Annotated in this window: 49 protein-coding genes and 1 tRNA gene (2 of these 50 cut by a window edge); 23 read left to right on the forward strand and 27 right to left on the reverse strand. The window is 69.3% G+C overall.

Annotation, left to right across the window (positions count from 1 at the left end; genetic code table 11):
• From rpoD to AC2D8W_RS14705, 3 genes are all read left to right on the forward strand, one after another.
• Positions 1-1,385: the 3' portion of an RNA polymerase sigma factor RpoD gene (gene rpoD / locus AC2D8W_RS14695; protein WP_293479390.1), read on the forward strand. The gene continues 547 nt to the left of window position 1, outside the view; only the last 1,385 of its 1,932 coding nucleotides appear in the window; its start codon lies off the left edge, out of view; it ends in the stop codon at positions 1,383-1,385.
• 82 nt (positions 1,386-1,467) lie between these two features.
• Positions 1,468-3,204 (forward strand): amidohydrolase family protein, encoded by a 1,737-nt coding sequence (locus AC2D8W_RS14700; RefSeq protein ID WP_484672129.1) that lies wholly within the window; start codon positions 1,468-1,470, stop codon positions 3,202-3,204.
• 45 nt (positions 3,205-3,249) lie between these two features.
• On the forward strand, positions 3,250-4,887 hold the full coding sequence (locus AC2D8W_RS14705; RefSeq protein WP_484672130.1) for a M28 family metallopeptidase: 1,638 nt from the start codon (positions 3,250-3,252) through the stop codon (positions 4,885-4,887).
• Positions 4,888-4,978: 91 nt separating this feature from the next.
• Here AC2D8W_RS14705 and AC2D8W_RS14710 read toward each other — a convergent pair whose 3' ends face one another.
• Positions 4,979-5,599, reverse strand: coding sequence for a TIGR02466 family protein (locus AC2D8W_RS14710; protein WP_484672131.1), 621 nt, complete (start codon positions 5,597-5,599; stop codon positions 4,979-4,981).
• A gap of 146 nt (positions 5,600-5,745) precedes the next feature.
• Here AC2D8W_RS14710 and AC2D8W_RS14715 point away from each other — a divergent pair, with 146 nt between their 5' ends.
• Together AC2D8W_RS14715 and AC2D8W_RS14720 are read left to right on the forward strand one after the other, a co-directional pair.
• Complete coding sequence (locus tag AC2D8W_RS14715) at positions 5,746-6,618, forward strand: hypothetical protein (RefSeq protein ID WP_293479383.1); 873 nt, start codon at positions 5,746-5,748, stop codon at positions 6,616-6,618.
• Positions 6,619-6,672: 54 nt separating this feature from the next.
• Positions 6,673-7,122: a DUF6152 family protein gene (locus AC2D8W_RS14720; RefSeq protein ID WP_484672132.1), complete on the forward strand. Its 450-nt coding sequence runs from the start codon at positions 6,673-6,675 to the stop codon at positions 7,120-7,122.
• A gap of 67 nt (positions 7,123-7,189) precedes the next feature.
• Here AC2D8W_RS14720 and AC2D8W_RS14725 read toward each other — a convergent pair whose 3' ends face one another.
• The 3 genes from AC2D8W_RS14725 to AC2D8W_RS14735 form a co-directional block, all read right to left on the reverse strand.
• The gene (locus tag AC2D8W_RS14725) at positions 7,190-7,411 is read right to left on the reverse strand and encodes a flagellar basal body rod C-terminal domain-containing protein (protein WP_293479379.1); all 222 of its coding nucleotides are present in this window, start codon (positions 7,409-7,411) and stop codon (positions 7,190-7,192) included.
• A gap of 48 nt (positions 7,412-7,459) precedes the next feature.
• Complete coding sequence (locus AC2D8W_RS14730) at positions 7,460-7,834, reverse strand: TfoX/Sxy family protein (protein WP_484672133.1); 375 nt, start codon at positions 7,832-7,834, stop codon at positions 7,460-7,462.
• A gap of 446 nt (positions 7,835-8,280) precedes the next feature.
• The gene (locus tag AC2D8W_RS14735; protein WP_484672134.1) at positions 8,281-9,525 is read right to left on the reverse strand and encodes a serine hydrolase domain-containing protein; all 1,245 of its coding nucleotides are present in this window, start codon (positions 9,523-9,525) and stop codon (positions 8,281-8,283) included.
• Positions 9,526-9,708: 183 nt separating this feature from the next.
• Here AC2D8W_RS14735 and AC2D8W_RS14740 point away from each other — a divergent pair, with 183 nt between their 5' ends.
• The 3 genes from AC2D8W_RS14740 to AC2D8W_RS14750 all read left to right on the forward strand — a co-directional run bounded on the left by AC2D8W_RS14740 (position 9,709) and on the right by AC2D8W_RS14750 (position 11,563).
• Complete coding sequence (locus AC2D8W_RS14740; protein WP_484672135.1) at positions 9,709-10,617, forward strand: alpha/beta hydrolase; 909 nt, start codon at positions 9,709-9,711, stop codon at positions 10,615-10,617.
• Between the two features lie 120 nt (positions 10,618-10,737).
• On the forward strand, positions 10,738-11,094 hold the full coding sequence (panD, locus tag AC2D8W_RS14745) for an aspartate 1-decarboxylase (RefSeq protein WP_484672136.1): 357 nt from the start codon (positions 10,738-10,740) through the stop codon (positions 11,092-11,094).
• On the forward strand, positions 11,039-11,563 hold the full coding sequence (locus AC2D8W_RS14750; RefSeq protein ID WP_484672137.1) for a hypothetical protein: 525 nt from the start codon (positions 11,039-11,041) through the stop codon (positions 11,561-11,563). The genes panD and AC2D8W_RS14750 overlap by 56 nt, the downstream gene beginning before the upstream one ends.
• Positions 11,564-11,603: 40 nt before the next feature.
• Here AC2D8W_RS14750 and AC2D8W_RS14755 read toward each other — a convergent pair whose 3' ends face one another.
• Positions 11,604-12,347, reverse strand: a complete 744-nt coding sequence (locus tag AC2D8W_RS14755; RefSeq protein WP_484672138.1) for an SIMPL domain-containing protein — start codon at positions 12,345-12,347, stop codon at positions 11,604-11,606.
• A gap of 114 nt (positions 12,348-12,461) precedes the next feature.
• Here AC2D8W_RS14755 and AC2D8W_RS14760 point away from each other — a divergent pair.
• Positions 12,462-12,537 (forward strand) — tRNA-Ile (locus AC2D8W_RS14760).
• Positions 12,538-12,716: 179 nt separating this feature from the next.
• Complete coding sequence (locus AC2D8W_RS14765; protein ID WP_484672139.1) at positions 12,717-14,027, forward strand: tyrosine-type recombinase/integrase; 1,311 nt, start codon at positions 12,717-12,719, stop codon at positions 14,025-14,027.
• On the opposite strand, the gene AC2D8W_RS14770 is transcribed toward AC2D8W_RS14765, so the two are convergent.
• The 3 genes from AC2D8W_RS14770 to AC2D8W_RS14780 all read right to left on the reverse strand — a co-directional run bounded on the left by AC2D8W_RS14770 (position 14,028) and on the right by AC2D8W_RS14780 (position 17,244).
• The gene (locus AC2D8W_RS14770; RefSeq protein ID WP_484672140.1) at positions 14,028-15,269 is read right to left on the reverse strand and encodes a DUF3363 domain-containing protein; all 1,242 of its coding nucleotides are present in this window, start codon (positions 15,267-15,269) and stop codon (positions 14,028-14,030) included.
• Between the two features lie 301 nt (positions 15,270-15,570).
• The gene (locus AC2D8W_RS14775) at positions 15,571-16,503 is read right to left on the reverse strand and encodes a DUF2493 domain-containing protein (RefSeq protein ID WP_484672141.1); all 933 of its coding nucleotides are present in this window, start codon (positions 16,501-16,503) and stop codon (positions 15,571-15,573) included.
• Between the two features lie 249 nt (positions 16,504-16,752).
• Positions 16,753-17,244 carry a GcrA family cell cycle regulator gene (locus AC2D8W_RS14780; RefSeq protein WP_484672142.1) on the reverse strand — a complete coding sequence of 164 codons (492 nt, stop codon included), beginning with the start codon at positions 17,242-17,244 and terminating at the stop codon, positions 16,753-16,755.
• 204 nt (positions 17,245-17,448) lie between these two features.
• Between AC2D8W_RS14780 and AC2D8W_RS14785 the strand changes: the two genes are divergently transcribed.
• Positions 17,449-18,213: a hypothetical protein gene (locus AC2D8W_RS14785; protein WP_484672143.1), complete on the forward strand. Its 765-nt coding sequence runs from the start codon at positions 17,449-17,451 to the stop codon at positions 18,211-18,213.
• 31 nt (positions 18,214-18,244) lie between these two features.
• Here AC2D8W_RS14785 and AC2D8W_RS14790 read toward each other — a convergent pair whose 3' ends face one another.
• Together AC2D8W_RS14790 and AC2D8W_RS14795 are read right to left on the reverse strand one after the other, a co-directional pair.
• Complete coding sequence (locus tag AC2D8W_RS14790; RefSeq protein WP_484672144.1) at positions 18,245-18,652, reverse strand: single-stranded DNA-binding protein; 408 nt, start codon at positions 18,650-18,652, stop codon at positions 18,245-18,247.
• 27 nt (positions 18,653-18,679) lie between these two features.
• Positions 18,680-19,027 (reverse strand): single-stranded DNA-binding protein, encoded by a 348-nt coding sequence (locus tag AC2D8W_RS14795; protein WP_484672145.1) that lies wholly within the window; start codon positions 19,025-19,027, stop codon positions 18,680-18,682.
• A 156-nt stretch (positions 19,028-19,183) separates the two neighbouring features.
• Here AC2D8W_RS14795 and AC2D8W_RS14800 point away from each other — a divergent pair, with 156 nt between their 5' ends.
• Positions 19,184-19,498: a hypothetical protein gene (locus AC2D8W_RS14800; protein WP_484672146.1), complete on the forward strand. Its 315-nt coding sequence runs from the start codon at positions 19,184-19,186 to the stop codon at positions 19,496-19,498.
• Positions 19,499-19,501: 3 nt separating this feature from the next.
• Here the strand turns inward: AC2D8W_RS14800 and AC2D8W_RS14805 are convergent, their stop codons facing one another.
• The 3 genes from AC2D8W_RS14805 to AC2D8W_RS14815 all read right to left on the reverse strand — a co-directional run bounded on the left by AC2D8W_RS14805 (position 19,502) and on the right by AC2D8W_RS14815 (position 27,032).
• Entirely contained in the window at positions 19,502-23,740 is a 4,239-nt protein-coding gene (locus AC2D8W_RS14805) for a strawberry notch-like NTP hydrolase domain-containing protein (RefSeq protein ID WP_484672147.1), read from the reverse strand.
• A gap of 264 nt (positions 23,741-24,004) precedes the next feature.
• Positions 24,005-25,945 carry a ParB/RepB/Spo0J family partition protein gene (locus AC2D8W_RS14810; RefSeq protein WP_484672148.1) on the reverse strand — a complete coding sequence of 647 codons (1,941 nt, stop codon included), beginning with the start codon at positions 25,943-25,945 and terminating at the stop codon, positions 24,005-24,007.
• Between the two features lie 82 nt (positions 25,946-26,027).
• Positions 26,028-27,032: a toprim domain-containing protein gene (locus AC2D8W_RS14815; RefSeq protein WP_484672149.1), complete on the reverse strand. Its 1,005-nt coding sequence runs from the start codon at positions 27,030-27,032 to the stop codon at positions 26,028-26,030.
• A gap of 142 nt (positions 27,033-27,174) precedes the next feature.
• On the opposite strand from AC2D8W_RS14815, the gene AC2D8W_RS14820 reads away from it, so the two are divergent.
• The 5 genes from AC2D8W_RS14820 to AC2D8W_RS14840 all read left to right on the forward strand — a co-directional run bounded on the left by AC2D8W_RS14820 (position 27,175) and on the right by AC2D8W_RS14840 (position 31,646).
• Entirely contained in the window at positions 27,175-28,062 is an 888-nt protein-coding gene (locus AC2D8W_RS14820) for a DUF2939 domain-containing protein (RefSeq protein ID WP_484672150.1), read from the forward strand.
• A 166-nt stretch (positions 28,063-28,228) separates the two neighbouring features.
• The gene (locus AC2D8W_RS14825) at positions 28,229-28,855 is read left to right on the forward strand and encodes a GntR family transcriptional regulator (protein WP_484672151.1); all 627 of its coding nucleotides are present in this window, start codon (positions 28,229-28,231) and stop codon (positions 28,853-28,855) included.
• Between the two features lie 94 nt (positions 28,856-28,949).
• Positions 28,950-29,072, forward strand: a complete 123-nt coding sequence (locus AC2D8W_RS14830) for a hypothetical protein (RefSeq protein ID WP_484672152.1) — start codon at positions 28,950-28,952, stop codon at positions 29,070-29,072.
• A gap of 64 nt (positions 29,073-29,136) precedes the next feature.
• The gene (locus AC2D8W_RS14835; protein ID WP_484672153.1) at positions 29,137-29,814 is read left to right on the forward strand and encodes a lasso peptide biosynthesis B2 protein; all 678 of its coding nucleotides are present in this window, start codon (positions 29,137-29,139) and stop codon (positions 29,812-29,814) included.
• Complete coding sequence (locus AC2D8W_RS14840) at positions 29,814-31,646, forward strand: asparagine synthase-related protein (RefSeq protein ID WP_484672154.1); 1,833 nt, start codon at positions 29,814-29,816, stop codon at positions 31,644-31,646. The genes AC2D8W_RS14835 and AC2D8W_RS14840 overlap by 1 nt, the downstream gene beginning before the upstream one ends.
• Here AC2D8W_RS14840 and AC2D8W_RS14845 read toward each other — a convergent pair.
• The 4 genes from AC2D8W_RS14845 to AC2D8W_RS14860 form a co-directional block, all read right to left on the reverse strand.
• Entirely contained in the window at positions 31,570-34,080 is a 2,511-nt protein-coding gene (locus AC2D8W_RS14845; protein WP_484672155.1) for an alpha/beta hydrolase family protein, read from the reverse strand. The two genes, AC2D8W_RS14840 and AC2D8W_RS14845, sit on opposite strands and share 77 nt — an antisense overlap.
• A gap of 9 nt (positions 34,081-34,089) precedes the next feature.
• A complete protein-coding gene (locus tag AC2D8W_RS14850; protein ID WP_484672156.1) occupies positions 34,090-37,146 on the reverse strand; it encodes a TonB-dependent receptor in 3,057 nt (1,018 codons plus the stop codon).
• Positions 37,147-37,272: 126 nt separating this feature from the next.
• On the reverse strand, positions 37,273-38,244 hold the full coding sequence (locus AC2D8W_RS14855; protein WP_484672157.1) for a FecR family protein: 972 nt from the start codon (positions 38,242-38,244) through the stop codon (positions 37,273-37,275).
• A gap of 11 nt (positions 38,245-38,255) precedes the next feature.
• On the reverse strand, positions 38,256-38,768 hold the full coding sequence (locus tag AC2D8W_RS14860; RefSeq protein ID WP_484672322.1) for an RNA polymerase sigma factor: 513 nt from the start codon (positions 38,766-38,768) through the stop codon (positions 38,256-38,258).
• A 71-nt stretch (positions 38,769-38,839) separates the two neighbouring features.
• On the opposite strand from AC2D8W_RS14860, the gene AC2D8W_RS14865 reads away from it, so the two are divergent.
• Positions 38,840-39,070, forward strand: a complete 231-nt coding sequence (locus AC2D8W_RS14865; protein ID WP_484672158.1) for a helix-turn-helix domain-containing protein — start codon at positions 38,840-38,842, stop codon at positions 39,068-39,070.
• A 58-nt stretch (positions 39,071-39,128) separates the two neighbouring features.
• Entirely contained in the window at positions 39,129-39,332 is a 204-nt protein-coding gene (locus AC2D8W_RS14870; RefSeq protein WP_484672159.1) for a helix-turn-helix domain-containing protein, read from the forward strand.
• A 43-nt stretch (positions 39,333-39,375) separates the two neighbouring features.
• Here the strand turns inward: AC2D8W_RS14870 and AC2D8W_RS14875 are convergent, their stop codons facing one another.
• A complete protein-coding gene (locus tag AC2D8W_RS14875) occupies positions 39,376-39,624 on the reverse strand; it encodes a DUF7662 domain-containing protein (protein ID WP_484672160.1) in 249 nt (82 codons plus the stop codon).
• Between the two features lie 205 nt (positions 39,625-39,829).
• Between AC2D8W_RS14875 and AC2D8W_RS14880 the strand changes: the two genes are divergently transcribed.
• The 3 genes from AC2D8W_RS14880 (at position 39,830) to AC2D8W_RS14890 (ending at position 45,269) form a co-directional block, all read left to right on the forward strand.
• Positions 39,830-40,168 (forward strand): helix-turn-helix domain-containing protein, encoded by a 339-nt coding sequence (locus AC2D8W_RS14880; protein ID WP_484672161.1) that lies wholly within the window; start codon positions 39,830-39,832, stop codon positions 40,166-40,168.
• Positions 40,169-40,176: 8 nt separating this feature from the next.
• Positions 40,177-41,415 (forward strand): type II toxin-antitoxin system HipA family toxin, encoded by a 1,239-nt coding sequence (locus AC2D8W_RS14885; protein WP_484672162.1) that lies wholly within the window; start codon positions 40,177-40,179, stop codon positions 41,413-41,415.
• Positions 41,416-41,726: 311 nt separating this feature from the next.
• Positions 41,727-45,269 (forward strand): hypothetical protein, encoded by a 3,543-nt coding sequence (locus AC2D8W_RS14890; protein WP_484672163.1) that lies wholly within the window; start codon positions 41,727-41,729, stop codon positions 45,267-45,269.
• Positions 45,270-45,374: 105 nt separating this feature from the next.
• Here AC2D8W_RS14890 and AC2D8W_RS14895 read toward each other — a convergent pair whose 3' ends face one another.
• The 4 genes from AC2D8W_RS14895 to AC2D8W_RS14910 form a co-directional block, all read right to left on the reverse strand.
• Complete coding sequence (locus AC2D8W_RS14895) at positions 45,375-46,502, reverse strand: DUF3644 domain-containing protein (protein ID WP_484672164.1); 1,128 nt, start codon at positions 46,500-46,502, stop codon at positions 45,375-45,377.
• Between the two features lie 255 nt (positions 46,503-46,757).
• Complete coding sequence (locus AC2D8W_RS14900) at positions 46,758-48,167, reverse strand: nucleotidyl transferase AbiEii/AbiGii toxin family protein (RefSeq protein ID WP_484672165.1); 1,410 nt, start codon at positions 48,165-48,167, stop codon at positions 46,758-46,760.
• Positions 48,168-48,650: 483 nt separating this feature from the next.
• Positions 48,651-48,941: a hypothetical protein gene (locus AC2D8W_RS14905; protein WP_484672166.1), complete on the reverse strand. Its 291-nt coding sequence runs from the start codon at positions 48,939-48,941 to the stop codon at positions 48,651-48,653.
• A gap of 209 nt (positions 48,942-49,150) precedes the next feature.
• The gene (locus AC2D8W_RS14910; RefSeq protein WP_484672167.1) at positions 49,151-50,170 is read right to left on the reverse strand and encodes a hypothetical protein; all 1,020 of its coding nucleotides are present in this window, start codon (positions 50,168-50,170) and stop codon (positions 49,151-49,153) included.
• A gap of 266 nt (positions 50,171-50,436) precedes the next feature.
• Between AC2D8W_RS14910 and AC2D8W_RS14915 the strand changes: the two genes are divergently transcribed.
• Positions 50,437-50,832, forward strand: coding sequence for a hypothetical protein (locus AC2D8W_RS14915; protein WP_484672168.1), 396 nt, complete (start codon positions 50,437-50,439; stop codon positions 50,830-50,832).
• A gap of 266 nt (positions 50,833-51,098) precedes the next feature.
• Here AC2D8W_RS14915 and AC2D8W_RS14920 read toward each other — a convergent pair whose 3' ends face one another.
• The 5 genes in view from AC2D8W_RS14920 to AC2D8W_RS14940 are tightly spaced (at most 42 nt apart) and all read right to left on the reverse strand, a layout consistent with a single transcriptional unit that may run on beyond the window.
• Positions 51,099-51,971 (reverse strand): OmpA family protein, encoded by an 873-nt coding sequence (locus tag AC2D8W_RS14920; protein ID WP_484672169.1) that lies wholly within the window; start codon positions 51,969-51,971, stop codon positions 51,099-51,101.
• On the reverse strand, positions 51,958-52,359 hold the full coding sequence (locus AC2D8W_RS14925) for a hypothetical protein (RefSeq protein ID WP_484672170.1): 402 nt from the start codon (positions 52,357-52,359) through the stop codon (positions 51,958-51,960). The genes AC2D8W_RS14920 and AC2D8W_RS14925 overlap by 14 nt, the downstream gene beginning before the upstream one ends.
• A complete protein-coding gene (locus AC2D8W_RS14930; RefSeq protein WP_484672171.1) occupies positions 52,356-52,940 on the reverse strand; it encodes a hypothetical protein in 585 nt (194 codons plus the stop codon). The genes AC2D8W_RS14925 and AC2D8W_RS14930 overlap by 4 nt, the downstream gene beginning before the upstream one ends.
• A 42-nt stretch (positions 52,941-52,982) precedes the next feature.
• Entirely contained in the window at positions 52,983-54,254 is a 1,272-nt protein-coding gene (locus AC2D8W_RS14935) for a hypothetical protein (protein ID WP_484672172.1), read from the reverse strand.
• A protein-coding gene (locus AC2D8W_RS14940) for a hypothetical protein (RefSeq protein ID WP_484672173.1) crosses the window boundary here: on the reverse strand, positions 54,251-55,014 show its 3' portion. It continues 601 nt past the right edge of the window; 764 of the gene's 1,365 nt are visible here — the last part of the coding sequence; the start codon falls outside the window, past its right edge; its stop codon occupies positions 54,251-54,253. Before AC2D8W_RS14940 ends, AC2D8W_RS14935 begins: the two co-directional genes overlap by 4 nt.

The raw sequence follows: 55,014 nt of genomic DNA on the forward strand, positions 1-55,014 counted from the left end.
AGAACGCCGCCGCCGGCGAGATCCCCGCCGCGGCGGAAGAGGCCGAGGAGGCCGAGCCCGAAGGCGAGGAGAAGCCCGAGGGCGAAGGCGAAGGCGACGACGACTTCGACGACGGCGCGGGGCCCACCATCAGCGCCATGGAAGCCGAGCTGCGCGAAGGCGTTATGGCCACGCTCGACGCCATCGCCGCCGAGTTCGAGGCCTTCCGCCTGCTCCAGGAGAAGCTGGTCGCCCACAAGCTGAAGGGCGAGGACCTGAGCGCGAAGGACCGCCAGGCCTACCAGGTGGCGACCGGCGCGATCGTTCAGCACCTGAAGACCCTGAAGCTCAACAACAACCGCATCGAGGCGCTGGTCGAGCAGCTCTACGCCATCAACAAGCGCCTGATGGTTCTCGAAGGCCGCCTGCTGCGCCTGGCCGACAGCTACGGGATCAGCCGCGGCGAGTTCCTCAAGGCCTACTTCGGCCAGGAGATGCGTCCGGACTGGGCCGACCAGGTGAAGAGCCTCGGCGTCCGCTGGACGAAGTTCTCGGAGAACGACGGCGGCCAGATCGCCGAGATCCGCAACGAGATCGCGGCCCTGGCGCAGGAGACCGGCGTTCCGATCGACGACTACCGCCGGATCGTCCAGACCGTGCAGAAGGGCGAGCGCGAGGCCCGTCAGGCGAAGAAGGAGATGGTCGAGGCCAACCTGCGCCTCGTGATCTCGATCGCCAAGAAGTACACCAACCGCGGCCTGCAGTTCCTGGACCTGATCCAGGAGGGCAACATCGGCCTGATGAAGGCGGTGGACAAGTTCGAGTACCGCCGGGGCTACAAGTTCTCGACCTATGCCACCTGGTGGATCCGGCAGGCGATCACCCGCTCGATCGCCGACCAGGCGCGGACCATCCGCATCCCGGTGCACATGATCGAGACGATCAACAAGATCGTCCGCACCAGCCGCCAGATGCTGCACGAGATCGGCCGCGAGCCGACCCCGGAGGAGCTGGCCGAGAAGCTGGCCATGCCGCTGGAGAAGGTGCGCAAGGTCCTGAAGATCGCCAAGGAGCCGATCAGCCTCGAGACGCCGATCGGCGACGAGGAGGACAGCCACCTGGGCGACTTCATCGAGGACAAGAACGCGGTCCTGCCGATCGACGCGGCCATCCAGTCGAACCTGCGCGAGACCACGACCCGCGTGCTGGCGTCGCTGACGCCGCGCGAGGAGCGCGTCCTGCGCATGCGCTTCGGCATCGGCATGAACACCGACCACACGCTGGAAGAAGTCGGCCAGCAGTTCTCGGTGACCCGCGAGCGGATCCGCCAGATCGAGGCCAAGGCCCTGCGCAAGCTGAAGCACCCGTCCCGGTCGCGGAAGCTGCGCTCGTTCCTCGACAGCTAGACGCATCGACACGATAACCGCCGCGCCGATGAACTGGCGCGGCGGGCGTGTAGTCTCGCCTGGCAATGTCCAGGAGGGATGCATGCACGGCCTGAAGGCGGTCATCCTCGTCGTCGCCTGCCTCGTCGCCCCGGCCGTCGGCCGGGCGCAGAGCTTTGCGGTGACCGGCGTCCGCGTCTTCGACGGCGAGCGGGTGATCCCCCGCGCCACGGTGGTGGTCCAGGACGGGCGCATCTCCGCCGTCGGCCCGGCCGCCAGGGCGCCCGCCGGCGCCCGTGTCGTGGAGGGAGCGGGCCGGACGCTGCTGCCCGGGCTGATCGACGCGCACACGCACACCTTCGGCGCGGCGCGGTCCGACGCGCTGCGGTTCGGCGTCACCACCGAGCTCGACATGTTCACCCATCCGTCAGTCCTGGGGTCCCTGCGCCGTGAGCGGGACGCCGTCGCGCCGACGGCCCAGTCCGACCTCTTCTCCGCCGGCGTGCTCGCGACCGCGCCGGGGGGCCACGGCACGGAGTACGGGTTTCCGATCCCGACACTGACGTCGCCCGCCGAAGCCGATGCGTTCGTGGCGGCGCGGATCGCCGAAGGGTCCGACTACATCAAGGTGGTCTACGCGCCGCGGCTGGGCGCGCGCAGCCTCGACCGGGCCACCATGGCCGCGGTGATCGCGGCGGCCCACGCGCGGGGACGCCTCGCGGTCGTCCACGTGCAGGAGCTGGAGGCGGCCCGCGCCGCCATCGAGGCGGGCGCGGACGGCCTGGCCCACGTGTTCTCCGATGTCCCGGGCGACCCGGCGCTCTACCGGCTGGCCGCCGCGCGGAAGGTCTTCGTCGTGCCGACCCTGACGGTGATGGCCGGCGTCGCGGGCCTGGGGGAGGGCGCCAGGCTCGCCGCCGATCCGCGCTTCGCGTCGACCCTGAGCGCCGAACAGACCGGGATGCTGAAGCAGGCCTTCCGTCCGCAGACCTTCTACAAGTACCCCGTGGCGGCCGAGGCCGTCGCGGGGCTCAGGGCCGCGAAGGTGGACATCCTGGCGGGAACCGACGCCGGAAACCCCGGGACCACGCACGGCGCGTCGCTCCACCAGGAGATGGCGCTGCTGGTGCGGGCAGGCCTCACCCCCACGGAGGCCCTCCGCGCGGCCACCGGCGCGCCGGCGCGGCGCTTCCGGCTCGAGGGGCGGGGGCGCATCGTCCCGGGCGCCCGCGCGGACCTGGTCCTGGTCGACGGCGACCCCACCCGGGACATCGAAGCCACCCGGGCCATCGTCGAGGTCTGGAAGAACGGCCGCACGGTGGAGCGCAGGCCGGCGTCCGCGCAGGCCGCAACGGCCGTCCCGCTGAAGGGCCTCCTGGGCGACTTCCAGGCCGGGCTCGACGGGCCGGGCGGCGTGACCTGGGCGGCCACGAGCGACCGCCTCGCCGGAGGGCAGTCCGACGCCAGGGTCAGCCACGCCGCCGGGGTCCTGAAGGCGGAAGGCGAGATCAAGCCGCCGTTCCCGTTCGCCTGGGGCGGGGCGATGCTGTTCCTGGCCGGCCCCGGGCAGCCGCCGCGCGACATCCGCGGGGCCGCCGCGCTCGTGTTCCGGGTGCGGGGCCAGGGCAGCGGCCCTCAGGGCCGTGCGATGCTGTTCGACACCTCGAGCCCGCAGCCGAAGCAGCAGCCGTTCTCCTTCAGCGCGGACTGGCAGGACGTCCGGATTCCCATCGCGAGATTCGTGGGGCTGAACCCCGCCGCCCTGGTCGGCGTGGTCATCGCCACCGATCCCACGAAGGGGCCCTACGCCTTCGAGATCGACGACGTCCGCCTGGAGTAGCGCGGGGGCGGCGCGGGCCCTAGAAGCGGGGGCGAAGGAGCCTCAATGACCGCCCGCAAGTTCTTCGCCGTCGCCGCCGCGGCGCTTTCGCTTTCCTCCACGGCGTTCGCCCAGTCCCCGCCCGCCGGGGCGTCGTCCGCCGATCGCATCCGCGCCCACGTGGGCTTCCTGGCGTCGGACCTGCTGCAGGGCCGCGAGCCCGGCTCGCCGGGCTATGACGTCGCGGCCGGCTACGTGGCGAGCCAGTTCGCCCAGCTCGGCCTGAAGCCGGGGGGCGAGAACGGCGGCTACTTCCAGACCGTCCCCCTGGTCGCCTTCCGGGCCGCCGAGAAGGGCGTCTACACCGTGCGCGGCAAGGACGGCGTGGCGGTTCCGCTGGCGTTCGGCCCCGACGTGCTGACGGGCCGCAACGCAGGCGCCAGGGATCTCCGCGTCTCTGCGCCCCTGGTCTTCGCGGGCTACGGCGTGGTGGCGCCGGAACGCCGCCGGGACGACTACAAGGGCCTGAACGTGAAGGGGAAGATCGCGGTGGTGCTTTCGGGCGCGCCGGCGTTCTTCCAGACCGAGGAGCGCGCGTTCTACGGCAACGCCCGCACCAAGCGCGAGGCCGCCGCCAAGGCCGGCGCCGTCGGCGTGATCTTCCTCTCGACGCCCAGCGACGAAGCGCGGCGGCCCTTCGCGGAGGGGGCTCGCACCTGGCAGGCGTGGTCCATGACCTGGCGCAAGCCGGATGGGACCGCGTTCGATCCCGCCCCGGCCGCGCCTGGCCTCGGCAACGTCAGCGTCCAGGGCGCGGAGAAGCTGTTCGCCGGGGCGCCCAAGACGTTCGCCGAGGTGATCGCCGCCGCGGACAAGCGGAAGGCCGATCCGCCGCGGTTCGCGCTGGCGACCTCGATGGACGTGACCCTCAGGACCGAGGTCCGCAACGTCCAGAGCAGCAACGTGGCCGGGCTGCTGGAAGGCTCGGACGCCAGGCTGAAGGACGAGGTGATCGTCCTTTCCGCCCACCTCGACCACATCGGCGTGACGCCGCCCGTGGCGGGCGACGAGATCAACAATGGCGCGCTCGACAACGCGGGCGGCATTGCGACCATGCTGGAGGCGGCCCGCGCATTCATCGAGTCGGGACGCCGGCCGCGGCGCTCGGTCCTGTTCCTCGCGGTGACGGCCGAGGAGAAGGGCCTGCTCGGCGCGGAGTACTACGCCCGCAACCCGACGGCCGGCGGGACGATGGTCGCCAACGTCAACCTCGACATGCCGATCCTGACCTACGACTTCGTGGACGTGGTGGCGTTCGGGGCCGAGCGGTCCAGCCTGGGTCCGGCCGTGCGGCGCGCGGCCGAGCGGATGGGCGTGACGCTGTCGCCCGATCCGATGCCCGAGGAAGGGCTGTTCACCCGGTCCGACCACTTCCGCTTCGTGGAGGTGGGCGTGCCCTCGACCTTCCTGATGACCGGGTTCCAGAACGGCGGGGAGGCGCGGTTCCGCGGGTTCCTGCGCGACTGCTACCACAAGCCCTGCGACGACCTCTCGCAGCCGATCGACTACGGCGCCGGCGCCAGGTTCGCGCGGATCAACTACGAGATCGCCCGCGAGCTCGCCGACGCCGACGAGCGGCCGCTCTGGAACAAGGGCGACTTCTTCGCGACGCGCTTCGCGCCGGCGACCTCCATCGCCGACTGAGGCTGCAACGGGCGGCCACGGGTTTGTCTCGCGCGGTCATGGCCGGGTCGGAGGGCGCGCGCCACGATGGCGCGCGATGCGGCCCGACATGCTAGCGCCAGGCGTAGTTGAAGCTCACCGAGATCCGCGGCGTGCGCGCTCGGTTCGCGGGGACTTCGTGGCGCAGCCAGCTCTCCCACATGAAGACGGTTCCGGCCTGGGGCTGCAGGTACACGAAGGCCTGGGCGTCGTCCGGCGCATCCGGGCGGCGAGGCGGGGCCGCCATCATCAGCGGCAACCGGGGGTCCTCGATCTTGAGGGCCGAAGCCCCGGGCGGCGTGGCCACATAGACCGTGCCCGAGATCACGCTGTGGGGATGGATGTGCCCGCTGTGTCCGGCTCCGGGCTTCAGGACGTTCACCCACAGGCTGTCCAGGCGCAGCCGGCCGCCGCCCAGGTCGAGGTGCAGCCCCTCGGCGAAGCGGGCAGCGTGGCGGTCCAGCTTCCTCTTCAGGTCGGCGAACACGCTCATGCGCTGGGGCAGGTCGTTAAGCGACCCATAGGACGTGTAGCCCCCGTAGCCGTGGGCGCGGCTCCAGGCGCGCCCGGCGGCGTCCTCGGCCTCGAGCTCCTGGCAGGCGGCCAAAATCTCGGCGTTGAAATTTTCGAAGCTGCGGTCTGTTGTAAGGCTGGCTTCGTAGATGGGCGTGACGAAGAGCGGGCGCAGCGTCATGGAGGCGGCTTAAACCAGCCCGGTGGTTTCTCAAAACGTCGAGCGGTCGCTCCATCGGACTTCTGGCGCGACGCACGAACGTTGGTTAGGCTTGGCGTACAAATGAGGCCTGCCCGTCGAAGGCAGGCGTTGGGGGAAGCGAGAAGATGATCAGGATCGTTGCGGCCCTTGCTGTGGTGGGCCTCGTCGCGGCGGGCCCGGTGGCCGCGCAGGCGCAGGCCCGGAAGCCTGCCGCCGCCGCCTACAAGGCGCCCCGCGGCCCGGACGGGAAGCACCCCGACCTCAACGGCGTCTGGCAGGTGATGAACACCGCCGGCTGGGATATCGAGCCGCACGCCGCGCGCGCGGCGCTGCAGATGCGTCCCGGTCCCTTCGTGCCGGTGCCGGCCAAGGCGGTCGTGGCGCTGGGCGCGGTCGGCGCGGTTCCGGCGGGCCTCGGCATCGTGGAAGGCGGCGAGATCCCCTACACGCCCGAAGCCAAGAAGAAGCGCGACGAGAACCGGGCCAACTACCTCAGCCTGGAAACCGGCGACCCCGAGATCAAGTGCTACCTGCCGGGCGTGCCGCGCGCGAACTACATGCACCTGCCCTTCCAGATCTTCCAGTCCGAGAAGTCGATGATCATCGCGTACGAGTACGCGGGCGCGGTGCGCAACGTGCTCTTCACCGACCCGGGCCCGCCGCCGGTGGACTCCTGGATGGGCCAGTCGGTGGCCAAGTGGGACGGCGACACCCTGGTGGTCACGGTCAACGGCATGAACGACCGCACCTGGTTCGACCGGGCCGGCAACCACCACTCCGATCAGATGACGGTCGTCGAGCGCTGGACGCCCACCGGACCGGGCGTGATGCGCTACGAGGCCACCATCACCGATCCCAACACCTTCACCCGTCCGTGGAAGATGAGCTTCAACCTCTACAAGCGGCAGGGCGAGGATGCGCGGCTGAACCAGTTCAAGTGCGTCGAGTTCGTGGAAGAACTGATGTACGGTGACCTGCGCAAGGAACCGCTGAAATAGGCCGGCAATGGCCTTTGGATACTTGAGACGACCATCCGGCGTTTGGAGGCGAAGATGGACAAGAGGAAACTGATCATCGCGGGGGCGGTCGCGGCCGGCCTCGGCGCGGCGGCCGCCGGCGGCGCCGCCTGGGCGCACCACGCGTTCGCGGCCGAGTTCGACGGCAAGGCTCCGGTCCTGCTGCGCGGCAAGGTGACCCGGGTGGAGTGGATCAACCCCCACGCCTGGGTGCACATCGCCAACGTGAACAAGGACGGCACCACCACCGCGTGGATGGTGGAAGGCGGCACGCCCAACACGCTGCTGCGCGCCGGCATCGACCGCAACTCGCTGAAGGCCGGGACCGAGATCATCGTCCGCGGCTACCAGTCCAAGGACAAGCTCTGCCGTCCGGCCTGCAAGGCCAACGGCCGCGACGTGACGTTCCCGGACGGCCGCAAGATCTTCATGGGCTCGTCGGGCACCGGCGCGCCGAAGGACGGCTCGGATCCGACCGAGAAGTAGGGTCCGTCCACGAGACCGGATGTGAGGGGGGAGCCTTCGGGCTCCCCTTTTTCGTTCCGGCTCGCGCCTAGCGCGTCTGCAGGCGCAGCAGCGAATCCCACATGTCCTGGGCGAAGCGGATGACCGAGATGTTCGCCGAGAACGCGGCCTTCGCCTCCACCATCTCGACGACCTCCCTGGCCACGTCGACGGTGTCGTCCGCGCCCATGCCGGCGATGTTGACGGCCGAGGCCTCGAACCGGCGGGTCGCCGCCATCAGGCCGTAGCGCGCGGTGCTGATCGGATCCATGGCCGCAAGGCTGCCACGCGAGCGTTAACCGGGGCCTCGCAAGCTTGGTTAGCGAGGCGTTCGCGCCTTGCGGGGCTTCCGGACCTTGGGCGGCAGCGCCGAGGTGAAGACAAAGGCCGCCCGAAGCACCTCCGCGAGCCGCGCTTCGTCCTCCACGACCGAGGCCGGCAGTTCGCTGTAGGCGCGCATCCTGAAACTCGGCCGCGGCTCGAACGTGCGCAGGTCTCCCGTGGCGGACAGCTCCGCGTGCAGCGCGGGCGGCAGCCGGGCGAACACCACCTCCTGGAAGAGCCCCGCGAACATGTTCCCGTTGGCGAAGGCGCAGGGGCAGCCGAACATGACGCGCCGTTCCAGGCCCGAAGCCTCGGGGAGGCTCAGGTCGAAGAGATCGACGAGACCGCGCGGGGGCTTTGTCCAGGCCACCGCGCCAGGATGGCGCGCCGGCGACGGCAGGGGAAGCCGGGCGCGGACAAAGCGCGTATCCTGCCGGGAAAGGAGCAAGCCATGCGACGTCCCATCCTCGGCCTTGCCTTGACCCTGGCGGCGGCCGGCGCCGCTGCCGCCGCGCCGCCGCTCGCGGGAAGCCGCCCGGGACGACCATCCAGTGCATCGAGGCCGGCGGCCGCGCCGTCCCGGCAACCTGCCGGGTTCCGGACAGCCGCCTGGGTCCGGTCGCGTACATCTGCACCTGTCCGGACGGCGGGCAGCGGGTCGAGGTGGCGATCTGCGCCAGGGGCCAGACGCCCCCGCCCGAAGGCCGGGCCCTCAACATCGCCCGCCGCGAAGCGATCCGGGACGGCAGCCTTGTCGGCGACACGGTGGCCGGGCGCCCCATCTGCGAGGCGCCCCGCGACCGCTGAGCCGTCGGCTCAGCCCAGCGCCGCGTAGACCATCTTCTGGAACATGGGCCCGCCCACGCGGCCGGTGGGGCGCTGGCCCTGCATCGCGGTCACCGCCTCGGGGCCCAGCGGCATGGAGTCCTGGATCAGGTACATCAAGATCATGTCGTTGGCCGGGTCGGCCTGCCACCATGTGCCGAACGCGCCCGGCCAGCCGAAGGCCCCCTCGGCGCCGGCGCCCATCCACTCGTGCTTCTGGGCGTCCATGATCATCGAGAGCCCCAGCCCGAAGCCCTGGCTCAGCCAGAACGGCATGCCCATGAAGCCGTGGCCGCGCTGCTCGTCGCTGAGCCGGTTGGCCGCCATGATGTCGACGGTCTCGGTCTTCAGCAGGCGCACGCCGTCCACCTCGCCGCGGCCCAGCAGCATGCGGGCGAACTTGAGGTAGTCGTCGGCGGTGGAGAAGAGGCCGCCGCCGCCGCCTTCGAAGGGGGAGGGCGCGTCGGGAATCGGCAGCGAGACGTCCTTCAGCGGGCCGTCCTGCGGCGGCGCCTGGTAGAGGCGCGCCAGGCGGTCGCGCTTCTCGGGCGGCAGCCAGAAGGCGGTGTCCGTCATGCCCAGCGGGTCGAAGATGCGCGCCTTCAGCACCTCGCCCAGCGGCTTGCCCTCGATCCGGGCCACGAGGAAGCCCAGCACGTCGGTCGCGTGGCTGTAGTGGAAGCGGTCGCCCGGCGGATAGCTGAGCGGAAGCTCGCCCAGCGCCTTCAGCCATTCGTCCGGCGTGAGCGGATTGACCAGCGGCGAGCCCAGCTTCTCCTCATGCGCATAGGCGATGGGGCCCATGGACGTGAAGCCGTACGCGAGGCCGGCGCGGTGGGTCAGCAGGTCCTCGACGGTGATGTCGCGGTGGGCGGGCCGGGTCTTGTCGACGGGGCCGGTCGCCTCTTCCAGCACGACCATGCCGCCCAGTTCCGGGATCCACTTCGTGATCGGATCCTCGAGCGTGAGCTTGCCTTCCTCGACCAGCTGCATGATCGCCACCGAGGTGACCGGCTTGGTCATCGAGGCGATGCGGAAGATGGTGTCGCGCTCCATCGGCAGCCCGCGCGCGATGTCGCGCTGGCCGATGGTGTTGAGCTGGACGATCTCGCCCTTGCGCCAGACCAGGGTCACCATGCCCGAGAGCAGGTTCTGGTCCACCAGCCCCTTGAGGGTCGGACCCACCTGGTCGAGAACCTCACGCTTGAAACCCGCCGGCGCCTGCGCTCCGTCCACGGCCGCCTCCCTTATCGTTGTTCACCCGGCATAGCGCCGCGCGCGGGGCGCCGCGTCAAGGCTTCCCAGGGGGAAGCCGATGTCTCCGGGCCGCCGCCCTGGACCGCCGCGTCCCTTTCCGCCTGCGTCACGTAGAAGCTGCGGAGTTGCGCCTCCGCGACGCCCTTCGTAACTGGGGACACGATGACGTCCGTTCCGTTTGCCAAGCGCCCGTTCGCCGCGGCCCTGCTGGGCGCCCTGGCCGCCGCCTGCTCGCCGCTCTCGATGTTCGCGACCCTGTCGCCAAAGGATCCGTCCAGCCGGGTGGCGAACGGCGCCGCCTACGGGGCGGGCCAGCGGCAGCGGCTGGACGTCTACGCGCCCCGCGGCGCCTCGCATGCGCCCGTGGCGGTCTTCTTCTACGGCGGCTCGTGGGATTCCGGCCGACGGCAGGACTACAACTGGGTCGGCCGGGCGCTGGCCTCGCGCGGCTTCGTCACCGTGGTCGCCGACTACCGTCTCTATCCCGAGGTGAAGTACCCCGGCTTCCTCGAGGACGGGGCGCAAGCGGTGAAGTGGGCGGTGGACAACGCCGGGCGGTACGGCGCGGACCCCAGCCGGATCGTGCTCGTGGGCCACTCCGCGGGGGCCTACAACGCCGTGATGCTGGGCCTGGACGGGCGCTACCTCAAGGCCGCCGGGGTCGCCCCCGATAGGATCAAGGCAATCGCCGGCCTCGCCGGTCCCTACGACTTCCTGCCGCTCAAGGGCGACACGACCAACCGGGTGTTCGGCGGCGCCGACGATCTGCCGTCGACCCAGCCGCTGGCCTTTGTGACCTCGTCCTCGCCGCCGGCGTTCCTGGCCACGGGCGCCCGCGACGGGATCGTCTATCCCAAGAACACGATCGCCCTGGCCAACCGGCTGCGCGCGGCCGGCGTGCCGGTGGAGGAGCGCCACTACCAGGGCGTCGAGCACATCGGCATCATCCTGGCGCTGTCGCGGCCGCTGCGGGGGGGCGCGCCGGTGCTCGAGGACATGACGGGCTTCCTGCGCCGCCATGTCGACGCAAGCGTTGCTGCAACGCAGAATGAAGCCGCCGCCGCCGAGTAGTCGTCGACGCCCGACGGCTTACGGCGTAAGGCTTCGGCGCCCCTGAGTGACCCTGTTGCGATGCCGCATTGAACCCGCGACGGGGCGTGCGTATATGCCGGCCGCCCCTTGGAGGATCCCATGCTGCTCACCCTCATGAAGGCCAAGCTGCATCGCGCGACGGTCACCCAGGCCGACCTGGACTACGAGGGGTCGATCGCCATCGACCGCGACCTGCTCGACGCGTCCGGCATCCTGCCGCACGAGCAGGTGGACGTGCTCAACATCACCAACGGCGCGCGCTTCACCACCTACGCCATAGAAGCGCCGCGCGGATCGCGTGTGATCGGCGTCAATGGCGCGGCCGCCCGCCTCGTCCAGAAGGGCGACAAGGTCATCGTGGTGACCTATGGCATGCTGCCGGCCGAGGAGGCGCGAAACTATGCCCCGACCGTGGTGCTCCTGGACGACGGCAACGAGATCAAGGTGGCCGCCTAGGCCCGCTGCGGCCCTGGCCGCGCTCGGCTTCGCCGCGCTCGGCCTGGCGGCCTGTTCGCCCACCGCGCCGCCCGGCGTCGACCGCGACAAGCTGGACGCGGCCGTGTCGCGCGCCGTCGGCGACCCCAACACCTGCGTGCTGATCGCCGACGCCGACTCGGGCCGCACGCTCTACCGCTACAACACCGCCACCACGTGTGCGCGCGAGTTCGCGGCGTGCGACCAGCCCGGGACGCGCACTCTCAAGACCCTGCTCGACGCGACCGTGAAGGACCGCCAGGCGCGGACACTGTCCTGCAACACCCAGGCCGATGCGTCGCGGGGCGTCGGCTGGGCCAGCGGCCCCATCGCGGGCACGTCCTACGTCTACGCGGCGATGATGGAGGGCGACCGCGCCTTCCCCGGCCGCATGATGGCCGACCGGCTCGAAACCGCCTTCCGCCGCGCGAAGGTGTCGAAGGCGCCTTAGGGCCGCCCGCTTGGACGGCCCCGCGGACGTTTCGTCGAACCTACCGCGTCAGCTCGTAGAGCCCGCTCACGTCGATCCGCACCCGCAGCTCGCCGCCGGCCACCGGCGTGCCGGCGTCCTTGGCCTGGGCGGCCATGGCGAACCGCTCCATCGGCATCGGCGGGGGCGGGGTGAAGCCGCCGCCCTCCGACAGGCTGACCAGGCGCGACACGCGGTGGCCCGTCGCCCGCGCGTAGAGGTCCGCCTTGGCCTGCAGCGCCTTCACGGCGGCCTCGCGGGCGACGTTCTCGGCCGCGGTGGGATCCTTCAGGCCGAAGCTGATCCCGTTGACCTGGTTGGCGCCGGCCGCGACCGAGGCGTCCACCGCAGGCCCCAGCCGCTTCAGGTCGTTGACGGTGATCGTCACCTGGTTCGAGACCTGGTAGCCGATGAGCTGCGGCGGCTGGTTCTCCTGGTAGCGGTACTGCGGCGACAGGTTCAGGTTGGACGTCTGGATGTCGCGGTCGGCCAGCCCGGCGCGGCGCAGGCTCGCCATCACGGCGGTCATCCGCTGCGCGTTGGCGCTCATGGCCTCGGCGGCGGTGCGGCCCTCGGTCATCACGCCCAGGCTGATGACGGCCATGTCGGGCGCCACCTTGGCTTCGCCGTAGGCCGCAAGGTTCAGCGTCGTGGCCCGGAACATGGTGTCGGCGGCCGGCGGCGCGGCCTGGGCCAAGGCGGCGGTGGCCGCGGTGGAGGTCAGCAGCGCCAGGCTCAGGCCGGCGGCGCGCATCAAGGTCTTCATGGTCGGCTCCAGTGGGGGGGAGGATGGAACGCCCAAGCGTGGCAGTCCGTGCCTGAACGCAAGCTTTAAGCGCCATGCAGCCCGTGGTAACGCCCCAGCCTGCCGCGCGGCTACGGGCCTGTAGCTCAATGGTTAGAGCCGGCCGCTCATAACGGTCTGGTTGCAGGTTCGAGTCCTGCCGGGCCCACCAGCGCGCTTTTTCAGGCGCGTTCAGAGCGTCCCGAAGCTTCGCGCTAAACCATTAGAAAAACGGAGAAAACTATCACGCAAACGTGCGAGCGGGTTTCGCGTGAGTTGGATCATTTGTAGAACATGCTGTGGTATTTTTTGGGTCCGATACCAACAAAACAGCGCGCGATACCAACAGCCATGCCGCTCACCGATTCGAAGCTGATGAGCCTCGGCGCCGTCCACGCCGCGACGCCTGCGATAGACCGCAAGCCCCGGAAGGTCGTCGACAGCGAAGGGCTGTACATCTTTCTGCAGCCGTCGGGCTCAATGCTTTGGCGCCTCGCCTACCGCTTCGACGGCAAGCAGAAGGTTCTCGCGCTCGGGAAGTATCCCGACGTCTCGCTCCCGAAGGCGCGAAAGGCTGCGGTGGATGCGCGGGCCCTGATCGCCGATGGCCATGACCCCTCTGTCGAGCGGAAGCGGGCAAAGACCAAAGCCAAGACCGCAGCGATGGACAGCACGTTCCGGTCGGTCGCCGAGGCTTGGTTCAAGGCTCGAAAGATCAAGTGGGTCAAAAGCTATTCTGATCGACTTCGTTCACGCCTGGACGATGATCTACTTCCGGACCTTGGCGACATGAAGATCGCCACGATCGAGCCGGTGGAAGTCCTCCGTTGCATCCGAAAAATCGAGGAGCGCGACGCACCGGAAATGGCGCGGCGGGTCCTGCAGATGGCCGGCAACATCTTTCGATTTGGCGTGGCGACCGGACATTGCCCACGCAATCCGGCAGCCGACGTTCGCGATGCGCTGGCCTCGCCTAAACCGGTCAAGCACCGGCCCGCCCTTAAGCCGGGCGAACTCCCCGCGTTTATGCGAAGCTTGGCACAATACGATGGAGCCGAGAGGACTAGGCTTGGCCTTGAGCTGGTCGCGCATACCATGGTGCGCACCTCGGAGGTCCGGTTCGCTCACCGAGACGAGTTCGAAAATCTGGATGGCCCTCAAGCGCTGTGGCGCATACCCGCCGCGCGCATGAAGATGCGGCGCGACCATCTTGTACCGCTGTCTCCGCCAGCCGTCGGGATCGTGAAGCGTTTACTCGTGCTTGCGGGCAATAAGCCCCTGCTGTTCGGCGCGGACACCAAAAGCGGCGTGATCTCGGAGAACACGCTAATCTATGCCGTCTATCGCATGGGCTATCACAGCCGCGCTTCGGTCCACGGCCTCCGCTCAACCGCCTCCACGATCCTCAACGAACACGAGTTCAACCGGGACTGGATCGAGATGCAGCTGGCGCACAGCGAGAGGAGTGTTCGGTCGATCTACAACGCCGCCGAATGGATCAGTGGTCGCCGTGTGATGATGGTGTGGTGGTCCAGCTATCTTGGCCACCTGATGGCTGGCCGCAATCCTGATGGAACTGTGCATCAGGAACCTGCCAACGAGGATCGGTTGCCCGAGGAGGCTGCAGCGACCCTACGCCGAATGGAAGAGTCCCGAAGCTAGCTAGAGGCCGCTTTCCTGTCGCCACCCGAGGTCGGCAATCTGGACGCCGCCGGGCGCCGGAGATAGCTCGACCCCCCGCCCGAGCTGCGGCGTCGCTTGGCCAAGCCGCAGCCGGGCGAAGTGCTCCACGCCCTGAGCATCGCGCACCACGACCCATCCTGACGCGCCGAGCTCGTCATGATGTCCGGCTTTCACCAGCCGGCCGCGTACCCGCTCGGCGACGACCTCGCGAACCTCGCGGCCGGACTCCAGACGTCGCTGGTGCAGCGTGCGGATGATGTCGCGCCGCAGCTGCAGCGTGCGCAGACGTTGCTCCAGGTCGGGGTGGAGACGGTAGCGACCGCCCAAGCGCGTCGCCAGCCCCAGGGCCTCGAGGTGGCGCAGGCGCCCGCGCGTCAGGGCCGACCAGGCGTCGCTGCCGCCTACGCCGTCGTCAACACCAAGACTTGCGTCTGCCGCCTGCAGCAGCCGGCGATCGAAACCGGTGAAGCGGTCGGCCTGCGTCTCACGCCAGATGCGCTGCTCCGCCTCAATCCGCGAAAGGTCGCCCAAGAGCTCGTGGGCCACCTCCTGGGCGCGGGCCCGGAAGCCGTACCCCACGTAGTCGCGCGGAATGACGAGGTCGCGGCCCGAACTGCGGCGTCCCCTAACGAGGACATGGGCGTGGGGCTGGTCGGTGTCGAAATGGCAGATCGCGATCCACTGGAGCTCGGGCTCGCCCAGATCGTCGGCCACGCGCCGGAGGGTCTCGCGCGTATAGCGCTTCAGGTCGGCGAGGCGATCCCCGTGCTCGGGTGAGATGATGAACCGGAAATGGTGCCGGTCCTGCGGCCATTCGGCGGTCACGGCGCTGGCGTCGAGCTCGTCCGCATCGCGATCGAAAAAGCTTCCGGACTTGCCCTCCGCGCCGACGCCTGAGCGTCCGAGATACGAAACGTGCGCGGCCAATGCGCCGCCTCGGGCCGCGCCTCTCCCGAGGTGTCGCGAAACCATCGCCTTCACGATCACCCGTTGCCGAACGTCCAGACGAAACGGCCGCCCGGACCGTTTCTGGGCCGATCTGAGGACCCCCGCGCGATCGCCGTAGGCGAAGAGACGTGATGCGGCGAGCCGTTGCAGGATCGCCGTCCGCACGGGGAAGCGGTCGGTCTTCAGCCGCGCCGGCAGGCGCGCTACGCGCCGAGGCGGCTCACGGCGAGACGACGCAAGCAGCCGGATCTCGATGGCGTCCCTGGCGAGCATGGCGAGCGTGTTCCACCGCCTATCGCCCGCGTCCCGACGAGTTGTCGAAGTGACATCAGCTGGAGATAAGCGATGGAAAACCTAGAGCAAAACGCGCGACTAAACACCTCTTTTATCTTGCCCTGAACCAAGAAATCGAAGTCGACATCAATCCTCATCATGATCCATCAAACAACAGCAAGCACCGCCCATCACCTATGATTTCCAGCCATCTAGCGCGAGTCTCCCCGCCGCATCGGCCAAAAGAAGAAACCCGCCCGGCCGGAGCCGAGCGGGTCTGGGGAAGATGACGGGCTGTGCCTCAGGCCGCCTTGGCCCGGATCGCCAGATGCTGGACGCCGCGCGCCAGAGCCTGCTGGGCCAGGTTCATCGCCGGCCCGAACGGGTGCGTACCCGCCCCTCGGCGCTCGTCTAGAGACTGCGCTAAGGTCAGGCAGCACGTGGGCTCAAGGGCCATCAGGTCGTCGTTGGCCCGGAACGGCGCAGCCTTCTGGTGCCGGTCGAAGTCGGCCCGGGCGAGCACCAGGGTGACGCCCTTCTGCTGCGCCCAGCGGATCGCCAACCGCTCCGCCCCGCGGGCTCCCGTGGTGGCGAGGGCCATGTCCGGCCACTGCGACCGGGCCCAGTTCAGGGCGTCGAAGATGCGGCTCGCATCGGTCTGGCTGTCGGCGAAGGGGGCGCCCCGGAAGGCCACCACGGGCCCGCCGGGATCCGCGTCCGACGCCTTGCGCCGATCGATGGCCCGCAGCGCCTGCTTGGCCTCCAGCTGGGCGGCGGTCAGATGGGTGCCGCGCCGGCTGCCGCGCCACGGCGTCCAGACCTCGCCGGTCGCCGTCGTGAAGACCTCCGCTGCCGCGTCCCGGATGAGTTCGCAAGCCGCCTGTGCGACGTCGGCCGAGCGCGCCGACCGCGTGGCGTCCTGCAGTTCGGTGTCGGCCATCTCCGATCCGTCGAAGTCGCGCTCGAGGCTGCGCATCCGATCACGGGCCCGATCCGCATCGCGCTCGATGCGTCCCGCCGCCGAATGGAAGGCGCCGATCAGGCTCTCGGCGAGGATCGTCTGGACGTCTTCCAGAGCGCTGCCGCCCACGATGTCGAGCAATTCCGTCATCAGGGCGTGCCCCAGCTGTACGAGCGCCGCTTCCGTGGGATGCGGCCGGGGGTCTTCCAGCGCCGCGGCTTGCACGTCGAACGCCGTATCCGAGGCTGAGAAGGCATGAAGGGAGAAGGTCATCGAAGGACTCCGTGAATGAGAGGAACCGCCGATGCGCCGCCCGCGCAACGACCTCCCTCCTGGCCACGTCGGGCCCCGGGCAGTCACCGGAGCGGAGCGCCTTTCGCGGAGCGGAGGGGAACGGCCGTAGGCCGTTGACGGCCAGGGTGACGTGATAGGATGAGAGGGCGTTGTGTGGGGGTGTCGCGCCCGCCCGTAGAGGCGGGCGCTCAACTCGGCGCGCGTCTCGCGCCGATAGCTGAGGCTCAGTCACCCCAGGGCCCGCCCTGCCAGCTTGATTAGATGGTTCCGCGCGACCGGCCGATAGGCCAGGGCCCCATGCGGCGCACAATAGGCCCCGCGCACCGCAGGACGGCCGCAGAGGCAGAAGCCGTCGGATCCCGGTTCGCCGATCGGCCAGCGGCACTGGCCCCGACGAACGCTGACCACGCTCGCCAGCCCCGTCGCAGGCAGTTCGCTCTCAAGGCCCACGACCCGGGGTGGAGGCAACGCGCGGTCGGGCTGGGTCCGAGGCGGCAGGCGCACGCGCCGCTCCCGGCGCTGGTCGGCCCGACCCGCTCCAGGAAAGTGCGGCGCGGCGCGGCCGGTCAAGCCCAGCCGGTGGACCTTCCCGATCACCGCGTTGCGGGTGATCCCATGACCCAGGTCGCGGGCGATCTGGCTGGCGCTCAGGCCGTCGCGCCAGAGCTTGCTGAGGACCTCCACGCGGTCGTCGGTCCAGGTGATGGCGGGGGCGGACATGGTTGGCTCCGGGTCTTCGCGAGCCCGATCGGCTCGCCCCCGTCGCCCTTCCTTCCGCCTTCGCGTGAGGGATCGTCACCCGTAGGGCGGAGACCCGGAACGGGGCTCCGGGAGCCGCAGGCGAGTAGAGCCCGGCCCGGCCGTCCGGCCGGGGCACGCCCAGACTTCCCGCGTCGCCGCCCGAATCCGGCTAGCCTTTCCCTGATGACCCTGGCGCCACCCAAGGAGAACAGGGGACGCGCCGTCTTCCGCGCCCTGGTGGAAAGCGGCGCGAGCCTCCTGCCGCTCGCCGGCGTGCTTGCGCGCCTCTACCAGACGACACACCCCACCCAGTTCGCCCAGGACGTCGAGCGCTGGCAGGGCGACTTTACCGCCACAGTCAACGAGCTGGCCCAGAGGCTCGCGGCGCTCGAAGCCCAGTACGCGCCGCAGGCGGTCCTCTCGGACCTGGCCCTGGAGGCCGCCGTCTGGTTCGTGGCCGATCCGGACCGCCCGCCCCACTGGCCGGTGAGCCTGGGCGACATCGTCGAAGGCCTGCCCGGCCAGGACCCCGCCCTCGTGGCCGAGGCGGTCCACGAACTCGCCGACGCCGACCTCCTCACCCTCACGCCGAACATCGGGCCGGGCGGGGACCGCGCGCGGGCGCACTGGCCACTGATCTGGCTCTTCGAGCCCCTGGCGAGCGGGATCTCCCCGGTCCAGGACGCCGCCCGACTGGCCCAACAGGGGCTCGCCGAGGATTATCTCGAAGCCCAGGCCATCCAGGACGCGAACGGCTGGACGGTCCGGCGCGTCAACGCCGCCTTCGAGCTCGTCGCCACATTCGCGCCCGAGGGGCACGTGAGCCGGCCCGCGCACCCGGTCTTCTCCCTCTACGGCATCCACATCGACGCCGGCACACGACGCCGCCTGCGCGCCTTCATCGGCGCCCAGGCCCACACGAAAGCGGCCAGCTCCGCGGGGAGCTGACCGCTCGATCGTCAGGCAGACGGCTCGGCCCCTAGAACGGGATCTCGTCGTCCAGCTCCGCCATCGGGGGCGCCGCCCTCTCAGGCGGCGGCGCGCGCTCCGCGCGCGGCGTGCGGGACTTGATCCGCAGGCCCTCGACGATCAGCCGCAGGTCGTAGTGCACCGTGCCGTCCTTGCCGGTCCAGGTGTCGTTCTCGACGTGGCCGCTCACCACCACCCGCACGCCCTTGTGGGCGTAGGGTCCGATGTAGTCCTGCGCCGTCCTCTCGTTGAAGCAGACGCAGTTGAAGCCGGTGGTGCGCTCGCCCACCTGCCCGTCGCTGCGCCGGAACCGCACGGTCTCCAGGACCCGGAAGCTGGCCCGCTTGCGCCCGGAACCCTGGGCGGCGAGGATGGAGGGATCGGCTGCGAGGTAGCCGTCGATGATCACGCTTTGCATGTTGGATCTCCTTGGGATTGGGGCCGGTCAGGCGGCTTGCTGCCGGGCGTCGGGCTGGCGGTCCGAGGCCCAGTCGAGGACGGTCAGCGACCGGATCACGAGCTCCTTGGCGGCCCGCTCCTCGCCGTCGCGCGCCTCGTAGAGGTTGTCGACGAAGGCGCCGATGGCAACGACCTCGCACCCCGACGCCAGCCCCTCGGCGATCACGCGATCGTTGAGGCCCTGGGCCCAGCTCACGCAGTTGACCCCCACCACGCGCGGCTCGCCCGCCGCGTCACGGCCCCGGTTCTCCAGCAGCCGGAACACGGCCTTGGCATAGTCCTCCGTCACCTGCGGATCGGCCGCGAGGCGGCCCACGAAAACCACATTCTGCATCACAGTCTCCTTGAGTGGACGAAGCGCCGAGGCCAAATCCCCGGACCGCTTCGCCCGGCGAAGCCCTCCCTCCCGCTTCATGGCGCGCCTCCGCCGCCGCAACCCGACACGATGCCGCCTTGGCGAGCGCCCTGTCCCGGCGCTAAGCCATCGCCGATGTCCGACTTCCTCGACGTTTTCGGCGCCTCGGGCGCGCGCTACCGCTTCCGCAGCACCGAGCCCGGCGAGCTGCCGCAGATGGCTGGTAATCTGCTGGTCGCCAGCGGCTCCGCGGCGCGGCTCAAGGTGCTGTTCTGCGGGGCGGCCCGCAGCCTGGTGCGCGCCGCGCCCCTGGTCACGGAGACCCTGGAGGCCAACCGCGACGCCCGCCTGTTCGTGCGCCTCAACGTGGCCCGCGCGGTGCGCGAGGCTGAGCACGCCGACATCGTGGCGGCCGTGGAGCCCGAACGCGAAGCGGCCGACCTCGACTGACCTTCACCCTCCCGGCTCGATCGCCTGCACGACGGCGTGTCGTGCCACCACGGCCGCCGCCACCTCGGGCCGGTCCACGGGCACGAAGACCCGCAGGGTGTAGGCGATGATCTCGGTGAAGCAGCCGAGCGCCACGAGGGCCGCCCGGTCACCGGCCCCGCCCACCACCTCCAGCCGCTGGCGGTCCATCACGCGCGCCCGGCGCAGCCACAAGCCGCCGTCCAGGCCGAGCTGGACGCCGCGCTCCAGCACCTCGCGCAGCACCAGCGCTCCGTCCGACCAGGCCTCCGCCAGGCTGGTGACGCCCAGCGCCGCCTTCAGCGCCGCCACCTGGCTCGCGTCCAGAACCCGGCCGAGCCAGCGGCGCCCGTCGGGCGCCTTCACGCGACGGACCTGCGCGCCGCGCCCCGGCAGCCGCGCCCAGACCGGCAGCAGGAGGCCGGTGGCCAGGGTCAGTTCGCGGGTCCGCCATAGATCGGCCTGCGAAATCTCGGCGGTCCAGGCCGCGCGCCAAGCCTCAGGTTCGGCGGACGCCCAGGCCGACTCCTCGAACGCCTTGGCGGTCTCGAGCGACTTGCCGTCGGGCCGGCGCAGGCGCACGGCCGGCAGCAGACGGTCGTTGTCGTCGGTGGTCGTCAGTCCCAGCTCGACCAAGGCCGCGCGGCCCGAACGGCCGTTGAGGGCCAGGACCGCGGCCTCGCCGAGCCGTTCGGCCAGACCGAAGGCCTCGTCCACCCCGAAGAACTCGCGCCGTGCCCGCAGCGCGAACCCGACCAGCTGGGTCTCCGCGCCGGTGGCCTCGTCCGTCCGCACGGTCTCCTCGGACAGGACCTGCAGGTCTTCGGCGACGATGTCCTCCAGCCCGTGGTCGAGCTGCCCGGACGCCGCGGCGCGTTCGACCACCCCGGCCAGGATCTTCTCGTAGTCGGCGAAGAGCGCGTTCTGATCCGCGATCCGCAGCGCCAGCAGGCGGTTGAGGAAGGTGTTCATCGGCGGCAGGTCCTCGGCCCCCTTGAGCTGGCCCTCGCTGTCCAGCAGCTTCAGCGCCGTCTTGGCCTCGAACGCCTCCAGCGACATGCTCGTGAGCTCCCCGAACGCCAGCGCGCCGTAGAGGACGAGCAGGGCGCGGCGCGCCCACGGGCTCTCCAGGTTGTCCTCGGCCCGGAAGAGACCGGCGCCGGCCACCCGGCGCTCGCCGCGGGTGAGCGCGCCCAGAGAGTCGAGCCGTCGCGCGATGGTCGACAGGAAGCGCTTCTCGCCATGGATGTCGGTGGTGATCGGCCGGAAGAGCGGCGGCGACGCCTGATGGGTCCGGTGCGTGCGCCCGAGGCCCTGGATGGCCGCATCGGCGCGCCAGCCCGGCTCGACCAGGTAGTGGACGCGCCGCTGGCGGTTCACGGCGTCCAGGGCGGCATGATAGCTGCGGCCGGTGCCGCCGGCGTCGGAGAAGACGAGCACGCGCTTACGCCCGTCCATGAAGGCGTCGGTCTCGGCCTTGGCCGCCGAGGCCCCCCGCCGCTCCACGACGCGGCGGCCCTCCCGCAGCACGACGCGTCGCGACCGGCCGGTGATCTCGGCCACCGCGCCAGTCCCGAAGGCGTCCAGAATCGCGTCCAGAACACCGGGCACGGCCGGCAGGCTCGCCAACGCCGCGACGGTCTCGTCGCGCAGGCGCAGCGCCTCCTGGCTATGCACCGGACAGCCGTCCTTCATGACTGGCCGCAGGACCACCTGGTCATCCTCGCCCTCGACGGCTTCCATCAGCGCGGTCGGAAAGGCGCCCTGCAGGTAGTCCAGGACGTACTCCTTGGGCGTCAGGTCCACCTGCAGGTTGCTCCACTCCTCGGACGGGATCTCGTCCAGCCGGCGGTTCATGACCGCCTCGTTGGTGGAGACGATCTGCACCACCGCCGAGCGCCCGGCGCCCAGGTCTCGGCGGATCGCGGCCACCAGCGTCGGAGCCTTCAGGCCCGCGAGCAGGTGCCCGAAGAAGCGCAGCTTCGCGCCTTCGAAGGCCGAGCGCAGCGCGCTCATGGCGGCCCCGCTCACCACCTTGCCGTCGCCGTCGACCACCCCGATCGCCTGCAGGGCCGCGCCTAGGTTCGCGTGGATCACCTGGAAGGCGTCGGCCCACGCGTCCCAGATCGCGATGTCGTCCGCGCTCAACGGATGTGCGAGGGGCGAATACTCGACGCCCTCGAACGAGAGGCTGCGGGCCACGTAGAGGCCCATGGCCTTCAGCTCGCGCGCCACCAGTTCCATGAAGGCGATGCCGCCGCTCTCGGCCGCGTCGAGGAAGTCGGCGCGGGTGGTGAAGGGCGCGTCGGGCCCGCCCCAGAGGCCGAGCCGCGCCGCATAGGCGAGGTTGGCGGGCTCGGTGGCCCCGGTCGCCGAGACGTAGAACACCCGCGCGTCCGGCAGGCGGTTCTGCAGGGCCAGGCCCGCCAGCCCCTGCTGCGAAGCCTTTTTCGGCCCGCGCCCGCCGATCCCGCCCGCGGCGTTGGCCATGGCGTGGGCCTCGTCGAAGACGACGACCCCGTCAAAGCCGGCCCCCAGCCAGGCCACGATCTGGTCGAGGCGCGAGGGGCGCCCGCCGCGGGCGGGCTGGCGCAGGGTGGCGTAGGTCGTGAAGAGAACGCCGCGCTCCAGGCGGATCGCCTCCCCCTGCTTCCAGCGTGACTGCGCCACCAAGTCATGGGGCGAGCCGCCGATGGCCCTCCAGTCGCGCTGCGCGTCCTCCAGCAGCGCCTCGTTCTTCGACAGCCAGAGGGCGCGGACCCGGCCGTGGGTCATGTTGTCGGCGATTACCGCGGCGATCTGGCGACCCTTGCCGGCGCCGGTGCCGTCGCCCAGGAACATGCCGCGCCGCAGCCGGAACACACCCTCGGCGTCCTCATCAGCGAGCCGCAGCTCGTGCGCGGCCTCGCCGGGCAGCCACCAGCCCGACAGGTGCGCGCCGTGCGCCTCGCCCGCGTAGACCACGGTCTCCGCCTGGGCGTCGGAGAGCCGCCCCTCCGCCCGCAGGACCGCCGGGAGCCTGGGCCGGTAGGCCGGAGCAGGGGGCGCCACCGACGCCATCGCCCCCGACTCCACCAGAGGCGTCGGGTGGGGCAGCGCCGTCGCGAAAGCGATCCGGCCCAGCCCCCAGGCCTGGTAGAGACCCACGTCACGGCCCTCGCCGGACCATGGAGTCGCTACATAGTCCAGGGTCTGGGCGTCCTCCAGGAAGCTCAGGGCGATCGCCGGCCCGCTCAGGCTGCGCGGCCGCAGCGCCAAGCCGACGGGACCCACGCGCGCCACGCGCGGCTGGCAAGTCGGCCGGTCCGGCAGGCCCGCGGCCCACGCCGCCGCGTCCGCCAGCGTTGTGGCGGTCTCCAGGGCGGCGGTCTCCCCGCCCAGGCCGCGGTCGAGAACCAGCATCCCGGTCTCCACGCTGGCGCCATGCTTCGCGAAGGCGCCCGGCGGCAGGACCAGCCGCCCGACCACCCGCGCAAACCGCTGCGTCGCCACTAGCAACGGGGCGTCGCTCAGCGCGCTCGCCGGGACGATGGCGGCAACGCGACCGCCGTTGGCCACGCAGGCCAGCGCCGCCAGCACATGCGAGCCCAGCGCCGCGAACGGCGGGTTCATCACCACGGCGTGGAAGCTCCCCGCCGCCGGCAGCAGGTCGCCAAGATGCGCCGCGTCGAAGCGGGTGCGCGCCGCAGCCGGGAACAGGCCGTCCAGCAGCCCCGCGCGGCGGTCGCTGAGTTCGTTCAGCGTGACCACGGCCCCGCAGGCCTCGGCGATCGCCGCCACCATACCGACGCCGGCCGACGGCTCCAGCACCCGGTCGCCGGGACGCACTTGGGCGGCCAGCACCAGAAGGGCCGCCAGCGGCGCCGGGCTCGAGAACTGGTCGAACGCGAGCTGGTGCTCGGAGCGGCGGGTGTGGGTGAGACCGAGTTCCACCAGATCGGCCAGCGCACCCACCACCTCGGCCGGCGCGTCCTCGAGCCGGGCCACCTGGCCGCCGATCCGCCGGACCTGCAGCACCATGGCCGCTTCGATGGCGTCGTAGGCGTCGCGCCAGTCCCAAGCGCCCTCGGCATCCGTCGCGCCGAACGCGGTGGTGAGCACCGTCGAGACAACGCGCCGCTCCAGCGAACGGCCACGGAAGAGGTGCGGCGCAAGCGCGCGGGCGGCGGCGAGCAGGTTCTGCGGGCGGTCGTCGGCGGCGAAGAGCGGAAGGGCGGCGTTCATGGCGGGGCTCCGGCCCGGCGCGGAGGGCGGTCCCCTCCACTTCGCCGGGCTCGCCCGCGCCCCAACCCTTCCTCCGGCTCCAGAACGACGGCGCCGCTCCGGAGCGACCGGAACGGCGCCGTCGACCCGACTGCGCACCGCGGAGGGAGCCGTTGCGGCCTTGGGCAGCTGAGAGCGCTCCAATCGTGCCCACGGCTCGGCCGCACCGGCTCTACGGTGCGCGGCGCCGGCCGTTCGCGACGGGCATGCGCGTCAGGCTTTCACTCAGGCGGCGAGCGCCGCCACGGCCGCGCTGTCACCGACAGCTTCCGCCTCCGCCGCCGGCGGCTCGTCCTCGACCTCGGCCTCGGCCGGCGGCTTGGCGGCCCAGGAGAGATAGGCCGGCGCCCAGCCGCGGTCGGCCGCCCGTTCGGCGACCAGGGCGACCAGCTCGTCCTTCTTGCAGGCGCCCGCCCGGCTCTCGCCCGCGCCCATCTCGTCGAGCATGTCGAAGATCTTGGCCTTGGGGTGGGCGCCGAGGAACCTGGCGTCCGGCGTCCAGTGCAGGGTGACGTCGGCGTGGCAGAGGGCGGCGATCTCCACCGCCTCGGCCCGCGCCGAGCGGCGCACCGAGGTCGTCCGCTCCTCGCGCAGGTCGAGGCACAGCGCCACCAGCTCGGCCAGCAGCGCCATCTTCTCGCCATGCGCCAGGCCGTCGACCCAGGCGATCGGCGAGACCTCGGAGGACTCCCAGGCCGCCCGCCGCTCGGCGAGGCGCCGCCGGACCTCGCCGTCCAGCGCCTCGATCGCCGCGACCCCGACGCGCCCGTAGGTCTCGGCGTCGATCGCCAGCGCGCCGCCGCCCTTGGCCCGGTTCTGCCGCAGCACGAGGACCCCGAAGAGGCGGGCCACCAGGGCGGTGAGCGCCACGGCCGGGTCGTCGGCCAGCGCTCGGATCAGGGCGCGCGTGGCGGTGTCGGTGCGCACGTCGTGCAGCACGTGGTTCACGCCATCCAGGTCCGGCGTTGGGGCCACCGCCACCGGCGCGGCGCTGACCACCCCGCGGCGCACGATGGCCGCGGGCTCCAGCGCCCCCTGGACCTCGTCCGCGTCGTCGCGATCACCCTCGCGCTCCGCCGCCTCGTACTCGGGCTCCGCGACCGGCGCCGGGGGGCCGAACGCGCGCACGTCGAGACCGGTGGCGCCATCCGAGAACACCTGCACCAGGCTGATCTCCCGGAAGGGTTCGCCCGCCACGTCGGCGGCGACCTTGGCCTGCAGCAGGGCGGCGATGGCGGCATCCGCCTCGGCCTGCGAGAGATCGACCTCGTGAAGAGCCGCGGCGGCGTCCTGAGCCGCGTCCTGGGCCTGGTCCCAGGCCGACAGCGCCTCGGCGTCCAGGCCCATGCCGTAGGCGTCGCCGAACGGCTCGAGCGCCGGATCGTCGATCTGCGACGGCGCGACAGCCACCAGGACCTGCACGCCGGCCGCCCGGAGCTCCGCCGACAGGGCCTCGGCGCGGGCGATCCAGGCGTCCTGCAGGATCTCAGGGTCGAGGATCACGTCCGGCCGTTCCCCGAAGAGGTCGCTTTCGAGGCGGCCGCCGGCTGCCACGTAGCGCTCGGCGCCCACCAGCCTGAAGCGGCGGTCGCGCACGGTTACCCCGCCGGCGTCGAGCCGGTCGGTGATTCGCCACTCCTGGAAGCCGAAGCCGTTCAGGACCGCCTCGGCGATCTCGCCCTGCTCCTTCTTGTTGGGCAGGCGCGCCATCAGCCGCGCCTGCTTCAGGTTGAGGCGTCCGCTCCGCAGCGCCTCGAGCGCCCTCGGATGCAGCTCGGCGAGCGCCGAAAGCCGGCGCACGTCGATCTCAGCGTAGCCGAGGGCGCTCGCGATCGCCGCCGACGCCAGCTTGGCCTTGGCCATCTTGCCGATGGCGACGATCACGTCGGCCACATGCACCGGGACCGCCGTGTTGGTCAGGACGATCGCGGCGGCCTGGCGGGCCGGATCCGTCTCCACAAAAGCCGGCACGGGATAATCGTCGCCGATGCGCCCGGACTCCAGCAGCAGCTGCAGCGCCAGCCAGCGCCGCCGGCCGTCCAGGGCCATGGCGGGCTTTTCCTTCTTCTTGCCCGGCCGCACTGTGAGCGGCTGCAGCACGCCGGCGGCGAGGATGGTCTCGGCGAGCTCAGGGATCTCGTCGTCCGGCGGTTCGCCAAAGCGCATGTTCTCGGACGCGACGGCGAGGTCGCGGAGCGGGAAACTCCTCGGCAGGCGCTCGGCGGGTTTCTCAGAGATGGGTGGGGCTTCAGGAACGGAGGGGGTCACGGGCATGGGGCAGGTCCTGCCCGGCCGCGAGGGACCATCCCTGCGATCCGGGCGCCCCAAGCCGCCCTTCCTTGTCCTCCCTCCGCGCCAGATCGTTCCAGTCGCCGGCGCCGACGGGGGGCAGCACGACCTCGGCCGCCACCCCCGCGTTGCGCAGCCGCGCGCGCAGGATCGCGGCCGAGCGCTCGCCGTCCGGCCCGCGGTCCCCGGCGATCAGCACCTGCTCGACCCCGTCCGGCGCCGACCAACGACGCAGATTGCTGGTCGACAGCAGCGCCCAGCCCGGCAAGCCGAACCGCGCCATCCCTGACAGTGTCGTGAAGACGCCCTCCGCCACCAGCATCGCGGCCGCGCTCGGAACCAGGCGCACCGCCGAGCCGGCCGGGATCGAGCCCACCACCTTGCGCGGCGGCCGGGCCAGACGACTAAGATCGCCGCGCCCCTCCAGGTAAGTGACCTCCACGGCGGTGATCGCACCGGCCGCATCGCGGACGCCCGCGAGGAGGGCGGCCATCCGCATGCCACGGTCCGCGTAGACCTGGGTGGCGACCGACCCGTGCGACCGTAGCCCTGCCAGCCCCATCCTCGAGAGGTCGACCCCCCGCGAGAGCCCGTACGCGGCGGCCGGCTCCTCAGGCGCCACCGATCCCCCGGCCTCCCACAGCACACGGGCGATGCGCGTGCGTTCGGCGCGGGTGCGCTCGGGCCGGGATGGGCGCGCAGGCGCCGCGCCGTCGTCCAGAAGGCAATTGTCCGCATCGATCCACCCCTGCCTCCGCAGGTCGTCGAGCACCTCGCGCCAATCCGACCGACCGAAGCTGTGGGCAAGCAGCCGACCGCCCACAAGGCGCAGCGACACCGACCGATCGCCCGGGCCGTGGCCGGGGCCCGGCACTACGGCCCGGCCGCCGCCGCCATAGCACTCACCGCCCAGAGCGCGGGCGAGGCGCGCCAGGGTGGCGCGAGGCCGTTGGAGATCGGACATGGGCTCCTCCCTTCAGCTGGGCGCGCCCCTGGACCCTTCCTTCAACTCTCGCATTTGATGGCCGGAGCGCGCCGCGGCTGCGCCAGCGACTTGATTGCGGACACAGCAAGCGCCACCGTCGGGCCAATCGAAGCGGGGCCAAATGTCGAGAAAGCAGCTGATCGGCGGCGCCGTCGCGGCCGCGCTCGTGTTCCTGGGCGCCTACGGCGTCTCGCCGCTCATGGCGGCCAACGCGCTCAAGTCCGCGGCTCAGGCCGGCGACGCGGACAAGCTGCAGCGGCTGGTCGACTTCCCTGCCGTGCGCGAGAGCCTCAAGGGTCAGCTGAACGCCCTGATCCTGAAGTCCATCCAGTCCGACCCGGACTTGAAGGACAATCCCTTCGCCGGCTTTGCGGTGGTGATGGCCCCGGCGCTGGTGAACCAGGTGATCGAAAGCTACGTCACCGCCGAGGGCATCTCCACGATGATGGCGGCCAACCCACCCGCTGCCGGAGCGCCAGGCCCGGTCACATCGTCCCCGCGGCCGAGCGGCGCCACACCCGCCGAGTCAGGTTCCGGCGAACCGAAGTTCGAGTACCGCTACAAGGACCTCGACACCTATGTCATCACCAGCGTCAGCGCGGACGATCCGAACACCCGGTTCAGCTTCGTGCTCCATCGCCGCGGCCTCTTCGACTGGCGCCTGACCCGCATCGAACTGCCAAAGGCTGCATTGACGAGGCCATCGCCGCCGCAGGCCAGGGCCATCCCACCGGCGTCCCCCAATCCAGAGCCGAGCGCACTGCTGGCGCGGTGGGCGCAGGAGAACTCGGCATGTCGGGGCGGCGCCGGCGACGAACCCGCCACCGACAGGGCATGCGAAGCGCGCAATGTCACCGATGAAGCGCTGAAGCAGGCCGGGTGGTGCTACGGCGAGAACGCCGCCTACGGGTACCAGTCCGAATGGCGTCCCTGCGGGTCGCCCCGGTTCGCCAGCGAGGCCGAGGCGGAAGCCGCCGCCGAAGATGACCGAGTGGCGCACTCTCAATAGGTCGCAGCAGTATTACGGTAAGTCACCGGCAGAATTCTTGCCGATAGTGCTCGGAACGACCGGCGAGGCCCAGATCATCTCTGACGGACGAATATATCGCCCTTGCCAGCAGGGGTGGCGCCGCGTTGATTGGTTGGTTCCTGCGTAGCGGTGCTCGGAGCATCCCATGGTCCCGGAGCGACTTGAACCCTTCCGACAAGCCCTGGTCGACCTGCGGCGAAGGCTCCGTGACGGCGTCCTTGAACCGGGCGCACGGGTCACGGCCAAGGAGGTCGCCGAAGCCCTCAAGCTCAGCCACACACCGGTGCGCGAGGCGCTTTCCAGGCTGGCGGGCGAGGGGCTGCTCGAGGAGCGCCGTGGCGACGGGTTCTTCGTCCCTGAACTCTCGGCCGCGGACATCGCGGTGCTCTACCGGATGAGCGAGCAGCACCTGCTGCTGGCTCAGTCCGCGACCTACGCGCACCGGGATCTGCGCCTGCCCGACGGCTTGCATGACGAGCCTCCTGTACGGGCGATCGAACGGCTCTTCCTGAGCTGGGTCGCCGAATCCGGCAGTCGGGTCGTCGCAGAAGCGCACCGCGCCGTTAGCATCCGGCTCGCACCCGTTCGCCGCCGCGAGGGGCAGCTGATGGACGACCTTGGCGCGGAGGCGAAGGTCCTTCTGACGCTCGCGGATCCGGCCCGTCGGTCCCAGCGCGAGGCGGCGATCAGGGCCTTCCACGACCGCCGTGTCGCACTCGCCGAGCCGTTTGCCGCCCTGCTGGCGCCGCCCGCCGAAGATCCAGAACAATAATATAGTCCAGTATATCACGGTATTATTTGAGTATAGCGTGACCTCATCCGAGGGTTGTCTCGTCGCACTTGGCGACACCCCAACGGAGGACACCATGTCCAAGCAACTGCCCCTGCCGACCTCAAGGCTGATCTGCCTTGGCGGCGCCAAGCTCTCCACGAACGCCATCCTCGGCGACGACAACGAAGGCGATCCCGAGGTCCCCTTCGGCGGCTGATGTCCGATCCCTCCGCCGCCGGCGCGCGCCGGCGGCGGAGTCCTTCCTGCTTGACGGTCAGACGATGCTCACGATCACCGCAGACGTTCCCGACGGCCCGGCCTGGGTCCTCAGCGACCAGGTCCACGCGACAGCCGTCGATGATGACCTCGTCCTGCTGGACGTCGGCGCCGACGCCTATCTGTGCGTCCCGCGGGGTGCGACGGAGGTCGCGATTTCGGACGGCGGCTGCGCGGTCACCATTTCCAGCCCCGAACTGGCCGCCGACCTGCACGCCGCGGGGCTGATCCGAGGCGTGTGCGACGCCCAGCGGCCCGCGCGACGACGACGCGCCCAGCCCCCGACGGCAAGCGCCCTCGAGCGCCACTATCCGCCACCCGTCTGGGCGGACGTCCCACAGCTGGCGTCGGCGGTCATCGACGTGGCCCTGGCGTACCGCGGCCGTCGGCTCTCGCAGATCATCGGCCGTCAGATCGTCCCAGGGAACGGTCGTGCGACATCGCTGGAACAGACCATCGCGCGGTTCCAGCGCTGGATCCCTTATGCGCCTGTGTCCGGCAAGTGCCTGCTGCGAGCCTTCATGCTCCGGCGCCTGCTCCATCGGAACGGCCATCCGCACGACTGGGTGTTCGGGGTGACGGTCTGGCCCTTCAAGGCCCATTGCTGGCTGCAGGCCGGTGGTCTGGTGCTCGACGACACCCTCGAGAACGTCGCGGCCTACCGCCCGATCATGGTGGTCTGATGCGGCGGGCCTTCCTCGCCCTCGCCTGGCCTGCCGGAAATGCCGAGGCTGCCCGGCGCGCCGAGGACGTCGGCGGCCGTATGGAGGCTGAGACGGCCTGGCGACGCCATCCGGCCTTCCCCGGCCTGAGCCTCTGGACCGATCCTGCCCAACCCCTTCCGGTGCAGGCGATGCCGGGGGCGCGGGGCCTGGTGCTCGGCGAGCTGTTCCCGATGCCGGGCGCGCAGATGGCGACATCGCCTCTGAACCCGGGCGCACCGCGGCCCATTGACGGCCCGCGGGAGCTCCTCGTGCGGCTGAGCCGCACCCATTGGGGGCAGTACGTGGCTCTGGTGGCGACGCGCAGTGCCGGCGAAGTGGCGGTCTACCGCGACCCGAGCGGAAGCCTGGACGCCATGGCCTGGGACCTGGGCGGCGGCATGCGCGTCGTGGCGTCCGACATGGTGCGGGCGCCCACCTGGATGCGCCCGCGGCGCCAGGGGCTGAACTGGGACCGCATCGGACGGATGCTGGCGGTTCCGTACGCCTCGACCTCGACGCCGCTGTTCGACGACATCGAGGTGGTCGTTCCAGGCCAGATGCTGACGATCGGGGGCGGGGCTGCAAGGTCGGAGACCCTCTGGTCGCCCGGGGCGTTCGCTCAGCCTCCAGCGGCGGACCTCAGGGAGGTGGAGACGGAGCTCCTCCGCCGGCTGGACGCCTGCACCGCAGCGCTCGTCAGCAGCTACGGCAAGGTCATCGTCGAGCTCTCCGGGGGGCTGGACTCTTCCGTGCTCGCCGGAAGCCTCGCCGCGACCGGCGAGCTCGGGCGGGTGGCGGCCTGGATCAACTACCGCGGAGACCGCGCGGAAGGCGACGAGACGCGCTACGCCCAGGACGTGGCCCAACGCGGCGGCTTCGCCTTGACGAGTGTGCGCAAAACGATCGTCCCGATTGAAGAGTCCACCCTGGCGGAGCTCGCCCGGGAGTTCTGGCCGGCCATGGCCGGCGTCGATGTGGGCCGCGACCGCCACGAGGCCGAGCTGATCCGCCAGACCGGGGCGCAAGCCATCGTATCGGGGCAGGGGGGCGATGGGGCCTACTTCCAGCCCCCCACCGCCATGGTGGCGGCCGACGAGTTCCAGAGCCTCGGTTGGCGCGCGATCTTCTCGCCGGTGCTGCCGAACGTGGCCCGGCGCACCCGCCAGTCGGTCTGGGGCGTCCTGCGCGAAGTCCACCGCGCCCGCTGCGGGAGGGAGCGCCGGCTCACCTACTGGTCCGGCATTCTCGCCCGCGACCTGCAGGCGGAGGTGCGCCGCATCGACCATCCCTGGGTGCGCGATGCGCGCGACCGCGGGCTTCCCCCCGGCAAGGTGCTGCACGTCCATGGGGTGGCCGCCACCCATCTCTACAATGGCCGCAGCCGGCGACGGCGCCTGGCGGACTTGCTCTATCCCCATTTCGCCCAGCCGGTGACGGAGCTCTGCCTGGGGGTGGCCGTGCCCGACCTCGCCGGCGGCAGCTATGATCGCCCGTTCGCCCGCCAGGCCTTCGCCGAGCGGCTGCCGCCCTCCGTCATCGCCCGGCGCAGCAAGGGCAACCTCACGGCCTATTTCGCGCGGCTCGTCGCCGCCAGCTCGGAGACCCTGCGGCCCTATCTGCTCGACGGGACCCTCTGCGCCGCGGGGCTGCTCGATCGAGCGGAGGTGGAAGCCCACCTCGACCCTAACCGCCTGATCTGGCGCGGCGCCCCCACTGACGTCTTGTGGGCCACGGTCACCGAGGCGTGGGTGCGCTACTGGCAGACCCGGGTTCCGGACGCGGCTTCGGCCCCGCGGGACCCGGCGGCGTGAATTCGAGCCGCTCGTCCAGGAAGGCGAAGATGCGCGCCCAGACGTCGGCCACGTCCCCGGGGCTCGTGGGCTGGTGCCCGGCGCCCCAGTAGACCACCAGTTGCGCGTCCTTGTTCTGGCGGAACAGGGCCGAATACATCGCCTCCGACTGCCCCACGGCCAAGGGGTCGCGCCAACCGTGGATCAGCAGCACGGGCGTGCGCACCCGGTCGGCGAACCACAGGGGGCTGTTGCGCAGGTATCGCTGCTGCTGGCGCCATGGCGGGCCGCCCAGCTGCGGCTGGGTCGACTCCACCGTGCCGGTCGACCAGTTGGAGAGGTAGCCCTCCTCGGGAAGCAGCTGGCGCACGAGCGACAGCTTCGACCAGTAGGAGGTGAGGTCGCTCACCCCGTCGATCGAAACCGCCGCCCGGAAGCGGTCCGTCTGAGTGATCGTGGCCAGGGTGGTGTAGCCGCCGAAGCTCCAGCCCAGGATGGCCATCCGCTGCGGATCGAAGGCCCCTTTGAGGCCGGGCGACGTCTCCGCCGCCGTCACCGCGGCGAGGACGCGCTCGGCGAGCCTGTCCATGGGCTCGGTCTGGCCTTCCGGCGGCGTCGGCAGACTGGGGACGAGCACCGCGTAGCCCCGACCCACGAGCATCCGCAGGTTCTGCAGGAAGCCCTCCTCGAGATACCCGTCCTGCGGAACCGTGGGAAAGGCGTAGCCCACATAGGGCCGGACGATCAGCGGCGGCGGGGGAGCGCCCGCCGCATGCGGCGGAAGGAACAGCCAGCTCGTCAGGGCCTCACCGCGCAGCCCCGTGTGACGGACGGGCTCCGCCACCAGAGGATCGGTGTCCCGTAGGCGGCGATTGATGGTGACCAGGGGCTCGAGCGCGCCGTCCCGTGTCAGCCGCACGAAGGCCTCCACACCCCTGCGCCCGGTCTGCCGCACCAGGACGTCGCCGGTTCGTTCGGAGATCCCCACGATGGGGCCATAGAGCCGCGTCAGCCGCCCGAACGGCTGCAGGCCCCCAGGCGTCGCGCGCGCCAGCCGCACCGTTGTGGCGTCCTCGCGCGCCGCCAGCCACGGCGTCGCTGCGACCGCACGGCTGAGCCGTACCCCGTCGACCCCGCGGTTGGACGCCAGGATCACCGACATCGCCCTCCCGCTCAGCCGGGCCGCGCGCCCGCGACGGTCCACGCGCCAGGGCCGGGCGCCGTCCAGCAGCACGAGCGCCTTGCGGTTCGCCGCCAGGATCGACCTGCCCGGAGCCTCGAGCCCGGCGGTGAGGTTCACCGGCCCCTCCGGTCCCAGCCGAAGCCAGTCGGCGCGCCCCTCCACGCCGCGCGGTCGGGCGAGCACGATGGGGTCCTCGCCCATCCAGCCGGCCCGCACCACCACGGGGTTGACGTCCACCGCCGGGGTCAGCCCCTCGCCGACGTGCTGGACGGCCCCGTCGACGCCGACGCGCAGCAGCCGGCCCTCCGGCCAGGTCTGGCCGCTCACGCGCGCAAAGGCGAGCAGCGCATCCCCCCGCGGCGACCAGCTCAGCAGTTGCGGTAGCACGTCGCACCCGGAGCAGGGGTCGACGATATGCCCCGTCCGGAGGTCGAGGATGCGCAGCCGGGTCTCCTCCGTCTCGGATCCCGCCAGTCCGCGGACAGGACCGTCGGGCCGCGGCTGGATGTCCGGGCCCTGCGCGAACAGCGCCACCCGCCGCCCGTCGGGAGAGAGCTCCAGGTCCGTTAAGCCGCCACGGGTCAGCTCGGCGGCGGCGCCGGTCTCGGCGTTCACCCGCAGCAAGGCGACGGGCGGGGCCTGCGCCCGCACGTGAGCATAGGCGCCGCTGCCGTAGACGGTGTGCGCCGTTCCGCCGCCCGCCGCCGTCTCCCAGGCGGGTGCGAGCCGCTCGGCGGCCACCCAGGCGGTCCGGTAGGCGGGCGGCGCCGCCCCGTCCGTGCGGCTCAGCACGAGCAGTTCGCGGTCGTCGAGCCACTGCAGCGCCCGGCCCTGGCCGCCCGAGCGGGGCGCCGCCGCGAACCAGCGCACCGACCCGGTCTCCATGCTTACGACGCCCAGCCGCCATCGCCGCCCGACCAGCTGGTAGACGGCCAGCCGCGCGCCTGACGGCGAGAAGGCGGCGAGGCTCACCCCTGGCCCGGCATCCTCCGCCAGGAGGGGGCGAGCGCCCCCGCGGCCGCCCAGGTCGACGACCTGGAGGCGCCCCGCGGCCCGGCTGGGGAGCACGGCGGTGTCATAGCGGCCGAAGCGGTTGTAGGGGCCGCGCTGCTCGAACACGAACCAGCGGCCGGACGGGTCCACCGTCTGGGCGCCGAAGGACTCCTGGGCGAGGAGGTCCTCGATGCCGAACGGTCGGGCGCTGGCCGGCGCGTGGGGCGCGCCGGCCAGCAGGGCGAGCGCCGCAAGGACGCCCACCGATACGCGCGTCATGGCCAAACCTCACCAGGCGCGCGTGAGCTGCAGCGACACGAAGCGTCCGACGGCGTCGGCGTTCGCCGCGTCGTACGCCAGTCCGACGCTGTTGTTGTAGAACGGTGGGTCGCGGTCGAAGACGTTGCGCAGGTTCAGCAGGACCGTGAGGCCCTCGAGCGGGCCGCTGTCCGCCGCCGCCAGCCGGGCCTGCAGATCCAGGGTCGCATGGGCCCGGATCCCCACGCCCGCCGCGTCCCTGTAGCTCCCGGTGTAGTTGACCGCGCCCCCCAGGGTCAGCCGGCCGCGGGTCCAGTCCGCCGTGGCGCGACCGCGCAGGCGCAGGGGGAAGTTGGCGATGTTGACCCGTTCGACGGCGGCGGTGGCGGGCGTGAACTGCTGCCTGTAGTCGAAGAGGTAGCTGGCGCTCGCGCCCACCCGCACCTGGTCGGCTCCGAGGTCGAACGCATAGCTCCCGCTGACGTCGACGCCCCGCACGTCGAGCGTGGCGGTGTTCACGTAGCGGGTATCGACGGTGGCGCCGTAGTCCGTCGCCGGGAAGATGCCGTTGGCGGGCGCGAATGACGGCGAGCTGATGAGGGCGGTGATGTAGGCGAGGTCCGCCGCGTTCGCGGCCGGCGCGATCCGCCGGACGAAGGGCGCCACGGTGCGGTCCACCAGGGCGTTGGCGAGGCTGGAGCCGACCGGCCGGTCGATCCGGTCCTTGAATCGGATGTCGAAGGCAGTGAGCGACAGCCGAAGGCCGGGCAGGGCGGCCGGCTGAAGGTCGGCGCCTACAGTCCAGGATGTGGCGGTCTCTGGCTCCAGGTTGGGATTGCCGCCGCTCAGCTGCAGCGACCGCACGCGGTTGGGGCCCTCGGCGATCAGCAGCGCGCTATAGGTCTCCGGGTCGAAGAGCTCCCGGAGCGCCGGCGCCCGGAACGAGCGGCTGTAGGTCGCCCGCAGCAGCAGGTCGGAGGTCGGGGCCCACACCACGCCCACCTTCGGGTTGGCGGTGGTCCCGATGTCCTCATAGTGCTCGACTCGGCCCGCGACCGAGAGCTCGAGCCGCTGCAGGCCCGGCCGGGCGTTCGCGTCGCTGACGATGGGGGCCGCCAGCTCGGCGAATGCCGCGGCCACGTCGCGCGACACGTCCGTCGGGTTGGTGGGCACAGGGGTCACGGTCGAGACGAAGTTGCTGCCGTTGCGCACGAGGCTTTCCCGCCGCGCTTGCGCGCCTACCGCCAGCTTCACCGGCCCTCCAGGCAGGGTCCACAGGGACCCGTCGGCCTGCAGGTTCACCGCCTGCACGCGGCTGCGGCTGCGCTGGTAGACGCTCCCCGAGCCGATCGCCGCGCGCACCGCCGCGGGATTGCTGGCCGGCACGCCGCTGAACGGATTGAAAAAGCCCAGCCGCGCCGCCGAGAAGGGGGTGGCCGGGTTGTCGGCGATGTTCCCGAGCGCCTCGGCGAGCACGATCGAATGGACGAGGTTGTAGCCGCGCTGCTCTGTGATCTCCTGTCCGAAGGCGCCATAGGCCTCCGCCCGCCAGTCGCCGGCGAGCCGGAGCCGGCCGCCCAGGGTGACGGTGAGGGTCTGGGTCTCGGCCACCGAGGCGACGTTCGGGAACTCGTTGACGAAGGAGTACTGGATCTGGTTCGAGGCCGCCCCGTTCGGCGAGACGAAGAACGGGTTGTTGCGACCGACCGTGAAGGTGCTGGTGGCGGCCATCAGCCGCGCCTTGGCCCGCCGCGCGCTGAACCTAGCGTCGCCGGTGAGTTCGACCCGGTCGGTGACCTCCTGGTCGGCGGCGACATAGATGGAGTTGAGCGTCTGGCGCGGCAGCAGGTCCTGTCCGATCCGCTGGTTCTGCCGGTTCAGGGCGCCCACGATGAAGTCGGACGGCCGTAGGCCCACCCCGCTCTGGCCCGGCGGGATGGCGAAGGTAGGCGTGAGCGCGGTCGCGCCCGGAACCGGCGCCAGCACATTGCCTGGGAAGGCGTTGGTCAGCCGGAAGTCCGAGCCGCCAAGCGCGCGCAGGTCCGAGGTGGCCGCGAAATCCCGGTCCGCGGCCTCGAGCCGATCCCGGCGTTGGAGCTCGTAGGCGAGCATCACCCCGCCGCCCGGCCACCGGCGGCCGGCCGTCACTGCCACCTGGCCCTGGGCCGGCTCGCCGGAGGTCCCGACGCCAGCGAGCGCGCGCAGTTCCAGCCCCTCGAAGTCCTTGCGGGTGATGATGTTCACCACGCCGCCGATCGCGTCCGAGCCATAGATGGCCGAAGCGCCGTCCAGCAGGACTTCCACCCGCTGGACCATCGCCGTCGGGATCGAGGTCACATCCACATAGTCGCCGAACGCCCCCGAGCCCGCCACGCGCCGGCCGTTGACGAGCACCAGCGTGGCCCGGTTTCCCAGGCCCCGCAGGTTGATGCCCGCCCCGAACGAGCTGTTGCGCCCCACCGGGTCGGCGCCGACCAGCGCATTGCCTTCGCCGGCCCCGCCGCTGAAGTTCATCGGCAGGGCGCGCAAGGCCTCGGCGACGGTGGTCTGGCCGGACCGCTCGAGATCCGCCTGGGTCACCACCACCAGGGGGGACGCGGGGGCGACCCCTCGCAGGTTCGAGCCCGTGACGGTCAGGGTCTCGACGGTGGTAGCCGTCTCGCCGAATCCCGTCCCGCCCGCCGCGGCTTCCGAGGGCGCCGTGGCCACAGGCGCACGCGCCTCATCGACGAAAGGGCGGGCGTCCGATGCTCCTTGCCCGGCGGCCGCGGAGCGCTCGACCACCACCAGGCTGGCGTTGACCCGACGCGCCCGAAGGTCGGTGCCGGCGAGCAGCCGTTCCAGCGCCTGCTCCGGGGTCATCTGCCCCTTCAGTGCGGGGGCTCGCCGGCCCGCGACCAGCCCGCGCGAAAACATGATCTGCTGCCGGGTCTGGCTGGCGAGGCTCAGCAAGGCGGGCTCCAGCCCGCTTGGATCCAACGAGACGGCGTAGGTCGTCTGCGCCTGGGCGGCGCCGGCGAGGAGGACGGCCGCCGAGGCCAGCCAGGCCCACCGGCGACCGACGCGGTACTCAAACCCTTCGAACATACATTCCCCCGCGACGACCGCGGGCATTGCGTTACCGGGATGGTCCTGCTTCGGCGCCCAGGGGTTCGTCTGCAGGGGTAGAGGGGAAAACCGACACGAAACCCTCGCCTGCTCGTCGAAGAATCGTCATCCCGGCGCCAGCCGGATCTCCCGCGCGGTCTCTCCCGTCACCTTCAGTCCATAGAGGGAGCGCGTCCCGGCCACGAAGCTCTCGACGTCGCCGGCCACAAACTGGCCGCTCACCAGCTCGCCCGCCACGGTGTCCGGCGCCTCGAGGACCACCTTTCGCTCCGAGTACCGGTTCACCTCCGCCACGGCCTCGCGCAATGGTACGCCCGAGAAGGTGAGGCGGCCGGTGGTCCAGCTCGCCACCGCGCCGGCATTGGTCGCGGCCGGCAGGCTCACGCCCGCCTCGTCGGCGATCACCGCCTGACCGGGCGCCAGCTCCACTTCTTGGCCGTCACCGCCCCGGACCCGAACGCGGCCCTCGACAAGGGTCACCTGCACGGCCTTGGTGTCGTGACGAACGTCGAAGCGAGTGCCGAGCGCCCGCACCTGCGCCCCGTCCGCCACCACCACGAACGGGCGCGCAGCATCACGCGCCACCTCGAAGAACGCCTGCCCATGCTCCAGCACCACCCGGCGCTCGCCCTCACGAAACGCGATCCGGACCTTGGTGTCGGTGTTGAGCCGCAGCCGGGAGCCGTCCGCCAGCACCTCCAGCCGCTGTCCGCCCACTTCGGTGGACAGGGTCGAGGCGGCATCGCGCCATGCGAAGAAGAACACGCCACCCGCAACCAGGAGGCTCGCGAAGCCCAGGCCCACCGGCGCCAGCACGAACCGCCGCGACGGCCGCAGCGGCGCAGGCCTCGCCGGATACCGCGCCAGCGCCGCGTCCGTCGCCGCCACCATCGCCGGCCGTTCCGCGAGGCCCCCGGCCGCCTCCCAGGCCTTCTTCACCCGTGAGAAGGCGGCGGCGTTCTCAGGGTCCCGCCGCCATGCCCGGAACCGCGCGAGATCTTCCGGCGTCACCTCCGGGCGGGTCATGACGGTGAACCAGTGCGAGGCCTCGGTCGCGCGATCTGTTGTCTCGCTCATGGCCTGCCGCCTCAGTCCCGCATCAAGGCCGCGCACCTCCGCCGCGCCTCCGTGAGCCGGGCTTCCACACGCTTCACGGAGAGGTTGCAGCGTTGGGCGATCTCCACATTAGAGAGACCGCCGAACCGGCTCAACACAAACACGTCGCGGATCGGCTCCGGCAGCGCCTGGATCGTCTGCTCCAGCAACACCGCCACCTCGGCCTCGGGCCGCACGGCCACCGCCACAGGCTCGACCGCCATGCCGAGTTCGGGCTGCCGCCGCACCTCCTCCAGCGCCGCCCTGATCGCCACCTTCGCCAGGAAGGCCCGCGGGTTCCGCACCACCGTCCCACTGGCCAGCGTACGCACGAACGCCTCCTGCGCCGCATCCTCCCCCACCGAGCTTCCGAAGCGGCGGTTCAGGAAGGCAAGCAGCCACGCCCGGTGACGGAGGAAGAGCCGCTCTACGATTTCGGAGGCCCGCTCGCCTTCGGCATTGGTGACGCTCATCGTGAGCTCATTGTCAGGTTGGGTACGCCACATCTGACGCACGGCAGCATGATAGGGACTATAGTCCCTGGAGACTATAGTCCCTATGTCGTCTCTGCTGCCCGATGGAGTGGCAGAAGGTTGTAGGTAGCAATATTCGGGTCTACCGCGATGCGCGGAACTGGAGTCTCGAAGAGCTCGCCCATCGAGCGAGCATGGACGAAGGTTACCTCGGCAAAATCGAACGCGGGCAGAGGAACCCAACGCTGAGAAAACTCATCGCGATCGCCACAGCGCTCGAAATGGACCCAGCTCTACTATTTGTGTGCCCACCGAGCGCCTCTGGGGCTGCATGAGGCCAACAGGGACTATAGTCCCTAGTGCTGAACTGGGCCGGCCGCCACCCATGAGGTGGTGGAGTGGCGGACCCAAATTGGGAAGCGGATCCGCGAGCTGAGACTCGCGCGCAACCTCACGCAAGAACAGCTCGCTTTCGAGGCTCAGATCGACCTTACCTACATCGGGGGAATCGAGCGGGGGCGGCGAAATCCGTCCCTGCTTGTTCTCACCCGGATTGCGGCATCGCTTGGCATCCACCCCCGGGACCTCTTCGACTGATTGCTTAGGGTGCAGAGGGGTGGAGAGCTTATGTCTAGTCGCGCTACGCCCCACGAATTCGCTCGAAGCGAACCCGATCCCGACCCACGATCAGAAAGGCGTCGAGGCCAGCGCTTCGCCACGCTTCGCGCTGGATGTGGCCGGGTGCGGTCTCGTTGGCCCACCACTGCGGGCGTTGAGCGCTGTTCGGCAGCATCCCGCCAATCGTGCGCTCGATCTCTGCGAAGGTCATCTCGAAACACTCCGCCTTCTGGCGGCGCAAGTGCTTGGCGAGTGGATCGTACTTGCCCATGGGTCACTCCTACGATGCCATGGCCGTCCGTCAAACGCTGTGGGGTGGCTCCACCGCCGCTGCAAGCGGTGAATCGGGCACAGCAAATACTTGCTCCGGAGACGTTGGCAGTGCGGTCAGCGACGGAGAATGACGGTGTAATCCGACAAAAACGTTGCATTTGACGGTTCAAACCGACATATCCGCTTTGCGGAGGATGAAAATCATGCGCCGTGGCCACCTGCTAACCAATCCACCCTATGAGGTGGAGACCGCCCTGAAGCGCCTCGGCAGCGACCTGCGCACAGCGCGCCTGCGGCGGAACATCACCCTGGCCGAGGTCGCCGAGCGGATCGGCGCCAGCCGCGAGGTGGTGGGGGAGGCCGAGCGGGGCAAAGCCTCGACCAGCGTGGCGATCTACGCCGCACTCCTATGGTCCTACGGCATGGCCGAACGCCTGGGCGCGCTCGCCGACCCTGCGTCCGACGAAGAGGGGCTCCGCCTGGCCACGCTTCGAGAGCGGCGCCACGCCCGGACGCCTCAGCCGCTCGATGATGACTTCTGAGCGCGACCATGCCTGAGGCCTATGTTTACATCACGCTTCCCGGCGCAGTCGCCGCGGTCACCGCCGGCCGGTTCGAGCATACCGTCGGACGGAACGGCGTCGCGGTCGGCCGCTTCGTCTACGGGCGTCGCTACCGCGAGCGGGAGGACGCCGTCGAGATTGATCCGGTCGAGCTCCGCCTGGGCCGCGCCGGTTTCGAGACTGTTCGGCTGAACGGGGTGTTCGGGGCGCTGCGGGACTCTGGTCCGGACTACTGGGGCCGCCGTGTCATCGAGAAGCATGCTGGCGTGGGTCAGCTCGGTGAGCTGGACTACCTGCTGCATTCGCCGGACGACCGCGCCGGGGCGCTGGGCTTCGGCCTGGGCGTAGAGCCCCCAGCGCCGGCGCGCGACTTTAACAAGACCTGGGACTTGGAGAAGCTGCAGGCGCTCGCCGACGCACTGCTGGCGGACGAGCCGCCGAAGGATGCGGCGCAGGTGGAGGAGCTGCTGCTGCTCGGCACCTCCATGGGCGGCGCCCGCCCAAAGGTGGTGGTCGAGAGCGAAGACGCGCTGTGGCTCGCCAAGTTCAACCGTCCGGACGACCGCTGGAACATGGCCCGCGTGGAGCATGGCACCCTTCAACTCGCCCGCCGGTGCGGGTTGCACGTCGCCGAGTCTCAGATCGTCTCGGTGGGCGGCCGCGACGTCCTTCTGGTCAAACGCTTTGATCGATCCCGCGTTGAAGGCGGCTATGCCCGTGCCCGGATGGTCAGCGCCTTGACCTTGCTTGAGACCGACGAGACACCCGACGGGCGCGCGCGCTGGTCCTACGTCCTCCTAGCCGAGACCCTGCGGCGGATCAGCGAGCGGCCGGCGGAGGACGCCCGCGAGCTGTTCGGTCGGATGGTGTTCAACGCCTTGGTCTCCAACATCGACGACCACCCGCGCAACCATGCGGTCGTCGCCCCGGGAGTAGGCTGGCGGCTGTCCCCGGCCTACGACCTGACGCCGACGCCCGCAGTCAGCGAAGAGCGACGTGATCTTGCGATGGCGGGCGGCGCGCAGGGGCGGTTCGCCAACGCCGGCAACTTCCTGAGCGAGTGCCGCCGGTTCCTGCTCGATCCAGAAGAGGCTGCGGCGGTCATCGATAGGCTGACCCGTACCGTGGCTCAGGAATGGTACCCGACGGCGCGCTCCTGCGGCGTCAGCGAGGCAGACTGCGAGACAATCCGGCGGGCCTACGTCTATCCAGGGTTCAGCGCCTGATCCCGTTGCGCCGGTCTGTACAGGGGCGCGCCCCAGAGCTTCCTTAGCTGGCGCTGCGGCACATCTGTCCTAGGGGCTCTGGATCTGAGGATCACTCGAAGGCGAAATTCAGAAGGGCCGCGGGTTAGCGCCGCGGCCCGACAACCGTGAAGGCGAAGACATGACTCTTAGCTGACGTTCGGAACGTCCGCTCTCAAATCCCAAGACGACACACAGGAAGAGACCATTGCGAACAGAGTGATGCCGTTTGTGTCAAAGACACGGTTGGCTAGTTTGATCGCGTGACAACGACTCGCGCCAAGCTGGAATCCATGACCGATGCCGGCGCGTTCGAGCGCCTGGCGACGGCAGTGCTCCGGCGTGCCGATCCCGCCTATGCGGCCCTTGTTCATTCTGGAGTCAACGCGGAGGGTCGACCTATCCCGGGGCCCGTGGACGGGTTTGCCCTCGGCGGGAGCACTATGCCCGTTTTCGTCGCCCACACGACGACGAAGGCGTCGGATCTCCGCAGCAAATGGCTAGATCCTGCCGAGGGAGACATCGCAAAGGCGAAGCGAGAAGCCACGGCAGCGGGTGTTGACGGTGCAATCCTCGTCCTGACACTGAACCGTGAACCATCGATCACGCTTGTGTCGGAGGCAAACGTAGCGTGTACCGCTGCCGGCCTCACGCTTGATTTATGGTCCCAGTCTCGTCTTGCCGACTTCCTGGATGATGATGCCGAGGGACAGTGGATACGCCGCCGCTTCTTCGGCGAACCGGAAGTCCGTCTGTCTTGGTCAAGCCTCCGGGCGATCGGCGAGTTCGGTCCAGTCGATGTGCCGATTTTCGACCAAGCTGCAGCGCTAGCGCCTCGAGAGGCGGCCGCGGACCTGGCCGCGCGCCTGCGCGATGGACAGCATCTGGTGCTGCTCAGCGCGACCTCCGGTCAGGGCAAGACAGTCGTGGCCACTCAGGTTTGGCGCAGCATGGTCGACGCGGGGGCTGGGGCTGTTCATCTCAGCCATCACGATGTCGAGGCCTCGGTGAGCTTGGATGAGGCGCTGACTCGCACCCTCCGTCGATCGTCTCCTGCGCTCAATGAAAACTGCGGTCGTGAAGCGCTGGCGCTGGCGGCCGCGAATGAACTCTTCATTCTGATCGAGGACATCAATCGCGCTGAACGGCCCGTGGCCGCGCTAGAGAAGGTCCTGACTTGGTGGAGGCAGGCCTCGGCTCGTGGCTTGAGGCTCCTATGTCCGATTTGGCCCAGAGCCGTTGCGGCTCTGTCGGAGCAAGATCAGAAGGCGGCCGCCGCAGCCCTCGTCTGGCTTGACTTACCGAGTCATGATGAGGCGATCCGCATCGCGAGCGCGCAAGCCTTGGCTCAAGGACGCCGGCTGACGGCAGCCTCGCTAGACGCGCTCGTGCGTCGACTAGGTGCGGACCCTCTGCTGTTGAGTTTGCACGATTATGGCGCCGAGCGCACCGATGGCGTGCGCGCCTACGTCACTCGCGAGGCGACGCGTGCAGCCCGGGCTAGAGGCTATGCGGGTGCCGATTTCCTAGATGCGCTCGACGCTTTGGCCGTCGGCATGTTGGAGGCGTACACGGTCGAACCCGCCTGGAGCCAAGTTCGCGATTGGCTGGATCAGGACCAGATCGTGTGTGTCCGCGCTCTGCTGGAGGCCGGATCGATCCTACGGCTGGGCGGCGAGCCGGCGGACGAGCGCATCGTCTTCCGGCATGATCGCGTGCGAGATCAGGTCCGGGCCACCGGCCTCCGTCGCCTGGCGGAGAAGTGTCCCGACCATCCTGTCCTGGCCGAACCTGCCTACGCGGAGCTGTGGGGTTTGGTCTTGGCGGAGCCAACTTCCAAGCCGGCCTGGGTCGAGCAGGCGATGGGTCTCAATCCGCTCGGGTTGTTCCATGGCCTGGCCGAAGCGTTACCTGAGACGGCAGAGCGAGCGCGATTAGCCGCTGCTGCCATGAGTTGGCTGAATCGAGACGGCTTCAGCTCGGAGAGATATTCGCATCTTCGCTGGGCGGCACAGTTCGCTCTAACCAACGTCGAAGGAAGTGATGTCGCTGAGCTCCTGCCGCTGTTCAGGGAGACGACCTGGATGACGCGGGAAGCGGCGGCGTGGAATGGCGACATGGACGCGGCGCTGCAGATAACGGTGACCTGGGATCCGTATCAGCTGCGCGGTCGCGAGCGACGCCTGTTCAACCAAATTCGTGCGAGACATGCTGATGTCGCGCGCGCGTTCGTGGAGCAGGGGCTGCGAGACCTGGGCAGGCCGGATCGCTGGCCGGGCCTACTGGGCCTCGCTGGCCGGCTGGCCGATAACGAGCTGGCTCCGGTGCTCCTAGAAGCCTGGGAGCGAGGAACGCGCGCGCCCGATTTCATCGCCGCCATGCTTTGGGCCGTGGCGCTATGCGCACCCGACGATCTGGACCCGATCCTCGACGCTTGGGCGGAGCTGGATGAGGAGCCGCTCGAGCACGGGAGCACACCCCGCGGAAGCGTGGGCTACGATCTGCGCTTCGGTCTCTGGGCGTTGGCAGGCGAGCAGGCCCGCGACGCGTTCATACGAAGGGCGCGGGATTTGGACGGTCCGCTCTCCTGGTATCTCGCCAATATTCTTGAAGGTTGGGATCATCCTGACGCCCAAGAGGCGTTCATTCGCCTCCTCGCAAGGAGGCTTGAGCGCTCGCGCGCCAATGGCGGCTATGGCCTTGTCGGTAGCCGCATAGGGGAAATTTGGAGCGAGGATCGCCCAATGGGCGGGCTCCTGATGAGCGATGCCGCCCTAGAGCGAGTGCAGATGCTCTGGTCGGATGAGGCCGAGAGCATCGATGTACGGACTGTCGCGCTCCGTCTTTGGGGGCTCGCTGCCCGCCCGCGGCATCTGGCCAGGGTGCGCCACATGCTCGACCCACTCGGTCCGCTCGCCTCGGATACCGTTGCCGTACTCGTTCGACTCGAGGATCCAGACGGGCCTACCGCTTTGGACGCCGCGATAGAAGCCGACCCTTCGCGTGGGTATCTCTGGCAGTGGGTCAGGGGCCACTGGCGCGATGCCTATCTTCCATTCCTCGTGAAGGCGCTTGAGCGACGCCGCATGATGAAGGCCGCGAACAACGACGCCCGTTTCAGCGGCGATCACGCCCTCCCGGGGCTTATGCGGTGGCTAGATGATGATATTCGCGAACAGATCCTGATGGACCACTGGGATCACGTGGGAGGCGATCGCGAATGGATCCACCTCGCCTTGTGGACGGCGACACCAGCTGCTCTCGCGCTCGCCGATCGTTCTCTCAAGGCCGGCGATCCAGCGGAGCTCCTCAAGTACCTCGACCACGACTACGGGCTCTACCCCAACAGCGCGCCCGCAACCAACGATCTGCGCCGCCTGAGGGCGCTCGAGCCTTGGCTGGATTATTTCGATGGCAGCGTGTTCGAGCACCTAGAAGAGCACTGTAATCGTCTCGGATGGCGTGAGTGGCGACGATGCCATGTGGATCGACGCCTCGAGGCAAGCGAGAGGGCGCACTGGCGATCGCCGGAGACGCGGCGCATGGCGCTGGATCGTCTTGCGGCTGAGGACAAGCGCCGAAGGCATGTCACCTTCACGCTCAAATTCATGGTGGAGATGCAAGGCGACGTTCGACCGGTCCTCGATGAGATCGAAGACTGGCTCACGGAGCGCAGGGACATCGAGGCGCTTCGCACCGCCTGCGCGTGTGTCGTGGACGCCGGTATGAGGCGCGACCTGTCACGCTTCGAGCGATTCCGCAGCCTCGCCCTCGAGCAGGGCGAAGACGTAATCGACGACGCCGTCTTTGCCTTGAAAAGGCGCAGTCTCGCGTAAGCTAATACGTCGACCGGCTCAGCCTCGGCTCACCTAAGGTCTGCTATCGGCGCCGCGTCGACGTCCGCTCCTGGCGCGTACATGGCGTGCGCGATGTCGAAGGCGCTACGCCTTCTTCGGGCGCGTCCATCCTTCGGCGAGTTTCTCCAAAACCTTCTCAAACCAAGCATCGTACCAGTACCAGGTGTTGGCAACTGCCACGCCGTAGCCTTTCCCCGCAACGCGCGCGTCGAGTTGTTGCGCAAGGATCGTGTGGTCGTACATTCCGAAGTCTGGGAACCCTGCGGCCTTCGTCCGCGCAACGATTTGCGAGGGCAGGTACTTCGGCCGCTCCATCTCTTTGAGCAGCACCTTCTCGACCGCCTCGGCTTCGGGCGATCCGGGCTTAACGAACTCGACCGCGTGGTCAGCTTTACTCGCCTTGCCCGTGACCTTTGGAACGAACGCAACGCGATACCGAAACCGTGGATCGGCCTGCTCCTCCTCAGTTAGGGTGTTGTGGAAGTCGTCTATCGCTGTAGCGATATGCTGAGGAAGGTCTGCCCCGAGTAGATTGCTGCGCTGACTCACGTCAAACGTCACAAACTGCAGGGAGAGCGGCAGACGCTTCTCCAGTGCGTATTCACGGCCGAACAGAGTCTTGAGCGCTTCGTTGAAATTGATGCAACAGGCCTGGAGCTTCGCGCTCAACGCATCGTCGATGCGGCTTGTGGAGCGATGTTCAATCTCGTGCCTGATCTCAAGCAAAAACTTGAGATTGTTCACGACCGCCGGTTCAAGGGGATTGGCGCCGGTAGATATGCAGTGCCCCAGTTCCCAGTATTTCTCGGCACCCTCCGGCGTCGTCTGGACGACGCCGTTTCTTTTGTACCGATAGTCCACCCCCTCCCTTCTGAAGTAGGCGTGCAGGAGGTAAGTCCAGGCGATTACGGCCGTGACGATGAAAAGCTCGGCACGAAAGTATAGGCCGGCGCTGTTAAACGTGTGGACGGCTGCGATCATCGCCTCCCGGGCTTTAATCAGAAGCTCATCGCCCTGGAGGTGCAGTCCGATCCCCGGATCAACGTTTGGCCACGCATCTAAGAAAGCATCGAGTTCAACGTCCGTCGCCTGCTTGATCGCCTTGTGCTTCGTGCCGTCCCTGATCTCGGAGATGCGTGCGTGGTTGATCGAGCGGGTCGGACGCGAGAAGTAGGCCTGGATGTCTTGGGGCACGTACTTGCGCGCCAACATCGCCTTCACTATCGCGACTTCCCACTTTTCGAGGGTGTTTCCTGGTCGCCGTGCCATGCGCTTTTGAGCTCAGGTTCTGGATAAGAGAAGCCGAAGCTTGACCATGCAGGGCCCATCTCAAGCAAGGCTAGCCGAAGGTTCGCTCAGCGACTGAGCGCCGATGTCTGCTTCTGGCGCCGCTGAGACTGCCGACCGATCTCCGCAGCCGACTGTCACGCCCGCCTTCATCGCGTCGGGTTCGCCACCCGTGATGTGCTAATACATCCGGTAGCCGCGCCGCCCTCCGCACCTGAAACCGTCAGGCGACTTGTGTTCGTTTAGATCGAGGGACGTGGTCTTGCGCGGAAAGACCTTCTGACAATATGGGCACTGCACCTTGTAGGCCGGGGCCGCTTGCGCCCTTCTCGTTCTGACCACACCAATGGATGCGGAGCGCCGACCCGGAGATGCCGAGGGCTGCCGCGGCGTTGCTGAGAACGCTCTCCCAAAATACCCCTTGCCCACTTGCTCGCCCGCTTTCGAGAGCTCTATCTCGTAGCGCGGCTCGAACGTCTCCTCGGTCATCTCGAGCCGCTGAATGTCGGTGTTCAAGAAGCTCTTGATGCTCGGTCCAGACGTTCGGCCGCCAGTGCGGTCATAGGCGTAGAAGTACTCACGCGCCTCTTTCCCGGCAGCCCGCTTGTAAACCAGTGCATAGGGCTCAATGACCCGTTCGACGCCGTGATAGGTGAGACGCATCAGCCTCTGTCCAGCGCCGGCCTCCATGATCAGGTTGCGATGATCGGGGCCGAAGAAGAGGCGCTCGCCCCACCCTGCAGTCGCGGTGGTCTCGAAGAGAGCCTCGATGGTCGCCCGGAAGCCTTCGACCGCCCTATCAAACCCAAACCAGGTCGCTTTCGGGCAACGAATAAACTTGTCCCAGACGCCGCCAAAGAAGGTGAGCGGGATCCCGAGCAGGATTTCTTTCGCCGACGACGGGCTGGACCCGAAGATCGTCTTGCCGAGAAAAGTGCGGACCACGAGACGGCGATCCAGCTCAATCGAGCGATCGATGAAGGTGGCGTAGACCAGATCGAAGAGGTCGTGCGAGTGCCGGCGCTGGATTAGACATTTCAGCTTGCTGGCGATGATCTCCTCGAGCGCCATGCATCGCAGCTCGGCGGCGCACTCCCGACTGTCTGAATAGGGATGGATCAGTTGGCGCGTGACTGGCTGAATGGCGAGCCGGTCGAACTCCGTCACATCGACCTTCACGCTGATGGTTAGGTCGTCGTAATTGCCGAAGAAGTCGGTGAAGTAGACCTTGCCTTTGTAGGACTGCCGCTCCTTGTCGATCATCAGCCCCGGCGTGAAGGTGTTGCGCTCGATATCGAAGTGCACGCCGCATGCCGCTTCGGCGGCACGGCACGCCTGGTTGATCTCCTGCGCCATTCGCTGCTGATCGATGGCGCTCGGAGCCGAGAAGTCCAAGTCCGACGAGAAGCGTGTCTCTGGATAGAACGCCTTCCTCAGGCAGTTGCCGCCCTTGAAGACGAGCGCGCGCCTCAGATACTCGTTCTCGAAGACTGATTTTAGCAGCCAGCCGAAGACATAGTCGCGCTCGACATTCGCATGATGGATGTCGAACTCGGCCGACTTCGCGTTTATTTCGTCTCGCTCGATCATCCCCGAATCGGATTCGTCTAAATAAACCGAGGCGTGAGCCTACCAATTCGCGCCTTCCTATGCTATGATGCGCAAGAATTTGAGCTTAGGAGTTGCTGCGGGTTCGATTCCAGTCGTCTTCCTGTTCCTGACTGCCTTTTTTGCAATCGGTTTGGCCTTTGCGGCCGGAAAGTTGAAAGAGGGCACCATGAACCGAAGCCAGAACCAAACTCACACATCGGTTTTGACGAAGAAGACTGCGGCAGAGGTTGCCGCCTGTAAGCGTAAGATCGGAGCGGAGACGCTCCTGTTTCTTTCGGCAGTCGGGGCAAACTGGGCGGCTGGGTCCGTCCCTCTTCAACTATCAAGGGCCGCGTAGAGCTAAGCTCCGCGGCCCTTTTTCGCACCGCGCGTCGCTCTAACGCGGCAGGGCGATCTGAAGCCGATGAACGTCTGCTTCGCGGCTGGACCTCAATGTTCCTTCTGGCGCTTAGGGGCCTCGCGCTACAGCGCCGAGCGCAACTCGCTCGTCGCGGACTCCACATCGTCGGCAGCGCTTTGGACTTCGGGCACCACCTCTTGCCAATTCTCAGCAGCAAACCGACCGACCGCGTCGCTTAAGTCTGATTGCGCAGACTCGAGGTCGCTCACGTGGCCCTCGATCCCGTCTAACTTCAACTGGAGCGAAGCGATCTGCGCCCGCAATGCCTCGTTTGTTGCCTCGAGGTCATCGACCTTGGACGCGGAGCACGATGCAAGGGCCATGGCGAAAAGCAGGACGAGCGTGTGACGCATAACCCAACCGTACAGTGAGGCTTCGGACCACGCGAGCGCGGCCGCTCGTGTCGTAGCTTCACCCGTAGGCGCGCCAAGGTCCGGTTTTTGGCGCTCAATGAATGTCCGCTAGTGGCGCACCTTGGACGGCAGCAACAAGCCCTCTGCATGCGGCCGCGGCAAGAAGCTCAAGAGGCGCTGCGGGTGACAGGCCCCGGTTCGCGTGGAGGTCAGGCGCGCTTCGACTTCTTCGCCGGGACCTTCTCCGACTTCTGAACCTTCTTCTTGGGTGTCTTGGCTGACTTGGACACCGTCCCAGCGTCGTCCTCCTTCGAGCGGAGCCCCGGGAACATGAGCGCTACCTCGTCGACTTTGCAGTCCTCGCCGGCGTCCTTAGTCTCCTCAACGACGGCGTTGTGGTAGCGCGCCAGCCAGCCGTACTTCTGCTTCGCAGTCGTGAATTGTGCGAAGGTGCCGGCCGCGGTTGCGATGTGACCAGCATGCTCCTTCAGTTTTGGTGTGAACCCGGCGATCGGATCCCGCAATTCCGTCCGACAGCCCTTGAGGTAGTCAACGAAATAGAGGCCGTCGTCTCCTTCCCGAAGCAGGCCTTCGAGGTACTCTAGGTCCGTATCCACGGTGTGATCGCCACGCATGACCGGGTTTTTGAAGTAGTGCTCCATGACAGCCGGATCGATGACGATCCGTGGGTAGATGGCGAATTGGGACTCCAGCTCGTAAGCCCGAACGAGGCCCGGCCCATAGACGACACTGCCCTCCATGTAGAGATCATCAACCGTAAGCCCGCCACGCAGGAAGATCCCGCGCTCCGTTAGCTTCGCCTGGATGTGCACCAGGCTGAGCAACTCGTGGAAGAGCGCGCCCTCACCGCCATAGCCGCCATCGATCGGGCAGGCGCGCACGACGTTATCCGAGAAGGCGATGGACCTGGCCTCTCCGGCAGGCCATTCGCGCCCGTCCACTTCGAGGTCTTCAAGGTCTCCGCGAGACCAGTCGCGGAGCTCGGAGAGGATGTCGTCGATGTCCTTCGCCGGTCGCGTCTTTACGATTTCGCGGAAGCCCAAGATGTCGATGAACGTAACAATAGATGTTCGATAAGCAGCTGGAGGCCTGGCAGCCTCACGTGCCTCACGCGCGGCACGCGCCTTGGCAGCCTTCCGTACCGCGGCCTTTACCCGTTCCGCAAAGGTCTTCTGTTGGACGGCGGGCTTCTTCGGTGGGGACGCCATGTTTCTCTCGTTCTTCGACGCGATGGAGCCCGTCGCCCGTCGGGTCGGCAATTGGAGCCGCGTAAGCGAACATCAGCGCTGGGGTGCGCAGAAGGTCGAAACCATAGAGGACCCAGTAAAGCTCGCCCCGAGATTGCGCTCGAAACCAAAGGGCGGGTCAACGGTGACGCTTGCTGGTGTTCGGGCCGCACCATCGCAGCATCAAGAACCGCGGCTTGTGCTCAAGCTTCACGGCCCACAAGATGAGGTGAAGCTTGGGGCAACAGATGAAACCGCTGATATTCGCGACCGTCGTGCTCGCGCTTGCAAGCGCCACGCCTGCGGTCTCGCTCGATTCCGCACGTGCTCTGGCGAACTATCGGGCCGTTATTTCTGGATCGAAGCAGCTGTCCCAGCTGACACCAGTTGAGCGAGAGGAGGTGCTTCTCGTCGCTCGCGCTATGAGCCGATCGGCGCCCGCCGGCGCATCGGAAGAGTGCCGCGATGCGAGAGAAGAGGCAGATTCCAAGAGGCGAGAGCTCGCCGATTACGCCCGCCGGCTTATGCGCTGCGCGGAGAATTCCGATCTGACCGACAACTGCTACACAGAGGCCAGACGGGCCCGCAACGCTCAGAGCGACTTCGAGTCTGCTGTCTCCGAGGTCGATTCCGACTGCGACTAGGCCCGACGCGCCGCTTCGTTCGTCGGGCCGATCAGGCCGTCAGAAGCGTCGCCAGAGGCGACCGCAGGCGGTGATTTGGGCTGTGCGGAAGCGCCGGTGAGCGCTGGCCGAACTGCTTCTGAAAGTCTGCTCTCGGACTGGGTGTGAGAGTCCGAAACTGGCGCTCAGCAGACCCTCAAAGGGTCGAAATTTGGGCGTTTAGCCTGGCCTAAACCCTTGAGCCGCGGCTCCACACCTCTTGAAAGACATCGCCGCGATCGATGCGCCTAGCGTTCCGCGCGGCTCACGATTACACGGCGCTCGGCTAGGCTGATGACGATTTGGCGGGGTGTGGGCCTGACAACTGCGGCCGACGGCCGTTCGCCGCGCGTCAGGGCACGCGCGGTCGCGCGAGGCTGGATCACCGACCGGGCGGTGCGCTCCACTGCCTCGATCACATAGGCCGGACGCAGCCGCAGGGCAACGAGGCACCTCTGGCGGGCGCGCTCAGTGGAACCGGAACAGGCAAGGTCCATCTGGTCCTTCAGCCACGTGGTGGCCGCCTCCCGTCGCGCGGCAAACAGGAATTCCACGCGGCGATTGTAGGCCATGTGGAGGGGCGAACTATTCTCATAGAGCGGCAGGCTCTCGCCGAAGCCAACGCTCCAGACGTCCGGCAGCTCGGCGCCCGCCGCCCGCAAGGCCTCGGCCACCGTGCGCGCCCGGCGGACCGAGAGGTCGTAGTTATAAGGCTCGGATCCGCGGTTGTCGGCATGGCCTGCGATGAACGTGGCCACGTCCGGGACGTCCCCCTGCAGCGTCTCGGCCATGGCGCGGATGATCGGCAGGGCCTCAGGCACCAGGCCGGCCTCGGCGGTGTCGAAGAAGGTGCTCTCGGGGAACACCACGCGCAGCACCGGGGTGTCGAAGGGGAAGGCCCCCGGCATCAGCCGCGCCGGGATCACATAGTCGTGGAACTCCGGGACAGGCTCGATGCGATGCTCGCCCACCAGTCGCCGCAACCGTCGGGCGCGGGTCTCGTGCTCAAGGCCGATGGACTCGGTCGGATCCATCATCTGGATCGGCTGGGCGGCGGCTCCGCAGGCCAGGGCACCCGCGCCGGCGCCCAGCAGCGCCGCGCGGCGGCTAAGGACCGGCATAGAGTCCCCGCAAGCGGTGGACGAGGGCGTCGAACGCAGGGTCGGGGGCGAGGAAGGTGATCTGCGACCAGCCCTGGGCGCCCTCGGCCTGTTCGGCGCGGAAGGTGACAGGGACCGGCGGGGAGCCGTCGACCAGCCGCATCACGGCCCGGCATGTGCGCTGGTTGTAGGCGGCCCCAATCTCCTCGGCGTCCGTCGTGGCGACCAGCGCGGCGACCCGAGCCCGGTCGATCTGCCCGCCCGGCGGGACCAGCTCGGCCGGGATCAGGGTGAGGGCGACGGTCGTGGCGAGATCCTCGCAGCTCGGCACCAGGTTGAAGGCCGAGCAGCCGGAGGCTGCCAGGAGGAGGGCGAGCGCCAGGGCACCCGCCGCGATGCGCCGCCTCAAACCTGCACGTCGGCCGGCCGGACGCCGAGCGGCTTCAGCTTGTCGAGGGTGACCCACTTGTCGCCGGTGAGGCAGACGACGTCGGAGGTGCTGCTGGACTGGCCGTCGACGTCGAGGTCGGTGTGCAGGCGTCGGCACTTCAGCGGGTCAGGGGATTTCGGGGCCGAGACCTCCACGACGTCGTCCGCGCGCACCCGCGCGGTCGCCGATCGATTCTCGGCCGTGGTCCAGGTCTGGGTTTGTTCGAGCCCGGAGTTCAGCGCCTCGAGCTGAGCTTGGCGCAGGCGCTGCTTGTCCCGCTTGCTGGCCACGGCCAGCATGCCGACGCAGGCCACCCCGCCGATGGCGGCGCCGGCCACCGCCCCCTGGCCGCGGTTATTCGAACCGCCCAGCGCCGCGCCGATCAGGGCCCCGGCGATCACCGCGCCGGCGCAGCGGCCGATGGCCTTCTCCACCTCGGTTTTGCCCTCGATGCCCGCGCCCGCGTAGCCGCCGCTCGCCGGCTGGGCCAGCGATCCCATGGGCTGGGCCGCCAGCGTGAGCGCCAGCGCCCCCCCCCTCAGCATCTTGCTCGTCGTCATGGTTTTTCCCCCGTTCAGCCGCCCCTCGGCGGATCAGAATGCTCAACCCACCCGCTGCGCGCGCATCTCGAGACCACCCCCCGGCCGCTCCAGCGAGATCAGGGGGTCCCAGACCCGGCCCTTTAGCCCGGCCGGCGTCTCCATGGCCTCCAGGAACCGCAGGCCGCCCAGCGGCGCATCCTCCCGGACCTCGGGGTCCACTCCCGGCTTGTAGCGCCAGAGCTGGCCCAGGCCCCCCGCCGTGTCGCTGCGCAGGCGGCAGGTCTGCGGCGCGCTGCAGCTCCACTCACCTGCCACAGGCGTGGTGCGCACGCCGTTCGAGCTCATGTAACCGAGCCAGGTGTTCACCAGCTGGCCGTCAGCGGCCGCGGCGAGGCGCAGGGTCATGGGCATGCTGTAGTCCGTCGGATCGGCGAGGGACCCGCGGAAGGTCAGCACCTGCACGGGCACGGGCGGCATGCCTGAGGCCGAGAAGCCGCCGACCCTGCGCAGGTCCGCCTGGGAGCCAAGCATGAAGGTCTTCAGAAACGCTTCCTGGCCCGCGTCGATGGCTCCGCCCGGCGTCACCAGATAGGCCTCGGCCTGGCCGAGCTGCAGTTGAAGGGCGCGAGCGGCCTCGAAGCCGGCGCGCCGCGCTGTCTCGATCTCCTCGCCCACGGACGCCGGGCTGCGCGACAGGTCGGTGAACACGAAAACCCGCCGAACCGCGGCCTCGCCGGGCGGGGGCGGTCCCAGGGGCTTCAGGAGTTTCACCAGCGGCGAGGCCTCGAACCCGCCGGACGCAGCCGCCGGGCTCTCGCTGAGCTTGTTGAGGGTCATCAGCGAGAGCAGCAGCTGGCGCGTGAAGGTCGCCTGCTGCTTCTCGACCTGAGACGCCAGGTCCGAGCCGAAGTACTTCTGGCTCGCCGAGTCCGTCGCCCCGTCCAGCTCGGCCGGGGTCGCACCCGGCAGGCAGCCGGTGAACACCGGGGTGAGGGTTCCGGTCTTCGCCGAGGCGGCGAGGATGGTGATGCGCTCGCGTGGGGCCGCCGCCCCCGAGAGCAGCGCGCCGGCGGGATCGGCGAGGCCGATCGCCATCTTGAAGAACTCGGGGTTGTTCTGGCGGAAGGCCTCGGGCGGACCTGGCTTCAGCGCGCCCACGTCCACCAGGATGGTGGTGTGCCGCAGCGCCGGGGCCAGCCCCGGGGCCGTGCAGAACGTGTCCAGCTTGATGGTCCCGGGCCCTGCGTCCGCGGGGGCGTTCCCTTCGCAGCCGGCCAGCAGCAGCCCGGCCGCAGCCAGGGCCGCCGCCGCCGCCGAAACACAGCGCATCATTTCTCGCCCGAGCTGAAGCCCAGGACCACTGACTCCGACGCGAACTGGCGCGGGGTCAGCAGCTTGTCGAGGCTGGTGGGCACGAGCTCTTCGAAGGCACCCTCGGGAAGCCGCAGCCGGGGCTCGTCTCCATCGCCGCTCTCCAGCAGCGACTGCACCAGGGCGTTCCGGTAGTCGAGGAGGGTCGCGACCACCTCCTGATCCTTGGCGATCACATGGTCGACGCCCGCGCGCAGGACGGCATGGTTAGGACCCTTTGCGTTCTGGGCCTGGTTGATCTCCGCGGCGAGGGCGTTGTCCAGCCCCTGACGCTGGGACTCCTGGTCCTTCCGGCGCCGCGCCTTGATCTTCTCGAGGTCGCGCGTGGCCCGGCGCAGCTCCCGGTCCTTCTCGGCGTAGTTCGGATCGGCGTCGTGCAGGCCGTAGGCCACAAGGACGGCGACCAGATAGGCCACCATGTTGCCGAACAGCATGAAGGTGATGCCGCCGAACATGGAGGGCGGGGTGGAGCCGAGGATCCTGGCCTGCACGATGTACTCCCGCAGATAGTAGTATCGGGAGCCCGCGACCATCCCGAGGGCGACCGCCAGCAGCACGCCGCCGATGACCAGCCGCCGAACGGCGTCGCTCTGGCGCGAGCCGTGGGCCTTGTCGCCCGGGTCCTGCGGCGAGAACAGATAGTTCCACTGCCGCAGCACGACGCCGTGGAAGTGGGCGGCGGCCGCGATGGCGGCGGCCACCGCCATGGTGGCGCCGGTCG

This window comes from Phenylobacterium sp. T106 (genome assembly GCF_057219735.1).

What these genes read in the sequence shown, in the direction of transcription:
- AC2D8W_RS14785 (WP_484672143.1), top strand. Translation starts at nt 17,449, where the DNA reads ATGACCCTGGCGCCACCCAAGGAGAACAGGGGACGCGCCGTCTTCCGC.
- AC2D8W_RS14850 (WP_484672156.1), bottom strand. Translation starts at nt 37,146, where the DNA reads ATGTTCGAAGGGTTTGAGTACCGCGTCGGTCGCCGGTGGGCCTGGCTG.
- AC2D8W_RS14820 (WP_484672150.1), top strand. Translation starts at nt 27,175, where the DNA reads ATGTCGAGAAAGCAGCTGATCGGCGGCGCCGTCGCGGCCGCGCTCGTG.
- AC2D8W_RS14915 (WP_484672168.1), top strand. Translation starts at nt 50,437, where the DNA reads ATGAAACCGCTGATATTCGCGACCGTCGTGCTCGCGCTTGCAAGCGCC.
- AC2D8W_RS14780 (WP_484672142.1), bottom strand. Translation starts at nt 17,244, where the DNA reads ATGTCCGCCCCCGCCATCACCTGGACCGACGACCGCGTGGAGGTCCTC.
- AC2D8W_RS14815 (WP_484672149.1), bottom strand. Translation starts at nt 27,032, where the DNA reads ATGTCCGATCTCCAACGGCCTCGCGCCACCCTGGCGCGCCTCGCCCGC.
- AC2D8W_RS14845 (WP_484672155.1), bottom strand. Translation starts at nt 34,080, where the DNA reads ATGACGCGCGTATCGGTGGGCGTCCTTGCGGCGCTCGCCCTGCTGGCC.
- AC2D8W_RS14740 (WP_484672135.1), top strand. Translation starts at nt 9,709, where the DNA reads ATGACGTCCGTTCCGTTTGCCAAGCGCCCGTTCGCCGCGGCCCTGCTG.
- AC2D8W_RS14810 (WP_484672148.1), bottom strand. Translation starts at nt 25,945, where the DNA reads ATGCGCTTTGGCGAACCGCCGGACGACGAGATCCCTGAGCTCGCCGAG.
- AC2D8W_RS14890 (WP_484672163.1), top strand. Translation starts at nt 41,727, where the DNA reads ATGACCGATGCCGGCGCGTTCGAGCGCCTGGCGACGGCAGTGCTCCGG.
- AC2D8W_RS14700 (WP_484672129.1), top strand. Translation starts at nt 1,468, where the DNA reads ATGCACGGCCTGAAGGCGGTCATCCTCGTCGTCGCCTGCCTCGTCGCC.
- AC2D8W_RS14835 (WP_484672153.1), top strand. Translation starts at nt 29,137, where the DNA reads ATGCTCACGATCACCGCAGACGTTCCCGACGGCCCGGCCTGGGTCCTC.
- AC2D8W_RS14775 (WP_484672141.1), bottom strand. Translation starts at nt 16,503, where the DNA reads ATGACCTTCTCCCTTCATGCCTTCTCAGCCTCGGATACGGCGTTCGAC.
- AC2D8W_RS14755 (WP_484672138.1), bottom strand. Translation starts at nt 12,347, where the DNA reads ATGAAGACCTTGATGCGCGCCGCCGGCCTGAGCCTGGCGCTGCTGACC.
- AC2D8W_RS14825 (WP_484672151.1), top strand. Translation starts at nt 28,229, where the DNA reads ATGGTCCCGGAGCGACTTGAACCCTTCCGACAAGCCCTGGTCGACCTG.
- AC2D8W_RS14880 (WP_484672161.1), top strand. Translation starts at nt 39,830, where the DNA reads ATGCGCCGTGGCCACCTGCTAACCAATCCACCCTATGAGGTGGAGACC.
- AC2D8W_RS14805 (WP_484672147.1), bottom strand. Translation starts at nt 23,740, where the DNA reads ATGAACGCCGCCCTTCCGCTCTTCGCCGCCGACGACCGCCCGCAGAAC.
- AC2D8W_RS14905 (WP_484672166.1), bottom strand. Translation starts at nt 48,941, where the DNA reads ATGCGTCACACGCTCGTCCTGCTTTTCGCCATGGCCCTTGCATCGTGC.
- AC2D8W_RS14855 (WP_484672157.1), bottom strand. Translation starts at nt 38,244, where the DNA reads ATGAGCGAGACAACAGATCGCGCGACCGAGGCCTCGCACTGGTTCACC.
- AC2D8W_RS14715 (WP_293479383.1), top strand. Translation starts at nt 5,746, where the DNA reads ATGATCAGGATCGTTGCGGCCCTTGCTGTGGTGGGCCTCGTCGCGGCG.
- AC2D8W_RS14910 (WP_484672167.1), bottom strand. Translation starts at nt 50,170, where the DNA reads ATGGCGTCCCCACCGAAGAAGCCCGCCGTCCAACAGAAGACCTTTGCG.
- AC2D8W_RS14795 (WP_484672145.1), bottom strand. Translation starts at nt 19,027, where the DNA reads ATGCAGAATGTGGTTTTCGTGGGCCGCCTCGCGGCCGATCCGCAGGTG.
- AC2D8W_RS14875 (WP_484672160.1), bottom strand. Translation starts at nt 39,624, where the DNA reads ATGGGCAAGTACGATCCACTCGCCAAGCACTTGCGCCGCCAGAAGGCG.
- AC2D8W_RS14790 (WP_484672144.1), bottom strand. Translation starts at nt 18,652, where the DNA reads ATGCAAAGCGTGATCATCGACGGCTACCTCGCAGCCGATCCCTCCATC.
- AC2D8W_RS14705 (WP_484672130.1), top strand. Translation starts at nt 3,250, where the DNA reads ATGACCGCCCGCAAGTTCTTCGCCGTCGCCGCCGCGGCGCTTTCGCTT.
- panD (WP_484672136.1), top strand. Translation starts at nt 10,738, where the DNA reads ATGCTGCTCACCCTCATGAAGGCCAAGCTGCATCGCGCGACGGTCACC.
- AC2D8W_RS14895 (WP_484672164.1), bottom strand. Translation starts at nt 46,502, where the DNA reads ATGTTGGCGCGCAAGTACGTGCCCCAAGACATCCAGGCCTACTTCTCG.
- AC2D8W_RS14840 (WP_484672154.1), top strand. Translation starts at nt 29,814, where the DNA reads ATGCGGCGGGCCTTCCTCGCCCTCGCCTGGCCTGCCGGAAATGCCGAG.
- AC2D8W_RS14920 (WP_484672169.1), bottom strand. Translation starts at nt 51,971, where the DNA reads ATGCCGGTCCTTAGCCGCCGCGCGGCGCTGCTGGGCGCCGGCGCGGGT.
- AC2D8W_RS14770 (WP_484672140.1), bottom strand. Translation starts at nt 15,269, where the DNA reads ATGCTCGCCAGGGACGCCATCGAGATCCGGCTGCTTGCGTCGTCTCGC.
- AC2D8W_RS14885 (WP_484672162.1), top strand. Translation starts at nt 40,177, where the DNA reads ATGCCTGAGGCCTATGTTTACATCACGCTTCCCGGCGCAGTCGCCGCG.
- AC2D8W_RS14725 (WP_293479379.1), bottom strand. Translation starts at nt 7,411, where the DNA reads ATGGATCCGATCAGCACCGCGCGCTACGGCCTGATGGCGGCGACCCGC.
- AC2D8W_RS14900 (WP_484672165.1), bottom strand. Translation starts at nt 48,167, where the DNA reads ATGATCGAGCGAGACGAAATAAACGCGAAGTCGGCCGAGTTCGACATC.
- AC2D8W_RS14765 (WP_484672139.1), top strand. Translation starts at nt 12,717, where the DNA reads ATGCCGCTCACCGATTCGAAGCTGATGAGCCTCGGCGCCGTCCACGCC.
- AC2D8W_RS14930 (WP_484672171.1), bottom strand. Translation starts at nt 52,940, where the DNA reads ATGACGACGAGCAAGATGCTGAGGGGGGGGGCGCTGGCGCTCACGCTG.
- AC2D8W_RS14860 (WP_484672322.1), bottom strand. Translation starts at nt 38,768, where the DNA reads ATGTGGCGTACCCAACCTGACAATGAGCTCACGATGAGCGTCACCAAT.
- AC2D8W_RS14710 (WP_484672131.1), bottom strand. Translation starts at nt 5,599, where the DNA reads ATGACGCTGCGCCCGCTCTTCGTCACGCCCATCTACGAAGCCAGCCTT.
- AC2D8W_RS14830 (WP_484672152.1), top strand. Translation starts at nt 28,950, where the DNA reads ATGTCCAAGCAACTGCCCCTGCCGACCTCAAGGCTGATCTGCCTTGGC.
- AC2D8W_RS14935 (WP_484672172.1), bottom strand. Translation starts at nt 54,254, where the DNA reads ATGATGCGCTGTGTTTCGGCGGCGGCGGCGGCCCTGGCTGCGGCCGGG.
- AC2D8W_RS14750 (WP_484672137.1), top strand. Translation starts at nt 11,039, where the DNA reads ATGCCCCGACCGTGGTGCTCCTGGACGACGGCAACGAGATCAAGGTGG.
- AC2D8W_RS14865 (WP_484672158.1), top strand. Translation starts at nt 38,840, where the DNA reads ATGGAGTGGCAGAAGGTTGTAGGTAGCAATATTCGGGTCTACCGCGAT.
- AC2D8W_RS14800 (WP_484672146.1), top strand. Translation starts at nt 19,184, where the DNA reads ATGTCCGACTTCCTCGACGTTTTCGGCGCCTCGGGCGCGCGCTACCGC.
- AC2D8W_RS14720 (WP_484672132.1), top strand. Translation starts at nt 6,673, where the DNA reads ATGGACAAGAGGAAACTGATCATCGCGGGGGCGGTCGCGGCCGGCCTC.